The 56079-nt window shown below is 72.1% G+C and carries 51 protein-coding genes and 2 pseudogenes (1 of these 53 cut by a window edge); 22 read left to right on the forward strand and 31 right to left on the reverse strand.

All coding sequences use genetic code 11. The features are described from left to right. Positions 1 to 78: 78 nt before the first annotated feature. Positions 79 to 468: a hypothetical protein gene (locus ABZ192_RS25175; protein ID WP_356926708.1), complete on the reverse strand. Its 390-nt coding sequence runs from the start codon at positions 466 to 468 to the stop codon at positions 79 to 81. A gap of 85 nt (positions 469 to 553) precedes the next feature. Beyond that, the gene (locus ABZ192_RS25180) at positions 554 to 1336 is read right to left on the reverse strand and encodes a hypothetical protein (protein WP_356926709.1); all 783 of its coding nucleotides are present in this window, start codon (positions 1334 to 1336) and stop codon (positions 554 to 556) included. A gap of 544 nt (positions 1337 to 1880) precedes the next feature. Between ABZ192_RS25180 and ABZ192_RS25185 the strand changes: the two genes are divergently transcribed. Next, the gene (locus ABZ192_RS25185) at positions 1881 to 2525 is read left to right on the forward strand and encodes a transglycosylase family protein (RefSeq protein WP_356926710.1); all 645 of its coding nucleotides are present in this window, start codon (positions 1881 to 1883) and stop codon (positions 2523 to 2525) included. A gap of 89 nt (positions 2526 to 2614) precedes the next feature. Here the strand turns inward: ABZ192_RS25185 and ABZ192_RS25190 are convergent, their stop codons facing one another. The 3 genes from ABZ192_RS25190 to ABZ192_RS25200 are packed head-to-tail and all read right to left on the reverse strand — an operon-like array spanning position 2615 to position 6462. Beyond that, on the reverse strand, positions 2615 to 3274 hold the full coding sequence (locus ABZ192_RS25190; protein WP_356926711.1) for an ATP-binding cassette domain-containing protein: 660 nt from the start codon (positions 3272 to 3274) through the stop codon (positions 2615 to 2617). Further along, positions 3271 to 5976: an ATP-binding cassette domain-containing protein gene (locus ABZ192_RS25195; protein WP_356926712.1), complete on the reverse strand. Its 2706-nt coding sequence runs from the start codon at positions 5974 to 5976 to the stop codon at positions 3271 to 3273. The genes ABZ192_RS25190 and ABZ192_RS25195 overlap by 4 nt, the downstream gene beginning before the upstream one ends. A 9-nt stretch (positions 5977 to 5985) precedes the next feature. Beyond that, positions 5986 to 6462: a hypothetical protein gene (locus ABZ192_RS25200; protein ID WP_356926713.1), complete on the reverse strand. Its 477-nt coding sequence runs from the start codon at positions 6460 to 6462 to the stop codon at positions 5986 to 5988. Between the two features lie 143 nt (positions 6463 to 6605). On the opposite strand from ABZ192_RS25200, the gene ABZ192_RS25205 reads away from it, so the two are divergent. The 3 genes from ABZ192_RS25205 to ABZ192_RS25215 are packed head-to-tail and all read left to right on the forward strand — an operon-like array spanning position 6606 to position 9510. After that, on the forward strand, positions 6606 to 7169 hold the full coding sequence (locus tag ABZ192_RS25205; RefSeq protein WP_356926714.1) for a hypothetical protein: 564 nt from the start codon (positions 6606 to 6608) through the stop codon (positions 7167 to 7169). Further along, positions 7144 to 8430, forward strand: a complete 1287-nt coding sequence (locus tag ABZ192_RS25210) for an ABC transporter substrate-binding protein (protein WP_356926715.1) — start codon at positions 7144 to 7146, stop codon at positions 8428 to 8430. The genes ABZ192_RS25205 and ABZ192_RS25210 overlap by 26 nt, the downstream gene beginning before the upstream one ends. A 39-nt stretch (positions 8431 to 8469) precedes the next feature. Then, positions 8470 to 9510 carry a YafY family protein gene (locus tag ABZ192_RS25215; RefSeq protein ID WP_356926716.1) on the forward strand — a complete coding sequence of 347 codons (1041 nt, stop codon included), beginning with the start codon at positions 8470 to 8472 and terminating at the stop codon, positions 9508 to 9510. Positions 9511 to 9553: 43 nt separating this feature from the next. On the opposite strand, the pseudogene ctaD reads toward ABZ192_RS25215, so the two are convergent. Then, positions 9554 to 11080, reverse strand: a pseudogene (gene ctaD / locus ABZ192_RS25220) (cytochrome c oxidase subunit I); the annotation flags it as partial. 430 nt (positions 11081 to 11510) lie between these two features. Between ctaD and ABZ192_RS25225 the strand changes: the two are divergent. After that, positions 11511 to 11726 carry an I78 family peptidase inhibitor gene (locus ABZ192_RS25225; RefSeq protein ID WP_356926717.1) on the forward strand — a complete coding sequence of 72 codons (216 nt, stop codon included), beginning with the start codon at positions 11511 to 11513 and terminating at the stop codon, positions 11724 to 11726. 118 nt (positions 11727 to 11844) lie between these two features. Here the strand turns inward: ABZ192_RS25225 and ABZ192_RS25230 are convergent, their stop codons facing one another. Continuing rightward, complete coding sequence (locus tag ABZ192_RS25230; protein WP_356926718.1) at positions 11845 to 12834, reverse strand: phosphatase PAP2 family protein; 990 nt, start codon at positions 12832 to 12834, stop codon at positions 11845 to 11847. Positions 12835 to 13061: 227 nt separating this feature from the next. Then, positions 13062 to 14231, reverse strand: a complete 1170-nt coding sequence (locus ABZ192_RS25235) for a glycosyltransferase family 39 protein (RefSeq protein WP_356926719.1) — start codon at positions 14229 to 14231, stop codon at positions 13062 to 13064. Between the two features lie 263 nt (positions 14232 to 14494). On the opposite strand from ABZ192_RS25235, the gene ABZ192_RS25240 reads away from it, so the two are divergent. Then, positions 14495 to 16096 carry an MFS transporter gene (locus ABZ192_RS25240; RefSeq protein ID WP_356926720.1) on the forward strand — a complete coding sequence of 534 codons (1602 nt, stop codon included), beginning with the start codon at positions 14495 to 14497 and terminating at the stop codon, positions 16094 to 16096. Between the two features lie 289 nt (positions 16097 to 16385). Then, a complete protein-coding gene (locus ABZ192_RS25245) occupies positions 16386 to 17576 on the forward strand; it encodes an acyl-CoA dehydrogenase family protein (RefSeq protein ID WP_356926721.1) in 1191 nt (396 codons plus the stop codon). A gap of 36 nt (positions 17577 to 17612) precedes the next feature. Here the strand turns inward: ABZ192_RS25245 and ABZ192_RS25250 are convergent, their stop codons facing one another. Continuing rightward, on the reverse strand, positions 17613 to 18050 hold the full coding sequence (locus ABZ192_RS25250; protein WP_114251168.1) for a cell division protein SepF: 438 nt from the start codon (positions 18048 to 18050) through the stop codon (positions 17613 to 17615). Positions 18051 to 18339: 289 nt separating this feature from the next. On the opposite strand from ABZ192_RS25250, the gene ABZ192_RS25255 reads away from it, so the two are divergent. The 3 genes from ABZ192_RS25255 (at position 18340) to ABZ192_RS25265 (ending at position 22218) form a co-directional block, all read left to right on the forward strand. Continuing rightward, positions 18340 to 19596, forward strand: a complete 1257-nt coding sequence (locus ABZ192_RS25255) for a DUF5685 family protein (RefSeq protein WP_356926722.1) — start codon at positions 18340 to 18342, stop codon at positions 19594 to 19596. Between the two features lie 231 nt (positions 19597 to 19827). After that, complete coding sequence (locus tag ABZ192_RS25260) at positions 19828 to 20733, forward strand: S1 family peptidase (protein WP_356926723.1); 906 nt, start codon at positions 19828 to 19830, stop codon at positions 20731 to 20733. A 402-nt stretch (positions 20734 to 21135) separates the two neighbouring features. Continuing rightward, complete coding sequence (locus ABZ192_RS25265; RefSeq protein WP_356926724.1) at positions 21136 to 22218, forward strand: S1 family peptidase; 1083 nt, start codon at positions 21136 to 21138, stop codon at positions 22216 to 22218. A gap of 413 nt (positions 22219 to 22631) precedes the next feature. Here ABZ192_RS25265 and ABZ192_RS25270 read toward each other — a convergent pair. Further along, a pseudogene (locus tag ABZ192_RS25270) lies at positions 22632 to 23298 on the reverse strand (hypothetical protein). Between the two features lie 152 nt (positions 23299 to 23450). Between ABZ192_RS25270 and ABZ192_RS25275 the strand changes: the two are divergent. Continuing rightward, positions 23451 to 26912, forward strand: a complete 3462-nt coding sequence (locus ABZ192_RS25275; RefSeq protein ID WP_356926725.1) for a DNA polymerase III subunit alpha — start codon at positions 23451 to 23453, stop codon at positions 26910 to 26912. Continuing rightward, positions 26909 to 27928 (forward strand): hypothetical protein, encoded by a 1020-nt coding sequence (locus ABZ192_RS25280; RefSeq protein ID WP_356926726.1) that lies wholly within the window; start codon positions 26909 to 26911, stop codon positions 27926 to 27928. Before ABZ192_RS25275 ends, ABZ192_RS25280 begins: the two co-directional genes overlap by 4 nt. Positions 27929 to 27944: 16 nt before the next feature. Here the strand turns inward: ABZ192_RS25280 and ABZ192_RS25285 are convergent, their stop codons facing one another. After that, positions 27945 to 28319, reverse strand: a complete 375-nt coding sequence (locus ABZ192_RS25285; RefSeq protein WP_356926727.1) for a cupin domain-containing protein — start codon at positions 28317 to 28319, stop codon at positions 27945 to 27947. Between the two features lie 80 nt (positions 28320 to 28399). Here ABZ192_RS25285 and ABZ192_RS25290 point away from each other — a divergent pair, with 80 nt between their 5' ends. Then, a complete protein-coding gene (locus ABZ192_RS25290; RefSeq protein ID WP_356926728.1) occupies positions 28400 to 28846 on the forward strand; it encodes a MarR family winged helix-turn-helix transcriptional regulator in 447 nt (148 codons plus the stop codon). Positions 28847 to 29017: 171 nt separating this feature from the next. After that, positions 29018 to 29872, forward strand: a complete 855-nt coding sequence (locus ABZ192_RS25295; RefSeq protein ID WP_356926729.1) for an alpha/beta fold hydrolase — start codon at positions 29018 to 29020, stop codon at positions 29870 to 29872. Positions 29873 to 29946: 74 nt separating this feature from the next. Here ABZ192_RS25295 and ABZ192_RS25300 read toward each other — a convergent pair whose 3' ends face one another. Further along, complete coding sequence (locus ABZ192_RS25300; protein ID WP_356926730.1) at positions 29947 to 30978, reverse strand: lytic polysaccharide monooxygenase; 1032 nt, start codon at positions 30976 to 30978, stop codon at positions 29947 to 29949. Between the two features lie 185 nt (positions 30979 to 31163). On the opposite strand from ABZ192_RS25300, the gene ABZ192_RS25305 reads away from it, so the two are divergent. Beyond that, on the forward strand, positions 31164 to 31613 hold the full coding sequence (locus ABZ192_RS25305) for a GNAT family N-acetyltransferase (protein ID WP_356926731.1): 450 nt from the start codon (positions 31164 to 31166) through the stop codon (positions 31611 to 31613). 27 nt (positions 31614 to 31640) lie between these two features. On the opposite strand, the gene ABZ192_RS25310 is transcribed toward ABZ192_RS25305, so the two are convergent. Further along, a complete protein-coding gene (locus tag ABZ192_RS25310) occupies positions 31641 to 31775 on the reverse strand; it encodes a hypothetical protein (protein ID WP_010046145.1) in 135 nt (44 codons plus the stop codon). A gap of 139 nt (positions 31776 to 31914) precedes the next feature. Between ABZ192_RS25310 and ABZ192_RS25315 the strand changes: the two genes are divergently transcribed. After that, positions 31915 to 32586, forward strand: coding sequence for a class I SAM-dependent methyltransferase (locus tag ABZ192_RS25315; RefSeq protein ID WP_356926732.1), 672 nt, complete (start codon positions 31915 to 31917; stop codon positions 32584 to 32586). Here the strand turns inward: ABZ192_RS25315 and ABZ192_RS25320 are convergent. Both ABZ192_RS25320 and ABZ192_RS25325 read right to left on the reverse strand, forming a co-directional pair. Then, complete coding sequence (locus ABZ192_RS25320; protein ID WP_356926733.1) at positions 32545 to 33045, reverse strand: DUF402 domain-containing protein; 501 nt, start codon at positions 33043 to 33045, stop codon at positions 32545 to 32547. The genes ABZ192_RS25315 and ABZ192_RS25320 overlap by 42 nt on opposite strands. After that, positions 33026 to 33952, reverse strand: a complete 927-nt coding sequence (locus ABZ192_RS25325; RefSeq protein WP_356926734.1) for a GNAT family N-acetyltransferase — start codon at positions 33950 to 33952, stop codon at positions 33026 to 33028. Before ABZ192_RS25325 ends, ABZ192_RS25320 begins: the two co-directional genes overlap by 20 nt. 71 nt (positions 33953 to 34023) lie before the next feature. Here ABZ192_RS25325 and ABZ192_RS25330 point away from each other — a divergent pair, with 71 nt between their 5' ends. Beyond that, the gene (locus ABZ192_RS25330) at positions 34024 to 34392 is read left to right on the forward strand and encodes a GntR family transcriptional regulator (RefSeq protein WP_356926735.1); all 369 of its coding nucleotides are present in this window, start codon (positions 34024 to 34026) and stop codon (positions 34390 to 34392) included. Between the two features lie 8 nt (positions 34393 to 34400). Here ABZ192_RS25330 and ABZ192_RS25335 read toward each other — a convergent pair whose 3' ends face one another. The 7 genes from ABZ192_RS25335 to ABZ192_RS25365 all read right to left on the reverse strand — a co-directional run bounded on the left by ABZ192_RS25335 (position 34401) and on the right by ABZ192_RS25365 (position 41175). Beyond that, on the reverse strand, positions 34401 to 35174 hold the full coding sequence (locus tag ABZ192_RS25335; RefSeq protein ID WP_356926736.1) for a DUF72 domain-containing protein: 774 nt from the start codon (positions 35172 to 35174) through the stop codon (positions 34401 to 34403). Positions 35175 to 35235: 61 nt separating this feature from the next. After that, on the reverse strand, positions 35236 to 35631 hold the full coding sequence (locus ABZ192_RS25340; RefSeq protein WP_356926737.1) for a hypothetical protein: 396 nt from the start codon (positions 35629 to 35631) through the stop codon (positions 35236 to 35238). Positions 35632 to 35732: 101 nt separating this feature from the next. Continuing rightward, the gene (locus ABZ192_RS25345; protein ID WP_356926738.1) at positions 35733 to 36827 is read right to left on the reverse strand and encodes a DUF5925 domain-containing protein; all 1095 of its coding nucleotides are present in this window, start codon (positions 36825 to 36827) and stop codon (positions 35733 to 35735) included. 74 nt (positions 36828 to 36901) lie between these two features. Next, positions 36902 to 37702 (reverse strand): polysaccharide deacetylase family protein, encoded by an 801-nt coding sequence (locus ABZ192_RS25350; protein WP_356926739.1) that lies wholly within the window; start codon positions 37700 to 37702, stop codon positions 36902 to 36904. Continuing rightward, positions 37695 to 38684, reverse strand: a complete 990-nt coding sequence (locus ABZ192_RS25355) for a glycosyltransferase family 2 protein (RefSeq protein ID WP_356926740.1) — start codon at positions 38682 to 38684, stop codon at positions 37695 to 37697. The genes ABZ192_RS25350 and ABZ192_RS25355 overlap by 8 nt, the downstream gene beginning before the upstream one ends. Further along, complete coding sequence (locus ABZ192_RS25360; RefSeq protein ID WP_356926741.1) at positions 38681 to 39502, reverse strand: glycosyltransferase family 2 protein; 822 nt, start codon at positions 39500 to 39502, stop codon at positions 38681 to 38683. Before ABZ192_RS25360 ends, ABZ192_RS25355 begins: the two co-directional genes overlap by 4 nt. 467 nt (positions 39503 to 39969) lie before the next feature. Further along, a complete protein-coding gene (locus ABZ192_RS25365; RefSeq protein WP_356926742.1) occupies positions 39970 to 41175 on the reverse strand; it encodes a S8 family peptidase in 1206 nt (401 codons plus the stop codon). Between the two features lie 336 nt (positions 41176 to 41511). Here ABZ192_RS25365 and ABZ192_RS25370 point away from each other — a divergent pair, with 336 nt between their 5' ends. Beyond that, positions 41512 to 42318 carry an SGNH/GDSL hydrolase family protein gene (locus tag ABZ192_RS25370; RefSeq protein ID WP_356926743.1) on the forward strand — a complete coding sequence of 269 codons (807 nt, stop codon included), beginning with the start codon at positions 41512 to 41514 and terminating at the stop codon, positions 42316 to 42318. Positions 42319 to 42322: 4 nt separating this feature from the next. Here ABZ192_RS25370 and ABZ192_RS25375 read toward each other — a convergent pair whose 3' ends face one another. The 4 genes from ABZ192_RS25375 to ABZ192_RS25390 form a co-directional block, all read right to left on the reverse strand. Further along, complete coding sequence (locus ABZ192_RS25375; RefSeq protein WP_356926744.1) at positions 42323 to 43966, reverse strand: serine/threonine-protein kinase; 1644 nt, start codon at positions 43964 to 43966, stop codon at positions 42323 to 42325. 79 nt (positions 43967 to 44045) lie between these two features. Beyond that, on the reverse strand, positions 44046 to 45650 hold the full coding sequence (locus ABZ192_RS25380; RefSeq protein WP_356926745.1) for a nickel transporter: 1605 nt from the start codon (positions 45648 to 45650) through the stop codon (positions 44046 to 44048). Continuing rightward, a complete protein-coding gene (locus ABZ192_RS25385) occupies positions 45647 to 47485 on the reverse strand; it encodes a tetratricopeptide repeat protein (protein ID WP_356926746.1) in 1839 nt (612 codons plus the stop codon). Before ABZ192_RS25385 ends, ABZ192_RS25380 begins: the two co-directional genes overlap by 4 nt. Positions 47486 to 47592: 107 nt before the next feature. Then, positions 47593 to 49143 carry a DUF4331 domain-containing protein gene (locus ABZ192_RS25390; RefSeq protein WP_356926747.1) on the reverse strand — a complete coding sequence of 517 codons (1551 nt, stop codon included), beginning with the start codon at positions 49141 to 49143 and terminating at the stop codon, positions 47593 to 47595. 227 nt (positions 49144 to 49370) lie between these two features. Between ABZ192_RS25390 and ABZ192_RS25395 the strand changes: the two genes are divergently transcribed. The 3 genes from ABZ192_RS25395 (at position 49371) to ABZ192_RS25405 (ending at position 51115) form a co-directional block, all read left to right on the forward strand. Then, complete coding sequence (locus ABZ192_RS25395) at positions 49371 to 49913, forward strand: sigma-70 family RNA polymerase sigma factor (protein WP_167537312.1); 543 nt, start codon at positions 49371 to 49373, stop codon at positions 49911 to 49913. Further along, the gene (locus ABZ192_RS25400; protein ID WP_356926748.1) at positions 49910 to 50722 is read left to right on the forward strand and encodes an anti-sigma factor; all 813 of its coding nucleotides are present in this window, start codon (positions 49910 to 49912) and stop codon (positions 50720 to 50722) included. The genes ABZ192_RS25395 and ABZ192_RS25400 overlap by 4 nt, the downstream gene beginning before the upstream one ends. A gap of 126 nt (positions 50723 to 50848) precedes the next feature. Next, a complete protein-coding gene (locus tag ABZ192_RS25405; RefSeq protein ID WP_037671693.1) occupies positions 50849 to 51115 on the forward strand; it encodes a hypothetical protein in 267 nt (88 codons plus the stop codon). 182 nt (positions 51116 to 51297) lie between these two features. Here ABZ192_RS25405 and ABZ192_RS25410 read toward each other — a convergent pair whose 3' ends face one another. Both ABZ192_RS25410 and ABZ192_RS25415 read right to left on the reverse strand, forming a co-directional pair. After that, positions 51298 to 52080: an ABC transporter permease gene (locus ABZ192_RS25410; protein ID WP_356926749.1), complete on the reverse strand. Its 783-nt coding sequence runs from the start codon at positions 52078 to 52080 to the stop codon at positions 51298 to 51300. Next, positions 52077 to 53063 carry an ATP-binding cassette domain-containing protein gene (locus ABZ192_RS25415; RefSeq protein ID WP_356926750.1) on the reverse strand — a complete coding sequence of 329 codons (987 nt, stop codon included), beginning with the start codon at positions 53061 to 53063 and terminating at the stop codon, positions 52077 to 52079. Before ABZ192_RS25415 ends, ABZ192_RS25410 begins: the two co-directional genes overlap by 4 nt. 63 nt (positions 53064 to 53126) lie before the next feature. Between ABZ192_RS25415 and ABZ192_RS25420 the strand changes: the two genes are divergently transcribed. Next, a complete protein-coding gene (locus ABZ192_RS25420; RefSeq protein ID WP_356926751.1) occupies positions 53127 to 53843 on the forward strand; it encodes a TetR/AcrR family transcriptional regulator in 717 nt (238 codons plus the stop codon). 4 nt (positions 53844 to 53847) lie between these two features. On the opposite strand, the gene ABZ192_RS25425 is transcribed toward ABZ192_RS25420, so the two are convergent. From ABZ192_RS25425 to hmgA, 3 genes are all read right to left on the reverse strand, one after another. After that, positions 53848 to 55020, reverse strand: a complete 1173-nt coding sequence (locus ABZ192_RS25425) for a type ISP restriction/modification enzyme (RefSeq protein ID WP_356926752.1) — start codon at positions 55018 to 55020, stop codon at positions 53848 to 53850. Between the two features lie 94 nt (positions 55021 to 55114). Then, entirely contained in the window at positions 55115 to 55864 is a 750-nt protein-coding gene (locus ABZ192_RS25430; RefSeq protein WP_356926753.1) for a GntR family transcriptional regulator, read from the reverse strand. A 26-nt stretch (positions 55865 to 55890) separates the two neighbouring features. Continuing rightward, positions 55891 to 56079 carry the final stretch of a homogentisate 1,2-dioxygenase gene (hmgA, locus tag ABZ192_RS25435; protein WP_356926754.1) on the reverse strand. 1128 nt of this gene lie beyond the right edge of the window, so the window shows 189 of its 1317 coding nt (coding positions 1129-1317); the start codon falls outside the window, past its right edge — the gene reads right to left on this strand; it ends in the stop codon at positions 55891 to 55893.

Here is a 56079-nt window from a genome sequence, read left to right on the forward strand (position 1 = left end):
CATTAACTAACAAAACAACAGCTAAAGGGGGGGGGGGGCGCGCGCCCGCCCCCCCCCTTCCGCTTTTCGGTGCTCGCTTCAGACGCCGCTGCGCCGACCCGGCGGGAGCGCGGCCGGCACGTGGTGCATCCCCGTGCCGTGCGAGCCGATGGTCCCGAGGCGCTGCCACTGCGGCTGCTCTGCGGCGGCATGGCGGGCGCTCTGGGCGCCCGCGCTGTAGGCACTGTAGGAGTTGCTGTGGGAACTGCCGTACGAACCCGTACTGTGCGGGAGGTTCCCGAAGGCGGTGAAGCCGAATTTCTCCTCGCCGCTGCGGTCGCCGGGAAGTGCGCGGAAGGACTTGACGTACTCGGCGTAGAGCGCGTCGTAGATCGGCGTGGCCGATGGGCCGCCCTGGGAGTCCTGAGCCGATCGTGCGGAGGGGATCGACGAGTAGGACTGGCGGCGGGGAACGTCATATGCGTGCACGTATGTCCAAACGACCCCGCGGGTCAGGGGATGCGGCCCCGGTACGGCTTTCGCAGGGGTGCGGGCTGTCCGGGTGACGCGTCGCTCAGGTGCCGGCCAGCGGCAGCGCGGCGGCGACGAGCTTTCCGGTCGCGGCCGCCTTGTCCAGCGCGTCCCGCAGCAGGTCCTCGCGCGGCTGCCGGCCGATCGAGCCGACCGGCGCGGCGAACATCAGCACCTGCTGGTGCTTGTTGGCGGCCGCGCGCCAGCCTTCGGTGACCTGGAGCGGCTGGTGCGCCTGCCACCAGGCCACCGGCTGGCCGCCGTTGCTGCCGGGCTGGAGCACCGCGTGCAGCTGGCCCATGGCGAGCAGCACCGACCAGCCGTGCAGCACCGGCGGTACGGCGGACAGCTCGGTCAGCGGCATGAAGCCCTGCTCGATGAGCAGCGGCAGGAAGTCGTCGCCGGAGCCCGTGGTGCCCGGCCGGGCGATGGGCGCGGTCGGCTCCACCACCAGGGCCGGGTGCAGCTCCCCGGCGATCTGCACGAGTCCGCTGGTCACACCGAGCACCGCCTGCTCGGGCACCACCTTGTCGGGCTCCAGGTCGACGGTGTCGCCGGTGATGGACTTCACGGCGCCCCGGAGCTGTTCCTCGGTGACCTGGACGACCTGCGAGGGCAGGCAGCCGGCGTGGGCGAAGGCGAGGACGGCGGTCTCGTCCCCGATGAACAGGACGGTGCTGGTGCGCTCCTGCTCGGAGTCGCCCGGAGTGCGGCAGGACGTGCAGTCGTAACTGCCCGGAGCGGTCTCTCCGGCGAGCAGGCGGTCGGCTTCTTCGTCGCCGATCTCGGCGCGTACCTCGTCGCTGACGTCGAGCATGCGCGGCACGGGTGGCTCCCTCGGGGATGCGGTGCGTGACAGGGCCGGGTGGCTCCCGGCCCGTGGTCCGGGTGGGTCCCGGCTCATGAAGATGACAACGGGCGATCTGTGGCGAGAGTCACGCCCCAGAGCGAACGGAATCGAACCAACCGGCGCGCAGGGTCACGCTCGACGCGGAATCGCGCACTCACCGTCAACTCGCCGCTTTGTAAAGGAGGTTGAGATGGTGAAGTGGGTCACAGTCTATCGGGGGTGTGGGTCGACATATCAGGAAATCCGGGAATGAAGTGGGTGTCCGGAAATAGCCGTTACCCGAGGTATCGGGGAACTGGCCTGGCACGACGGGCAACCGGTTGATGACGGCCCGTCAACTCCTTAGATTCCTCCGCCGTGTGCAGCGAGCACCGCTCGGGTACGTCCGCCGGCCGCGTGCTTCTCCGGAACCACGCGCAGCACCACACCGGCGGACGGGGCGAGCGCGACCCACGCGCCCCATGGCGCGGGGAGTGGCGTTCCGCCTTGGGGGACCCCGGGTGTTTCGAGAGGGAACTACATGTCCGAATGTGCCGATACCACGCGCGACAACGCTCGGAAGAACCAGGTTCGTACGACGGCGGTCCTCGCCGGCGCGGCACTGCTCGCGCCCCTCGGACTGCTCGCCGCGACCGGAAACGCCGCGGCGGCTGACAGCGGAGTGTGGGACCGCATCGCCCAGTGCGAGAGCGGCGGCAACTGGCACATCAACACCGGCAACGGCTACTACGGCGGACTCCAGTTCGCCCCCTCCACCTGGCGCGCCTACGGCGGCACGGCCTACGCGCCCACCGCCGACCGGGCGAGCAAGTCCCAGCAGATCGCCGTCGCCACCAAGGTCCAGCGCGCCCAGGGATGGGGCGCCTGGCCGACCTGCTCGGCACGTGCCGGGGCGAGCGGCAGCGCACCCGCGGCGTCCGCTGCGGCCGACCCGGTCCCCTCCGTCAAGCCCGCTCCGGCGAAGCCCTCGAAGACACCGGCGCGTTCCACGGCACACCCCGACCGCGGCTCCTCCCGCGGCGACTACACCGTCCGCGCGGGCGACACCCTGAGCGGCGTCGCCGCCCGGCACGGGACCACCTGGCAGCACCTCTACGCCGCCAACAAAGCCGCCATCGGCGGTGATCCCGACATCATCGTGCCCGGCCTGCGCCTCGAACTCTGAGCCGCTCCCCCTCGCCGGGACACGGGCCCCGCCCGGTCGGCCGACCGGACGGGGTCTTCGCGCGCCGGGTCGGCGGGGGAGTTCGCGGATCAGTGGGAGCTCGTGGGCCAGTGGCGGAGCTCTCCCGACTCGCCTGCGAACACGACCCTCCCGCGGCGCAGTTCGTAGACGATCGCGGTCCGCTCCCGCAGGGCGGGCGGCAGGCGCTGCTCGGCGATCACCACGCACGCGTCGAGCGCGCTCAGCAGCCCGTAGGTACGGGCCGCTACCGGCGGCGACATGCCCTGGGCGGGCTCGTCGACGAGCACCACACGCGCGCGTGCCAGCAGCGCCCGGGACAGGGCGAGCATGCGCTGCTCCCCGCCCGAGAGGGTGCCGGCCCGCCGCTCCAGCAGGGACCGCAGCTGCGGATAGGCGTCGAGGGCCGGGCCGTGGTCGGGGGCGGCGAGGTCGAGGTTCTCGCGCACGGTGAGCGAGCCGAACACGGCCTGCCGCTCCGGGACCAGGCACAGCCCGCGCCGGGCCCTCTCGTACGCGGGTACGCGCGTCACGTCGGCGCCGTCCCACACCACCGCTCCGCCCGACAGGGGCACCGCTCCGGCCAGGGCGCGCAGGGCGGTGCTGCGGCCGGAGCCGTTGCGGCCCAGCAGCACGGTCAGGCCCGGGCCGGGGGCGGCGAGGGTGACGCCGTGCAGGGCCTCCAGCGGCCCGTAGCGCACGCGCGCGTGGCGCAGGGAGACGGTGGTCATCGCCCGGCCGCCGTTCCCAGGGCGTCCAGGACCTGCCCGGGCGGGCCGGAGGCGACGATCCGGCCCGCCGTCATCACGTGCACGACGTCGGCGAGGCCGGCGACCAGGTCTACGTCGTGCTCGACGACGAGCAGGGCCGTGCCGTCGGCGGCCAGGGCCCTCAGGACCCGGGTGAGGGCGGCCACTTCGGTGGTGTCGAGGCCGGCGGCGGGCTCGTCGAGCAGCAGGACGCGCGGGGCGCCCGCGAGGGCCCGGGCCAGTTCGACGCGGCGCAGCGTCCCCGTGGGCAGCCCGGCGGCGGGCAAGGCCCGCACCGGCCCGTCGAGACCGAGCAGCCTCAGCGTCCGCTCCACGGCGCCCGGGTCGCTCACCCGGCCCTGCTCGGCGCCCACCCGGACGTTCTCGGCCACGGTCAGCGACGGGAAGACGGCCAGTTGCTGGAAGGTCCGCGCGACACCGAGCCGGGTGCGGGCGTGCGAGGGCAGCGCGGTGATGTCCCGCCCGCCCAGCCGTACCTCGCCACGTGCGGGCCGCAGCGTCCCGGCCACACAGTGGAACAGGGTGCTCTTTCCGGCCCCGTTGGGTCCCACGACCGCGGTGATCCGCCCGGGCAAGACGTCCAGATCGACCCCGTCGAGCGCGGTGAAGCCGCCGTAGTGGGCGTGGAGGCGGCGGGCCGTGAGGAGGGGTGAGGCGGGAGCCGACGGTGGCGAGGTGCCCCGGGAGGCCGGTGGCCGGCTGCGCCGGTCGTAAGCCGTACGTGCTGTCGCCCCTGCCCCTGCCCCTGTCGCCGTCGCCGTCGCCGTCGCGCCCGTCGGCACCGGCGCCGTGCGGGCCGCCCGCCGCTCCACCGGGCGCAGCCGCCCGCGCGCCCGGGCCCCCGCCGGTGTGAGGGCCGGGGCGCGGTGCGGGCGCAGGCGTTCCGCCGCTGTGCGCAGGGCCTCGTACGGGCCGCCGGGGAAGCGGCCCACGAGGGCCGCCAGCACGCCGATCAGGGCCGCCGCCACACCGCCGCGCGTGCCCGCGTCCAGGCCCACCAGGAGGGCCGCGGCGCCGAGGGCACCGAGGGTGCTGTCGGCGCCCAGCACCACGACCGCCGCGAACCACAGCAGACCGCGCACGGGGTCGTAGGCGGCGGGGTCGAAGGCGCGCAGGCCCATGCCGAGCATGCCGCCGCCCAGCGCGGCGAGCGCGGCGCCCGCGACGAAGGCGAGCAGCTTGAGGGACGGCACCCGCACGCCCGCCGCCTGCGCCCCCGCCTCGTGGTCCCGCATGGCCGCGAGGGCCCGGCCCGTCCGCCCCCGGCGCAGCCCGTGCGCCACCAGCAGCGCGAGCGCCAGCAGGAGCAGCTCCAGGAGGTAGTACGCGCGGTCCCCCTCGAAACCCGCCGGGCGGCCCAGCGACAGGCCCGCCGTGGCGTACGGCTGGTCGAAGACGAAGCGGCTCACGCCCACGCCGACGGCGAACGTCGCCAGCGCCAGCGCCAGTCCCCGGCGGCCGATCGCCGGCCAGCCCGTGAGCAGGCCGAGCGGTGCCACCAGGACGACCGCCACCGCGAGGGCCGCCAGCTCCGGCACGGCCGGCAGGCCCGGGAAGCGGCCCGCCGCCAGCAGCGCGGTGAACAGGGCGCCCAGACCCGCGTACGCCGCCTGCCCCAGGGAGATCTGGCCGCCGCGGCCGGTGACCACCACCAGGGACAGCAGGACGACGGCCAGCGCCGGCACCTGGATCGACGTGTGCAGGTCCCGGCCGGCCAGGCCCAGCGGCAGCAGGAACAGCACGGCCGCCACGATCCACGCGCCGGGCGGAGTCGGAACCCGGGCGGTGGCCGTGCGCGGCAGCGCGTCACGCGTGCCCGCACCCGGCAGGACCAGGGCCGCGACCAGCAGGGCGACGACGAACAGGTTCGTGCCGGCCGTCTGCAGCAGCGGCGCACCCCACCCGGACGGATGCAGCCGCGTGAGCTGGCTCTGCGCCACCCCGACGCCCAGCGCCACCACCACCGCGACGGGCAGGCTGCGCATCCGCGCGGCCACCGCGACCGCCACGACCTCCATCACGAGCAGCGACAGCCCGTACGGGTCGAGACGCACGTACGGCGCCAGCAGCACGCCGGTCAGGCCCGCCGTGAAGGAACCGAACGCCCAGCCCGCCGCCGCGACCCGGTCCGCGTCGATGCCGCCCAGCACGGCGAGCTGCCGGTCGTCGACCACGGCCCGCAGCTCCCGTCCGAACCGCGTCCAGCGGACCACCGCCGCGACCCCCGCGGCCAGCATCAGCACCACCGCCAGCTGCCCCCACGGCTCGTCCGCCACCAGCTCCGGCGCGTCGTCCCGCGCCCCCTGCCCCCACAGCAGCGCCGCCCCGCCCACCAGCAGCACGAACACCCCGATGGACGCCACCAGCGTCTGCGCCGGGTCACCGCCGAGAACCGCCAGGGGCCGGAAGACGAACCGTTCCAGTACGACCCCCAGCCCCGGCGCCAGCACCAGCAGCGTCACCGCGGCCGCGAGCCACAGCGGCCAGCCCCACTCGACCACGCACTGCCGCAGCACGTAGGCGCACACCATCGCGATCGCGCCGTGGGCGAAGTTCAGCACCCCGGTCGCGCGGTACGTCACGATCAGGCCGATCCCGGTCAGCGCCGCCGCGCTGCCCACCGCCAGGCCGGCCAGGGTGAGGTCGTACGTCAGCGAGGACATCGCCCGGTCTCAGTCGGTCTCTTCGGCGGGCTCGCAGATCGGGCACGGGCCCAGCTCGCCGCTCGCCACCAGCTTGGAGTCCACCGGAACGGCCTCCGCCTTGCCCGCCACCAGAGGGCAGTCCGCGCGGTGCCACAGCGTGCCGCCCGGCACCATCAGCAGCTCGCCGCTGACCGCGAGGGGCGCGAGCGCGGCCTGCCCTGTCTCATCCTCCTCGGTCGGCTCGGCCGCCACCAGCAGGCCGTACAGCTCCTCCACGCGCGCGGCGGCGATCGCGCCCCGGCCGTGGGCCAGCAGCACCGCGCCGGAGACGATCAGCGCCGCGCCGGGGACCGTGCAGGAGGCGAGGTAGGGCAGCTGCCGTTCGGCGAAGCGCTCCCCGGAGACGCCGTACCAGCCGACGACGCACAGCACCGCCCCGGCGGCCAGCGCCGCCCAGCCCGCCCAGAGGACGGGATGCACGGTCCGCAGTCGCCTTGTCCGCATCGCTGGCTCCCACACGTCGGTTGTCCGGGCACGCGCCTGGCCGCCTGTTCAAGTCCGCCGCTCGCTTGCACTATGCCCCTTGGAAGCTGACCCTGAAAGCACCGGGCGCACATGGCCCGGACCGACACCCGGTGGTGAGCCAGATGGTTCTCGGCAGCGACCTCAGGCGGGGGAACGAGACTCGGGGCCCACGAGCCGCGGGACGGGGTACGGCGATCACGGCCGCCCTGATCCTGGCTCTCGCCCCGGCCCTCGCGGCATGCAGCGACGACAACGGCGGCGGCAGCGGGAACACGCCGCCCACACCGACCGCGGAGCGGACCACGAGCGCTCCGGCCAGCGCTCCGGCGGACCGGGCCGCGGCCGAGACGGAGATCAGGCAGAACTGGCAGAAGTTCTTCGACCCGAAGACCTCGACCGAGGACAAACAGGCCCTCCTGGAGAACGGCGACCGGATGGGTCCCGTCCTCGAGGCCTTCAGCGGTGACGAGCGCGGCGGACAGGTCCAGGCGAAGGTCACCAAGATCGAGTTCACCTCGGCGACCGAGGCGGACGTGACGTACACCCTCACCCTGAAGGGCGCGACCGCCCTGCCGGACGCCTCCGGGACGGCCGTCGAGCAGAACGGCACCTGGAAGCTGTCCGCCAAGACGCTGTGCGCGCTGGTGCAACTGAGCGGCAATGCGTCGCCGGTCCCGGGCTGCTGAGGCCCTCGCCGCGGCGCTGCTGCTCGCCCTGAGCGCGGCCTGCGGCAGCCGGCTCCCCGAGAGGGACTTCGAGCACGACGACCGCACTCCCGCGCCCCGCGACGCCGCGCCCCTGCGGGTCGGCATCATCACCAGCGCCACCAGCCCCGTCGGCGGCGCCGCCTTCACCGGCCCGCGCGACGGGGCCAAGGCCTGGTTCGACCGGCTCAACGCACGCGGGGGCGTCGACGGGCGCCGCGTGGAGGTACGCCTGTGCGACGACGGCGGCAGCGGCGTCGGCAACAACGAGTGCGTGCACCGGCTGGTCGAGGAGGACGAGGTCGTCGCCCTGGTCGCCACCACCGCCCTGGACTACGCGGGGGCCTCCCGCGTCTCCCGCGCGCGCGTCCCCGACATCGGCGGCCAGCCCCTCGGCAGCGCCTACGACACCTACCCGCACCTCTACGGCATCTACGGCAGCCTCGCGCCGCGCAACGGCACCACCGGCTGGGACGGCAAGCTGTACGGCGGCACCGAGGTCTACCGCTACTTCAAGCGCGAGCACGGCGCCCGGACCGCCGCCGTCGTCTCCTACAACCAGTCCGCGTCCGCCGCCTACGCCCGGCTCGTCGCACGGGGCCTGCGCGCCGAGGGCTACAAGGTCGTCACCGAGCAGGTCGACTTCGCCCTGCCCAACTTCCGCGCCGTCGCGGCCGACCTGAAGGAACAGGGCGCCGACCTCGTCTTCGACGCCATCGACAGCCACGGAAACGCCCGGCTGTGCCAGGCCATGGACGAGGTCGGCGCCCGCGTCACCGCCAAAGTGACCAACGTGCAGAACTGGACGTCCACCGTCGCTGAGGCCTACAAGGACGCCCCGCGCTGCCGCAACGCCCTCTGGGCGACCGGCTCCAGCCGCAACTTCGACGACACCGGCCACCCGGCCGTACGGGAGTTCCGCGCGGCGACGAAGGACCTGAAGACGCACTCGCAGTGGCAGCTGGAGGGCTGGGCCGCCGCACGCTGGTTCACCGACGCCGCGCGGTCCTGCGCGAAGACGGGCATCACGCGCACGTGCGTCGACGCCTTCATGAACCGCAGCCAGGGATACACCGCGGGTGGACTGCTCCTGCCCGTCCGGTTCGAGCGGCGCCCCGAGCCGCCCAGGACCCTCCGGACCTGCCTGTCGGTGGCCCGCTGGCAGGACGGCAGGGGCTGGGCCGGTCAGGGGGACATGAACCGCACCTGCTTCGACGTCCCCCAGCTGGGTTACGAGCCTTGAGGACAGTGGCTGTCCGCAAGGGCTGGCAGACTCGCCCCCATGTTGGAGACCTCGGCACGCCTGCTGCGTCTGCTGTCCCTGCTCCAGGCCCACCGCGAGTGGTCCGGCCCCGACCTGGCCGGGCGGCTCGGCGTCAGCGCCCGCACCCTGCGCCGGGACGTGGACCGGCTGCGCGAACTGGGCTACCCGGTCAACGCCAGCCCCGGCACGGGCGGCGGCTACCAGCTGGGCGCGGGCGCCGAGCTGCCGCCGCTGCTCCTGGACGACGACGAGGCCGTCGCCGTGGCGATCGGGCTGCGCACGGCCGCCGGGCAGGGCATCGAGGGCATCGGCGAGACCTCCGTGCGGGCCCTGGCCAAACTGGAACAGGTGCTGCCGAACCGGCTGCGCCGCCGCGTAGGCGCCCTCACCGCCTTCACCGTGCCGATGCTGCGCGGCCCCCTGCCCGACGCCGTCGACCCGGCCGTCCTGACGGAGCTCGCCCACCTGTGCCGGGACGCCGAGCGGCTGCGCTTCGAGTACCGCGGCCACGACGGCACCACCAGCCGCCGCAGTGTCGAACCGCACCGCCTCGTGTGCAGCGAGCGCCGCTGGTACCTCGTCGCCTGGGACCTCGACCGGGAGGACTGGCGCACGTTCCGCGCGGACCGCATCACGCCCAGGCCGCCGCACGGCCCGCGCTTCGAGGCGCGCGAGGCGCCCGCCGAGGACCTCGCCGCCTACGTCTCCCAGGGCGTCTCCACCCGCGCGTACGCCACCCACGCCGTCGTGCGGCTCCTGGCGCCTCTGGAGGAGGCCGCCGCGCACATCTCGCCCAGCGCCGGGGTGCTGGAGGCGGAGGGCCCGGACAGCTGCCTGCTGCGCTGCGGCGCCGGGAGCCTCGACGTGATGGTCATCCACGTGATGATGCTGGGCTTCGAGTTCGAGGTGCTCGAACCCGACGGGCTGATCGAGGCGATCAGGACGGTTCGCGACCGGCTTGATGGCGCTCTGGCTCGGGCTGCGCAGTCACCGCCGCGTACTGCGGATGGTGCAGGTCGAACGCTGGCGACTCCGACCGGATCCGGGGCAGCACCGTGAAGTTGTGCCGGGGCGGCGGGCAGGACGTCGCCCACTCCAGGGAACGGCCGTAGCCCCACGGGTCGTCGACCTCGACCTTCTCGCCGTACCTGGTGGTCTTCCACACGTTGTAGAGGAACGGCAGCGTCGACATGCCGAGCAGGAAAGCGCCGATCGTCGAGACGGTGTTGAGGGCGGTGAACCCGTCCGCGGCGAGGTAGTCGGCGTACCGGCGGGGCATGCCCTCGGCGCCCAGCCAGTGCTGCACCAGGAACGTGGTGTGGAAGCCGGTGAAGAGCGTCCAGAACTGGATCTTGCCGAGCCGCTCGTCGAGCATCTTGCCGGTGAACTTCGGCCACCAGAAGTAGAAGCCGGCGAAGATCGCGAAGACGACGGTGCCGAAGACCACGTAGTGGAAGTGCGCCACCACGAAGTACGTGTCCGTCACATGGAAGTCCAGCGGCGGCGACGCCAGGATCACCCCGGTCAGCCCGCCGAACAGGAACGTCACCAGGAAGCCCGTCGCCCACAGCATCGGCGTCTCGAAGGACAGCGAGCCCTTGATCATCGTGCCGGTCCAGTTGAAGAACTTCACGCCTGTCGGCACCGCGATCAGGAAGCTCATGAAGGAGAAGAACGGCAGCAGCACCGCGCCCGTGGCGAACATGTGGTGCGCCCACACCACCATCGACAGGCCGGTGATCGCCATCGTCGCGCCCACCAGCGTCAGATAGCCGAACATCGGCTTGCGGCTGAAGACCGGGATGATCTCCGTGATGATGCCGAAGAACGGCAGCGCGATGATGTACACCTCGGGATGGCCGAAGAACCAGAACAGGTGCTGCCACAGGATGGCCCCGCCGTTGGTCGCGTCGAAGACCTGCGAGCCGAACCGCCGGTCCGCCTCCAGCACCAGCAGCGCCGCCGCGAGCACCGGGAACGCCATCAGGATCAGGATCGACGTGAACAGGGTGTTCCAGACGAAGATCGGCATCCGGAACATCGTCATGCCGGGGGCGCGCATCCCGATGATGGTGGTGATGAAGTTGACCGCGCCGAGGATCGTGCCGAAGCCGGACAGCGCCAGCCCCATGATCCACAGGTCGGCCCCGATGCCGGGCGTGCGCTCCGCGCTGTTGAGCGGGGCGTAGGCGAACCAGCCGAAGTCGGCCGGTCCGGTGGGCACCAGCAGTGAGCCCAGCACGATCAGGCCGCCGAACAGGAACAGCCAGTACGAGAGCATGTTCAGCCGCGGGAAGGCCACGTCGGGCGCGCCGATCTGCAACGGCATCAGCTCGTTCGCGAAGCCCGCGAAGGTCGGCGTCGCGAACAGCAGCAGCATGATCGTGCCGTGCAGCGTGAACGCCTGGTTGAACTGCTCGTTGGTGATGATCTGCAGCCCGGGGCGGGCCAGCTCGGCGCGCATCAGCAGCGCCATCACTCCGGCGATCAGGAAGAACACGAACGACGTGATCAGATAGAGGTGACCGATCTTCTTGTGGTCCGTCGTGGTCAGCCAGTCCACCACCACCCGCCCGTGCTTCTTCCTCGGCACGGGCCGAACCGTCGCCTGTACGGTCTGCGTCCCCATCGCTCGCTCGCCCCTTCGCTCATCGCGTGCCGGGCCCGCCGAAGCCCGCGCCACACGTACCCGCGAGCTCACGCCATGATGCTCGCGTCACCGAGCGCTCCGACAGGGGGCGTACCGGCCTTTGCGTGCCGAAGCCATGCATTTCCTGTGCGGCGGCGGCTGAGCCGGCCGGGTGCGGCGCCGGAATGGAATGGGGCCCCGAGGTCACTTCTCCCGGAACTTTCCGCCGGGCTTTTCCATGGGCTCATGTGACACGCGGAAATTGCGATCGAATACCTGCGGAAGGCCTAGGAAACCGCTCGTCCGTGTGACGGACAGCTCCCGAAACAGCTGTCGTGATCTTGTGACAGAAGTGTGACAGGGGAGGGACGGGGGCCCGGGTCGCAGGCCCGGACTTCCGCGGTCGCCGGGCACGGCATAGCGTGGCGGCATGGCACCGATTCCGACACCTTCCGCGGAACCCGACGACAGCCCGGACACCTATGTCGGCCTGGACGCCGACCGGGCCGAGCACCTCGCGCGTGAGCGCGGCTGGCCGACGGTGCGCACGCTGCCGCCGGGGGCGATCATCACGATGGAGTACCGCGTGGGCCGGCTGAACTTCGAGGTGAGGGGCGGCCGCGTGGCGCGGGCCTGGAAGGGCTGAGACACGGCGAAGGCCCCGGTTCCGGAGCGGAACCGGGGCCTTCGCCGTGCCCGGACGGGGGGTGCGCACCAGCCCGCCGTCCCTCGGGGCCGGCCGCCTGTCAGGGGTGGGCCGCCCGTCAGGGGCGGGCCGAGGAGGAGGCCGAGCCGCGTGGGTGCCGCTCCGTGTGCGGCGGGCGGCGGCTGCCCGCGGGGGTGGTCGGGGTGCGCTCCGAGCGGGTCGTGTGCGGGCCCGGCGCCAGATAGACCGGGGTCCGGGGGGAGCGGGCCGCGACGTCGTCCCGGTCGGCGGGCGGCGGCGTGACCACCACAGGTGGCGCGCTGACCGGGGCGGCCGTCGCCGCACGCTTCCGGCGGGCCCGCCAGCGGTCGCGCAGGTCGAAGATCCTGTCCTCGGAACGGGCGATCAGCGGCTCGAACCACGGCAGGCCGAGCAGGATCAGCAGTCCCGCGACCCAGCCCAGCAGCACATCGCTCAGCCAGTGCGTACCGAGGTAGACGGTGGCCATCCCGACGCCGAGCGAGGTCACCGCGGACACGGCGGACAACCAGCGCTGCGCTCTCGCGGTGGAGGCCAGGTAGGCCAGGATTCCCCAGGTCACCACGGCGTTGGCGGTGTGACCGCTCGGAAATATATCGCCGCCGCGCCACATCTCGTTCGAGCCGATCACGGTCGCGTAGTGCGGTCCCAGGCGGCCCATGCCGTACTTGGCGGCGCCGACCGTGACGTTCAGCAGGAGCAGCGAGACGCCGAGGGCGAGGAGCGGGCGCAGGGTGTGCTGCCGCCAGGAGCGCCAGCCCAGCCAGGCCGCGACCATCACGGCGGTCGGGCCGCGCTGGCCGAGCACGACGTAGTAGTCGACGAACCAGTGGATCTCCGACCACTGCTGGTACGGCCGGAAGAACATGACCTGCCAGTCGAGCCGCACCAGCCAGGACGTGATGATCACGGCCCACACGATCGCGCCGTAGAAGGCCAGGGTCGCCGCAAAGAGCACGATGCGGTGCCTGCTCATCTTCGGCACATCGATGTGGGCCGGTCGTTCCGGCTCACGGTCCAGCCGGGCGAACACCCGGTCCAGACGGGTGAGCTTCGGTTCGGTACGCACCCAATCGACGTTACAGCGAGTGAGCTCGGATCCCCGTCGAATCAACGGCTTTGTGATGACGATGTGATGTGGGATTCCTCTCAGGAGGAGGTTTATTTCCAGCGAATCCGTAATGGTCGGGCGCTGCGGCCTTCAATTCCTTTGATCATTCCGGAAGCGCGTTTTATTGAGCTTTTGAATTCGTTCACCGGGGCATGGCGTGCAATTCTCCGGGCGCTCACAGCGGGTCAGGGGGGACCGGAGCCGTTCAGCCAGAACGCCCCGTACACCGCCGAGGCGACCGCCACTGACCCGAGCACCAGCGCTGACCTGCGGATACGCAGCCGGGCCAGGGCGAGCGCGAGGGGCAGCAGCAGCGGGAAGGCGGGCATCAGCAGGCGCGGTTTCGAGCCGAAGTAGCTCGACGCGCACAGGGCGAGCGCGGTCACCACCCCGGTGTAGACCAGCAGCGGGAGCGGCTGGCGCTGACGTACGCCGACCACATACAGCCATACGACTGACGCGACCCCGGCGATCAGCCCGGCACCGGCCAGGGCCGAGGGGAACGACGTGAACTTCTCGGCGACGAACCGGGCGAAGGCGTAACCCCCGTCGAAGCCGTTGCGCCAGCCCGCCTGTACGTCGAGATAGCCGAGCGGACCCTTGCCGGTGCGGTGGCCGACCCACAGCACGTATCCGGCGGTGCCGAGGGGGGCGAGCAGCATGCCGAGGAGGCGGCGGGTGCGCAGGCCGACGTCATGGGCTTCACCGGACCGCCGCTCCCGGGCGAAGGAGGCGATGCCCGCGACCCACACCGCGGCCACCACGGCCATCCCGACCGGGCGGGTCAGTCCCGCCAGCGAGGCCAGCGCGCCCGCGGTCGCCCAGCGGCCGGTCAGAACCGCGTACAGCGACCACGCGGCGAGCGCTGTGAACAGGGACTCGCTGTACGCCATCGACTGCACGATCCCGACCGGGAGCACGGCCCACAGCAGCACCGCGCACACACCGGCCCGGCGGCCGTACACATGGTCCGCGACCGCGAAGATCCCCCAGGCCGCGGCGACCGAGGCGACCAGGCCGACCAGGAAACCGCCGTCCGCGTACGACAGCGGGGACACCGCCGCCACCAGCCGCTCCAGCCAGGGCAGCAGCGGGAAGAACGCGAGGTTCGAGTGCACGTCCCCGTTCGCCAGACGCACCTCGTAGCCGTAGCCGAGTTCGGCGACCCTGGTGTACCAGAGCGCGTCCCAGCGAGCGGTCAGCAGCGTGTACGCGCTCTTGTCGCGCGCCGCGCTCCACAGGGCCAGAACGACAAGACCCAGGGCACGGACGGCCACGTACCCGAGCAGCGCCGGGGCCGCCCGGCGCAGCGCCCCGGCGCGGGACGGGGCCGCGCGCGTCTCAAGATCGGTCACGGGGCCGATTATCGACCCGCGCCGGAACCGGCCCGCCGCCCGGGGCGTGGTCGGCACAGAGGGGAGTGGCGTACGCCACATCTTTCCGCCGGACGTGTGAGAGGTCCGCCACTCGGCTCCGGCGCGGACTCGCGTACTCTGACGTGTCACTCGCTTTTCGTTTGCGCGGGCCGGAGACCACCGCTCCTCTCCGGCCGAGTCGCGGGGGCGTCCCCCACCCCGTGAGCCCGCCGATCGCGAGGGAACATCTGGGAGGTACGTACATGTCCGGGACGACCACGGCCGCTGCGCTGCGCCGTCGGGCGGCCGGGGCCGGTGCCAACCGCTGGGTGGTTCTGGTCGTCCTCTGCGTCAGCCTGCTGCTGGTCGCCGTCGACGCCACCGTGCTGCACGTGGCGGTCCCCGCCGTCACCGAGGACCTGAAGCCCGGCGGGATCGAGCTGCTCTGGATCGTCGACGTCTATCCGCTCGTCTGCGCCTCGCTGCTGATCCTCTTCGGCACGCTGGGCGACCGCGTCGGCCGCCGGAGGGTCCTGCTCCTCGGGTACGCGCTGTTCGGTGTCGCCTCCGGCATGGCGGCCCTGGCGGACAACGCCCAGGTACTGATCGTGGCGCGGGCGCTGCTCGGGGTGGGCGGCGCGATGATCATGCCCGCGACCCTGTCGATCCTGCGGCAGGTCTTCCCGGATCGCCGCGAGCGGGCGCTCGCGATCGGCATCTGGAGCGCCGTGGCCGCGGTGGGCGCGGCGGTCGGGCCGCTGCTCGGCGGCTTCCTGCTGGAGCACTTCTGGTGGGGCTCGGTGTTCCTCGTCAACATCCCGTTGATGCTGGTCAGCCTCCCGGTGGGGCGACTGCTGCTGCCCGAGTCCAAGGGCGACGGCGAAGGACCCTGGGACGTGGTCGGCGCGCTGATGGCGGCGATCGGGCTGTTCGGGGTGGTGCTGGGCGTCAAGCGGCTCGGCGGCGGGGAGTCGGTGGGGAGCCTGCTCACCGTGCTGCCGCTGGTGGTGGGCGCGGCGCTGCTGGTCGCGTTCGTACGGCGCCAGCGGCGGCGGACGCATCCCCTGGTCGACCTCGGGATGTTCGCGCGGCCGGCGTTCAGCACGGCCGTCGGGTGCATCGTGCTGGCGATGCTCGCGCTGGTCGGACTGGAACTGATCGCCGCGCAGTACCTCCAGCTGGTGCTCGGGCTGTCGCCGCTGGAGACGGGGCTGCGGCTGCTGCCGCTGACGTTCGCCGCGATGGCGGCCGGGCTGGCCGGGGCGCGGATGCTGCGGCGGTTCGGGCCGCGGCGGATGGTGTGCTTCGGGTTCTGTCTGACGGCGTTCGCGGTGGTGCTGCTGACGGCGCTGGGCCGGACGGACGACTGTGCGCTGATGCTGACCGGCTTCGTGCTGCTCGGCTTCGGGCTGGAGACGACGCTGTTCGGGGCGTACGAGTCGATGCTGAGCGAGGCGCCGCAGGACCAGGCCGGTGGGGCGGCGGCGATCGGGGAGACGTCGTACCAGCTGGGGGCGGGGATCGGGATCGCCCTGCTCGGCACGGTGATGAACGCGGCGTACGCGCCCGGGTTGTCGGGTGTGCCGGGGGTGCCGGAGTCGGCGTCCTCCTCGGCGGGGCATTCGCTGGGGGAGGCGTACGAGGTTGCTGCGCAGCTGGGCGGGGTTGCAGGGGTTGCCCTGCGTCATGCCGCCCGGGATGCGTTTGTGCACGGGCTGCATGTGACGTTGCTGGTGAGTGCGGGGTTGTTGCTGCTGGGGGCGGGGATGGCGTTGCGGTTGCCGCGGGTCATGCAGTGTGAGGGGGAGGGTGCGGTGGAGTTGCCCGCACCCAGGGACGCTGCGGAGTCGCGCGTCTCGGTGTGACGTCTTGTCGCCCACCCACGCGCCACCCGTATCTGCCGATTGAGGGGTGGAGGTCGCCCGTGGGGGTGGAGCGCCGTCGGCGGCTTGCGGTGGTCGGGGCGCGTGTGGTGAGGGGACGTCTGGGCGGCCGGGTGGAAACTGCCGGATGACGCTGCGGTCGCCGACGGCGCCGCACCCCCACGGGCGACCTCCGCCTTTTCAGTTGGCGGCTTCGGGTGGTGCGTGGGTGGGTGGAGGTCGTAGCGTCTTGGCTAGCAGTGCTAGTTAAAGAGTTTCGGAGGGTGTTCGCATGTCCGAGTCGTCCAAGCTTCCTCCCTTCGACCCCGCCGACCCCCTCGGGCTGGACGAACTCCTGGCGCCGGAGGATCTCGGGATCAGGGACACCGTGCGGGCCTGGGCCGCGGACCGGGTGCTGCCGCATGTCGCCGAGTGGTACGAGAAGGGGGAGCTGCCGGGGATCCGGGAACTCGCCCGGGAGCTGGGAGAGCTCGGTGCCCTGGGGATGTCCCTGCACGGCTACGGGTGCGCCGGCGCGTCCGCCGTGCAGTACGGGCTCGCCTGTCTGGAGCTGGAGGCCGCCGACTCCGGGATCCGCTCCCTCGTCTCCGTGCAGGGCTCCCTCGCCATGTACGCCGTCCACCGCTTCGGCAGCGAAGCGCAGAAGCAGCAGTGGCTGCCCCGCATGGCCTCCGGCGAGGTCATCGGCTGCTTCGGACTGACCGAGCCCGACCACGGATCCGACCCTGCCTCCATGCGGACGTACGCCAAGCGCGACGGCACCGACTGGATCCTCAACGGCCGCAAGATGTGGATCACGAACGGTTCGGTCGCCGGCGTCGCCGTCGTGTGGGCGCAGACCGACGACGGGATCCGCGGGTTCGTCGTGCCGACGGACAGCGCCGGGTTCTCCGCCCCCGAGATCAAGCACAAGTGGTCCCTCAGGGCCTCCGTCACCAGCGAACTCGTCCTCGACGACGTACGGCTGCCCGCCGACGCCGTACTCACGGAAGGCGCCGGCCTGCGCGGACCGCTCAGCTGTCTGTCGCACGCACGGTACGGGATCGTCTGGGGCGCCATGGGTGCGGCGCGCAGCTGCTTCGAGGCCGCGGTCGACTACGCGAAGTCGCGGGAACAGTTCGGACGGCCCATCGGCGGCTTCCAGCTCACCCAGGCCAAACTCGCCGACATGGCGGTCGAACTGCACAAGGGAATTCTGCTCGCCCATCACCTGGGGCGGCGCATGGACGCCGGCCGCCTGCGTCCCGAGCAGGTCAGCTTCGGCAAGCTCAACAACGTACGAGAAGCGATCGAGATCTGCCGCACGGCCCGCACCATTCTCGGCGCCAACGGGATCTCGCTCGAATACCCCGTTATGCGGCACGCGACCAACCTCGAGTCGGTGCTCACCTACGAGGGCACCGTCGAGATGCACCAGCTCGTGCTGGGCAAGGCGCTCACCGGACTCGACGCCTTCCGGTGAACCCCGCGCGGGGCAGGGCCGGTGAGCGGCCCTGCCTCAGCTCTGGTTGAAGAAGCCGTCCGTGCGGTGCGCGGCCGGATCGCCGTTCACGATCTCCGTGTTGGCGGGGGTCAGCAGGAACACCCGGGTCGACACCCGCTCGATCGAACCGCGCAGGCCGAAGATCAGCCCGGCCGCGAAGTCGACCACGCGCTTGGCGTCGCCGGCGTCCATGGCCGTGAGGTTCATGATGACCGGCACGCCCTCGCGGAACAGCTCGCCGATGGCGCGCGCGTCCCGGAAGCTGTCCGGGGTCACGGTGCCGATGCGGCGCCCCTTCTCCTCGGCGACGTCCGAGGCCACCTTGACGCGCGGATCGGTGACCCAGGCCTCCCCGGGCTCGGTCCCGTCGGAGTAGTCGTCGTCGTAGTAACGCTCGTCTTCGTTGTCGTCGACGAGGCCAAGCCAGGCACTTGCCTTGCGTACCGATCCCATGGACGCCTCCTCTCACAGCGGTCTTTCTGCTTTCCGCATCCCTATGGTCGTCCATGATGCGGATGGCGCGCCAAGTGGATAGACGCCGCACGGGGGGTTTGTGACGGTACTGGTGCACAGCGAATCCGTCGAGAGTCCGTGTTTCCCAAGGGCCTTGTCGTAAACGACTGCTGACTGTGAGTGAAATATGATTCTTCACGGCGTACGGGTGATGAGCGGTGCGTACGGGTGAACGCGATGGCCGATACCATGCGGCGCCAAACGTCGTACGGAGCACGGGGGAACATCGATGTTCGGAATGGTCAGGCCCTGTCGGCACCGGCTCGGGGAGAACCTCACGGCCCAGTGGATGGCGCATTTGTGCGGGCTGTGTCTCGCGCTGCGCCGGGACCACGGGCAGCTCGCGCGCATCGTGACGAACTACGACGCGCTTCTCGTCTCCGTGTTGACGGAGGCTCAGTCGGGGCCGACGAGCGGCACCTCGAGCAGCACGCCGAAGGGTGTGGGCCGGCGTACGGCGGGGCCGTGTCCGCTGCGCGGGATGCGTACCGCGTCCGTCGCGCACGATGAGGGAGCGCGGCTCGCGGCGGCCGTGTCGCTGGTGCTCGCCTCCGCCAAGGTGCGCGACCACGTCGCCGACGGCGACGGGCTGCTGGCCCGCGCGCCGGTCGCGCGCGCCGCGCGCCGGATCGCCGCGGGCTGGGACCGCGCCGGGGCGCGCACCGGCTCCGCCGTCGGGTTCGACACGGCCGTCCTGGTCGACGCCGTGGACCGGCAGAGCGGCATCGAGACGCTCGCCGGGCCCGGTACGCCGATCCTGACGGTCACCGAACCGACCGAGACCGCGACCGCCGCCGCCTTCGCGCACACGGCCGTCCTCGCCGGCCGGCCGCACAACGCCGGGCCGCTCGCCGAGGCCGGACGGCTCTTCGGGCGGCTGGCCCACCTCCTGGACGCCGTGGAGGACCTGTACGCTGACGAGGCGTCAGGTGCCTGGAACCCGATCGCCGCGACCGGTACCTCCCTCGCGGAGGCTCGGCGGCTCGCCGACGACGCGGTGCAGGGGGTGCGGCTCGCGCTGCGCGACGCCGAGTTCGCCGACGCGAAGCTCGTGCATCTGCTGTTCGTGCACGAACTGCGGCGCTCGGTGGACCGGGCGTTCGGCACGGTGCCGGCGTGCGCCTCACACCAGGGCGGACCGTACGGACAGCAGCCGCATCAGGGGCCGTACGGCCAGGGGGCGCATGGGCCGCACGGGCCGCATGGCTCTGGGCAGGACCCGTATGCGGGCGGTGGCGGGAACCCGTTCGCAGGTGGGGGAGGGTACGGCGGCGGTGGGCTCGGCGGTGGTGCGCCGGTGCCCCAGCCGCCCCAGGGGCGGCGCGGGTTCTGGGCCGGCTGCGGGATGTTCTGGCTGCTGTGCTGCACTTGCAAGCTGTGCTGTGCCAAGGAGTACGAGGGGCCGTGGTCCCGCAAGAGGCGCGAGGGCTGCTGCCGCGATTGCGACTGCGACGGATGCGACTGCTGCTGCCCCTGCGACGGCTGACCCGCCGACTGCTGCTGCCCTTGCGACGGCTGACTCCACCGTGACCGGTGGTTCAGAAGGGCACGGCCGAAAGGCCCTCTTGCGCCTACCGGCCGTTCGGCCGAATACTCCCCCCACAGCGCTTGTCAGGGGCACGGCGGATTCGGAATCCGGCCTGCCTCGCCCCGGACTGCGCCTCACGGGCCCGAAACCCCACGAGGGCCCCCGACTTCCTTTGTGGAGGAACGAAAAGTGAGGATCAAGCGCACCACCCCCCGCAGCGGCATTTCGAGACGGACCCGGCTGATCGCCGTTTCCACCGGCCTCGTCGCCGCCGCAGCGATCGCGATCCCCAGCGCGAACGCGTCCGACACCCCCGCCACCTTCAGCGCCACCGAGCTCAAGAGCGCCAGCGGCTCGATCCTGAAGGCCGACATCCCGGGCACCGCCTGGGCCGTCGACAGCAAGACCAACCGCGTGCTTCTGACCGTCGACAGCACGGTCAGCCAGGCCGAGATAGCGAAGATCAAGCAGCAGGCCGGCGCCAACGCCGACGCGCTCACGATCAAGCGCACCCCCGGCAAGTTCAACAAGCTGATCCAGGGCGGCGACGCCATCTATGCGAGTAGCTGGCGCTGCTCCCTCGGCTTCAACGTCCGTGCCAGCAACGGCACCGAATACTTCCTGACCGCCGGTCACTGCACCGACGGCGCGGGCACCTGGTACTCCAACTCCGGTCGCACCACGGTCATCGGCTCGACCGCCGGCTCCAGCTTCCCGGGCAACGACTACGGCCTCGTCCGCTACAGCGGCTCCGTCAGCCGTCCCGGCACCGCGAACGGCGTGGACATCACGCGCGCGGCCACCCCGAGCGTGGGCACCACCGTCATCCGCGACGGCTCCACGACCGGTACGCACAGCGGCCGGGTCACCGCCCTCAACGCCACCGTCAACTACGGGGGCGGGGACATCGTCTCCGGCCTGATCCAGACCACCGTCTGCGCCGAGCCCGGTGACTCCGGCGGTTCGCTCTACGGCAGCAACGGCGTCGCGTACGGTCTGACCTCCGGCGGCAGCGGTAACTGCTCCTCCGGTGGTACGACGTTCTTCCAGCCCGTCACGGAGGCCCTGAGCGCCTACGGGGTCAGCGTGTACTAAGCCCCTCGGCAGGCCCCCGGGAGGTCGCCGGCAGGCCCCCGGCGGCAGTTCGCGGCGCTTCGAAGCCCCCGCACGCATCGCGTGCGGGGGCTTTCGTGTGGTGTTCGGGCGCTTCTCCGAACCGGCTGGCGTAGGGGCGAAATTCGGCCACCCGTGAACCCCGCAGAGTGCCCGCACATTACTCACGCGTAATGTTTGCACTGTGAACACAGGGGAGTTGGGTCCGATTTGATCGTGGACGGTCAAAATGGGAGGGCGTGCGAAGCGCTGTCTACGCGCGTCTCGAACTCACCCTTGTGTGCTCCCCGTTGTCCTCGGAATAGTGGGCGCTCGTCAACAAAGCCTTCCGGTTCGTGAGGTCCCCACAACCTCTCGGGCCGACCCCCCACAGGAGGACGTGAGTTGAAGCACCGACGCATACCCAAGCGGCGTGCAGCCGTGGCAGGTGCGGGCATCGCCGCACTGGTCGCCGCGGGAGTCACCTTCCAGACTGCGAACGCGAGCGAGACCCCGGAGGGCTCCGCGCCCCGGACCCTGTCGGTCACGGCGGCCGGAAAGCTCGCCTCGACGCTGGCCGAGGACCTCGGCGCCGACGCGGCGGGCACGTACTACGACACGAAGAGCAAGAAGCTCGTGGTGAACGTGCTCGACGAGGCCGCGGCCGAAGCCGTCGAGAAGGCGGGAGCCAAGGCGAGAGTCGTGGCGAACTCTCTCGCCGAACTGAAGAGCGCCCGCGGTGCGCTGAAGCAGGACGCGACGATCCCGGGCACTTCCTGGGTGACCGACCCGACGAGCAACAAGATCGTCGTCACCGCCGACCGTACGGTGTCCAAGGCCGAGTGGACGAAGCTGACGAAGGTCGTCGACGGGCTCGGTGCGAAGGCCGAACTCAAGCGGACGAAGGGCGAGTACAAGCCCTTCATCGCCGGTGGCGACGCGATCACCGGCGGCAGCGGCCGCTGCTCGCTCGGCTTCAACGTCGTCAAGGGCGGCGAGCCGTTCTTCCTGACCGCCGGGCACTGCACCGAGGGCATCTCGACGTGGTCGGACTCCAGCGGCAAGGAGATCGGCACCAACGCGGACTCCAGCTTCCCGGACAACGACTACGGGCTGGTCAAGTACACCGCGGAGGTGGCTCACCCGAGTGAGGTGAACCTCTACAACGGCTCGACGCAGAAGATCACGGGTGCCGCCGAGGCGACGGTCGGCATGGAGGTCACGCGGAGCGGTTCGACGACCCAGGTGCACGACGGGAAGGTCACGGGGCTGGATGCCACCGTGAACTACGGCAACGGCGACATCGTGAACGGTCTGATCCAGACCGACGTGTGCGCGGAGCCCGGTGACAGTGGTGGCTCGCTCTTCTCGGGCAGCAACGCGATCGGGCTGACGTCCGGTGGCAGTGGTGACTGCACGTCCGGTGGGGAGACCTTCTTCCAGCCGGTGACGGAGGCCCTGTCGGCGACCGGGACCGAGATCGGCTGAATCCCGGTTCCAGGCTTGTGAAGTCCCGCCCCTTGTGTGAGGGGCGGGGCTTTTCTGTATGGCGCTGCCCGTGTGTGGCGCTTACCGGGGTGCGGTGGGTCGGGGCCGCGCCGGGGGGTGTCCGTCCTCGGAACGGCGCGATGGGATCGGGTCCCAACTGACTGTCCGTTGACGCGCCAACCGCTGCGGGCGGACACCCCCCGACACGTCCCCTTCCGTGCGTCGGCGCCTGCGGGTGCGTGGCGGCTCAGCTGCCGCAGGCCGCCGCGCTGCGGGCCGCCGGTCCCGCCTAGCTGCGGGCAGTCGTGCCTCCCCCAGTGCCTTTTAAGGGCCTGGGAGGTACCCCCAGGGCGGCACGGGTGGGCGCAGCGGCACCCCGTTCCGCCGGGCTGCGGACCCACCCGGCCTGAGCGTCAACGCCGGGCGCCGTTACGGCGCCTTGCGGATGCCGCCACCGTGATGGCGGCTCCCGCCGCCGCCCATGCCGCCAGGACCAGGAGCGGTGTGGTCAGGGCGTTGTTCTCGAAGTAGGCGATCGAGCGGGTGATGAGGGCTCCGCCCAGGACGGCGACCACGGCCATGACCGCCAGGCGGATCGCGGCGCGCTGGGGGTTCGAGGGCCTGGCTCCCGCGCTGATGGCCAGGGCCGCGGCGCCCAGGTAGCCGCCCACGCACCAGCCGACCACCAGGTAGAAGGAGGAGAGTCCGTTGGGGTCGTGGGGGCGGACGGGATGACGTCGACCGTCCGGAAGGTGCGTTTCTCCGATCTCTCCAGGGTGGTGACGAGAGTGGTCAGGGTGGTGGAGAGGATCCTGCCGCCGCCGGAGGCGACCAGGAGGGTGTCGGTGCCGGTGGGGTTGATGATCAGTGCGCCGTCGATGTCCCGGTTCGTCACCGCCTGATCGGACGCGGCTCCGGGGCGACCACCGCGAAGGGCACGTCCCTGGGTTTCGGGTCGTGCAGTGCTCCCACGTAGGAGGCGATGAACAGCAGCTGGAGTGCGATCACGCCGACGATGAGCAGGGTGGCCCGCGGGGTGACGGCGTCTCTCACCTCGTCGCGGAACGAGCGGTGCGGCATGCCTCCACGGTCGGGGGCGTTCCGGTGTTTCCGCAGGTGGGGCCGGGCTGAACGGATGTCGCACATGTATTCGAGGATGGGGGTATGGTGGGGGTGAGGTAGCTGGGAACAGGTGTTCGAACCGATGTGGTTCACGAGTGCGGGAGGTGCGGGTGCCGGGGTTCACGCATCTGCACACCGCCTCCGGATTCTCGTTGCGGTACGGAGCCTCGCATCCGGAGCGGCTGGCCGAGCGTGCCTCCGAGCGGGGCATGGATGCCCTGGCTCTGACTGATCGCGACACGCTCGCCGGGACCGTCCGGTTCGCCAAGGCCTGCGCGAAGGCGGGGGTCCGTCCGGTGTTCGGGGCGGATCTTGCGGTGGCGGGAGGGGAGCCGTCCGAGCCCGGGCGGGGGCGGCGCCGGACTCCTGTGCGCGGTGGCGCCTTCGTCGACGAGTCCGCCCCCCGGGTGACCTTTCTCGCCCGGGACGGTGCCCGTGGGTGGGCCGGGCTGTGCCGGCTCGTCTCGGCGGCGCATGAGGGGGAGGGGACACCCCTGCTGCCCTGGGGGCGCCGGCACGCCGAGGGCGTGACCGTGCTGCTCGGGCCTGATTCGGATGTGGGGCGTGCCCTGGCCGCCGGGCGTCCCGACCGTGCGGCGCGGCTGCTCGTGCCCTGGCGGGAGGTCTACGGCGACGCCCTGCGGCTGGAGGCCGTCTGGCATGGCCGGAAAGGTACGGGGCCCGGCTCCCTGCGGCTGGCCGCCCGGACCGTCGGGTTCGCCGCCGAGCAGCGGATCCGGCCCGTGCTCAGCAACGCCGTACGGTACGCCGACCCGGGGCTGGGGCCGGTCGCCGACGTGCTGGACGCCGCGCGCCGGCTGGTGCCCGTCGACCCGACCAAGGAGCTGGACTCCGGTGAGGCCTGGCTCAAGGGAGCTGAGGCCATGGTCGGGGTGGCGGAGCGGATCGTGGAGGCCGCGGGGTTCCGGCGGGACACCGCTCACCGGCTGGTGGAACAGACCCAGCACACCGCCGCCGAGTGTCTGGTCGACCCCGAGGACGATCTCGGGATCGGTACCGTCCACTTCCCCGAGCCGCATCTGGTCGGTGCCGGCCGCCGCAGCGCCCAGCGGACACTGGCCTCGCGGGCGGCGGCGGGGATGGTGCTGCGCGGGTACGACCGGCGGCGGGAGTACTGGGAGCGGATGCACCATGAGCTGGACATCATCGCCCACCATGGCTTCGCTTCTTACTTTTTGACCGTGGCCCAAGTGGTCGACGATGTACGGGAGATGGGCATCCGGGTCGCCGCTCGGGGGTCCGGGGCGGGGTCGCTCGTCAACCACCTGCTCGGGATCGCGCACGCCGATCCGATCGAGCACCGGCTGCTGATGGAGCGGTTCCTGTCGAAGGAGCGGGTCGTGCTGCCCGACATCGACATCGACGTGGAGTCCGCGTGCCGGCTGGAGGTCTACCGCAAGATCATCGACCGGTTCGGCACCGAGCGGGTCGCGACGGTCGCGATGCCGGAGACGTATCGCGTGCGGCATGCGATCCGTGATGTGGGGGCCGCCCTGTCGATGGATCCGGCCGAGATCGACCGTGTGGCCAAGTCCTTTCCCCATATTCGGGCGAGGGACGCCCGCGCCGCGCTGGAGGAGCTGCCCGAACTGCGTGCGCTGGCGGGGGAGAAGGAGAAGTACGGGAGGCTGTGGGAGCTGGTCGAGGCACTGGACGCGCTGCCGCGCGGGGTGGCCATGCACCCGTGCGGGGTGCTGCTGTCCGACGCCTCCCTGCTGGCGCGTACGCCGGTCATGCCGACCAGCGGCGAGGGTTTTCCGATGTCGCAGTTCGACAAGGACGATGTGGAGGACCTCGGGCTGCTGAAGCTGGATGTGCTGGGGGTGCGGATGCAGTCGGCGATGGCGCACGCCGTGGCGGAAGTGGAGCGGGTGTCGGGGGTGAGGGTCGATCTGGACGGGTTGTCGCCGGGGGATCCGGAGACGTACCGGTTGATCCGGTCCACCGAGACGCTCGGCTGCTTCCAGATCGAGTCGCCCGGTCAGCGGGACCTGGTCGGGCGGCTCCAGCCGGCCGACTTCCACGATCTCGTCGTCGACATCTCGCTGTTCCGGCCCGGGCCGGTCGCCGCCGACATGGTGCGGCCGTTCATCGAGGCGCGGCACGGGCGGGCGCCGATCCGTTATCCGCACCCGGACCTGGAGGAGCCGCTGAAGGAGACGTACGGGGTCGTCGTCTTCCACGAGCAGATCATCGACATCGTCGACATCATGACCGGCTGCGGGCGCGGTGAGGCGGACCGGGTGCGGCGCGGGCTGTCCGATCCGGAGTCACAGGGGCGGATCAAGGTGTGGTTCGCGCAGCACGCGGCGGCGAACGGGTATGACGCGGAAACGATTCAGCGGACCTGGGAGATCATCGAGGCCTTCGGGTCGTACGGCTTCTGCAAGGCCCACGCCGTCGCCTTCGCCGTACCGACGTACCAGTCGGCGTGGCTGAAAGCACATCATCCGGCCGCCTTCTACGCGGGGTTGCTGACGCACGACCCCGGGATGTACCCGAAGCGGCTGTTGCTGGCGGACGCGCGGCGGCGCGGGGTGCCCGTGCTGCCGCTGGACGTGAACAAGTCGGGCGTCGCACACCGTATCGAACTGGTGTCCGGTAAATGGGGGCTGCGGCTGGCGCTCTCCGATGTGCACGGCATCAGGGAGGACGAGGCGGCACGGATCGCCGAGGGGCAGCCGTACGCCTCGCTGGTCGACTTCTGGGAGCGGGGCCGGCCCAGCCGTCCGCTGGCCCAGCGGCTCGCGCAGGTGGGGGCGCTGGACGCGTTCGGCGCCAACCGCCGTGATCTGCAGTTGCATCTGACCGAGCTGCACCGGGGCGCGCGGGGCGCGGGCGGTGGGCAGTTGCCTTTGGCCGGAGGACGGAAGACCGCACCGGCCGGGCTGCCCGACCTCACCTTCCCGGAGCGGCTCAGTGCCGAGCTGGGCGTGCTGTCCATGGACGCCTCGCGCCATCTGATGGACGACCACCGGGCGTTCCTCGACGAGCTGGGCGTGGTGTCGGCGCGGCGGCTGCGCGAGGCCCGGCACGGGGAGACGGTGCTGGTCGCGGGTGCCAAGGCGGCCACGCAGACGCCGCCGATCCGGTCCGGCAAGCGGGTCATCTTCTCCACCCTGGACGACGGCACGGGCCTGGTCGACCTCGCCTTCTTCGACGACTCCCACGACGCCTGCGCCCACACCGTCTTCCACTCCTGGCTGCTGCTGGTGCGCGGGGTGGTGCAGCGGCGCGGCCCGCGCAGCCTCAGCGTGGTGGGCGCCGCCGCCTGGAACCTCGCGGAGCTGCTGGAGGTGCGCCGGGAGGAAGGGCTGGAGGGGGTCGCGGCCCGGTTGGCCGGTGCCGGTACGGGTGCCGATTCCGGTGATTTCGGTGGCGGCGACGGCGAGGGGGCGGCGGGCTCCGCGGACCAGGATCCGGCGGAGCAGCGCAAGATCCGAATGCCCACGGGGTACGAGATGCACCCCTGGGCCGATCTGCGTCCCGCGGGCGAAGGGCCCGCGGTGGGACGGAAGCTGTGGCACCAGAGTCCGGGGAGTGCGGGATGACCATCCTCTGCGTACGTTTCCAGCTGCCTCCGACGCGCGAGGCCGACCTGCCCCGACTGCTCGGGATGCTCGAGGAGTTCACTCCCGTCGTCCAGGCCCTGCCACCGGACGGGGCGCTGGCCGACCTGCGGGGCGCCGAGCGGTACTTCGGGCGCAACGCCGTCGAACTGGCCTCGGTGATCCGGGTGCGCTCGCTCGCGCTGTACGGCGTCGACTGTGTGATCGGAGCCGGGCCCGGGCCGATGCTGGCCCGCGTGGCGCTGCGTGACGCCGTGCCCGGGGTGACGTGTGCGGTGCCCGAGGAGCGGGACGCCATCGCGGAGTTCCTCGCGGACAGACCCGTCGCCGCGCTGCCCGGCGTGGGTGCCGCGACCGCTCGTACGCTGGGCGACTACGGCCTCGACACCCTCGGCCGGGTCGCCGCCGCGCCGCTGTCCACGCTCCAGCGGCTGATCGGCGCGAAGGCCGGCCGCGAGCTGCACGAGAAGGCGAACGGCGTGGACCGCGGCCGGGTCGTACCGAACGCCGTCTCCCGCTCCCTCGCCACGGAGCGCCCCTTCGGCCGCGACGAACTGGACCCGGACCGCCACCGCCGTGCCCTGCTGTCGGCCGCCGAGGAGATCGGTGCCCGGCTGCGGGCCCTGGAGAAGGTCTGCCGCACGCTCACGCTCACCGTGCGCTACGCCGACCTCCCCCACTCTCGAACAGGCTCGAGCGGGGGGACCCCCATCGCCACCACCCGCAGCCGCAAGCTGGACGAACCGACCGCGCACTCCCCGGACCTGACCAGGGCCGCGTACGGCATGTACGAGGCGCTCGGGCTGCAACGGGCCCGGGTCCGCGCGATCGCCCTGCGCGCCGAGGGGCTCGACCCCGCCGACCAGGCCTCCCACCAGCTGACCTTCGACCCGGTGGACGAGAAGGTCCGCCGTATCGAGGAGGTCGCGGACCGAGCCCGGGCGAAGTTCGGCCCGCGGGCGGTGATGCCCGGGGGACTAGGGGGACTGGCGGCGTAGATCCTTCTGCGTGACGTCAGTTGGCCCACGGCGGCACGATGCTGGTGCCGTCGGCGAGTCGTGCCTCCAGGCCGATCGAGGTGGTGACCCAGGAGTACGCGGTCCGGTCGGTGGGGTTCTCGACGGTCAGGGTGGCGCCGGGGTTGATGATCACCGTGTCGCCCGCGGCGATCCGCTCGGTGCGGCCGTCGAGGGTGATCAGCAGCTCGCCGTCGAGCAGATGGAAGATCTCCTCCCGGTTGACGGTGTGCGCCGGCGCCTTGAGGCCGGCGGGGATCTCACCGCGCCAGGCGCACAGCTCCTTGCTGCCGCTGCGCGGGGTGGCGTACGAGACGAAGCGGGCGCCGTGGATCTCGTGGATGACGGCTTCGGACGAGCGGATGACGGGCATGCGGGTCTCCAGTTGGTCAAGTAGCTTGACTATATGGTCAAGCTGCTTGACCGTCGTGTCAAGGGTGTTTCAATGCATGGGTGCAGAACTCCGAGGCCATGGCCCTGTCCGCCGCCCTGCTCGCCGCCGCCGGCGGGCTCACGCACCGCATCCATGAGGGCGTCGTCGCGCGCGGCTTCGAGGGACTGCGGCCCGCACACGGCTTCGCCTTCGCCCGGCTCGCCCCGGACGGCGCGACGGTCACCGACCTGGCCGCCCACCTCGGGGTGACCAAGCAGGCCGCCAGTCAGCTCGTGGACGAAATGGTGCGCAAGGGATACGCCGAGCGGCGGCCGCACCCCGGGGACGCGCGGGCTCGGCTGGTCGTGCTGACCGGGCGGGGGTGGGAGTGCACGCGGGCTGCCGAGGAGGCGGCCGCGGAGGTGGTGCGGCAGTGGGGGGATGTACTGGGGGAGGAGCAAGTGCGGGTGCTACGGGAGCAGTTGCTGCGGATCGCGCCCCAGGGGCCCATCCGGCCTGCCTGGTGAGGCGGTGTCAGGCGGGTCCACCGTCGTCGGTTACCACTGGAAGTTTTTACTGACGCGTAACTTCCCAGTTTGACTACTGACTCGTAACTTGACGAGTGAACAGCATCCCGTGATCCGGATCACAGGGCGTCGTGCCGTCGCACTTCCCTTGAGCCGCAAGGAGATCACCCGATGCTGCCCTGGAAACGAGTGCTCAGACCCCTGGCCGCGCTGCTGCTGACCGCCGCGGCCGTCACCGTCCCCGCCACCTCCGCCCAGGCCGCCGGCGCCCCCGGCTGGAACGACTACTCCTGCAAGCCGTCCGCCGTCCATCCCCGCCCCGTCGTCCTCGTCCACGGCACCCTCGGGAACTCCGTCGACAACTGGCTGGGGCTCGCCCCCTATCTGAAGGTCCGGGGCTACTGCGTCTTCTCCCTCGACTACGGGCAACTCCAGGGCGTCCCCTTCTTCCACGGCCTCGGCCCCGTCGAGAAGTCCGCCGCCCAGCTGAAGGACTTCGTCGACCGGGTGCTCGCCGCGACCGGCGCCGCCGAGACCGACATCGTCGGGCACTCGCAGGGCGGCATGATGCCCCGCTGGTACCTGCGGTTCCTCGGTGGTGCCGCCAAGGTGAACGCCCTGGTCGGCATCGCGCCCAGCAACCACGGCACCGACCTGAACGGCTTCACCCGCCTGCTGCCGTACTTCCCGGGCGCCGGAGACCTGTTGGCGAAGTCCACGCCCGCCCTCGCCGACCAGGTCACCGGTTCCGACTTCCTCAAGCGGCTCAACGCGGGCGGCGACACCGTGCCCGGCGTGCGCTACACCGTCATCGCCACCAAGTACGACGAGGTGGTCACGCCGTGGCGCAGCCAGTACCTGAGCGGGCCGGACGTGCGCAACGTCCTGCTCCAGGACCTGTGCCCGGTCGACCTGTCCGAGCACGTGGCCGTCGGGCTGCTGGACAGGGTCGCCTTCCACGAGGTGGCCAACGCGCTCGACCCGGCGCGGGCCAGGCCCACCACCTGTGCGTCGGCGTTCGATTGACACGTGTACACGCATAGGGGAAACGTTTCGGGGCCTGTCCGGCCTGAGCCGCCGGACAGGCCCCGAGTCCTGGGTCAGCGGCCGGGGCGACTGCCGCTCACCGCACGGCGCCGGGCCGACAGGAACAGGGCCGAGGAGCCGAGCGCCAGCGCGGCCGCGCCGGCGAGCGCGAGGTAGGGGGTGCTGCTGTCACCGCCGGTCTCGGCGAGGTTCTCCGTGGTACCGGCCGCCTTCGGCCGGTTGGGAGCGGCGTCGGCCTGCGTGGGCTGGTCCGGGGCGGCTTCGGCCTGTGCGGGCCGGTCCGGGGCGGGGCTCTTTGGGGCCGCGGCCGGTGCGGCCGAGGTGCTGGGGTCGTTGTCGCCGTGGCCGTGGTGCTCGATGGTCGACTTGTCGTTGCCCGCCTCGATCTGCTCCTTGGTGGGAGCGGAGGCCGTCGGGGCCGGAGCGGCGCCGCCCGCCGCGCCGTCGCCGCCGCCGAAGGTGACGTCCGAGCAGGAGTAGAACGCCTCCGGGCTGTCCGACCGCTGCCAGACGGCGTACAGCAGGTGCTTGCCGGAGCGCTCGGGCAGGCTGCCGGAGAAGGTGTAGAACCCGCCCGCGGCCGCCGGGTCGGTGGCCGTCGCGACCGGGTGCTCCAGATCCAGGTCGTTCCAGGCGAGCGGCTCGGCCGGGTTGTAGCCGGGCTTGGTGAGGTACACCTTGAACGTGCCCTTGTGAGGGGCCGTCACGCGGTACTTGAAGGTGTGCGAACCGCTGCGCACCCCCGTCGCCGGCCAGTCGGCGCGGGCCAGATCGAGCCCCTTGAACTGCTCGTTGTTCGCGCTGCACAGCTTGCCGTCCGGGATGAGCTGCTGGTGCCGCCCGCCGGCGTCCCCGATGCGGATGCCGTTCCAGTCGTAGAGGGCCTGCGTGCCGCCCGCCGCGACCGCCGCCTTGCACGCGGCCGACTCGGGGCTCTCCGGGCCCTCGGCGTAGCACTGCGAGACGCGGCTGACCGGGTCGCCCATCGAACCGTGCGCGGCCGCCGGCGTGACGGTCGGCCCGGCCAGGGCGAGCGGGAGGGCGCCGAGGGCGGCGACGGTGACTGCCGTGCGGCGTGCGGGCATGCGGGAACTCCTCGAGACGGTACAGGGGAACAGGCCCGGGCCCGAGTGGGCCCGGATCCCGTGGGGGGCGATCCGAAGCTAGCCCCTGAGAACCGTGGAATCGCCTGCTGAGGGCGGGTGGGGGAGATCCTTATGGCCCGCTTAAGGAAGCGCTCAGACTGGCATCAGGTAGATACCGTCTCGGCATGGCAGACGAGGAGATCCGGCCGGCCGGAGCCGCCGATGTACCGGTCGTCACGGACGTGATCGACGCAGCCTTCCGCCCCTACATAGAGCGCATCGGACGGGTGCCGCAGCCCATGGAGGAGGACCACGCGGCGAACGTGGCCGCGGGCAAGGTGTTCGTGACGGGCGAGCCCGTGACCGGCCTCGTGGTGGTCGAGGCGTTCGAGGACCATCTCTTCCTCGACACCATCGCCGTCCACCCCACCGCGCACGGCGGGGGAGTGGGGCGACGGCTGCTGCGGTTCGTGGACGCACACGCGCGTGCGCTGGGACTGCCCGAGGTCAGGCTCTACACGAACGCGCTGATGTGGGAGAACCAGGAGATCTATCCGAAGTACGGCTATGAGCTGGTGGAGCGACGAATGGACGGGCCCTACGACCGCGTCCACTACCGCAAGCGGGTGTGCTGAACGGGTCTCATGATTGGTGCCGGCCGCTCAGGCGTCCGGCCACCACGTGCGTGCGATGTCCTTGCGGACTTCCGGGCGTCCCGCGGGGCGCTCGTCGGCCTCCTCGCGGGCCCGGCGGACGTCCGTCTTCTTCAGGGGCTTCTGCACGGTCACACGGCGCATGGCTGCCTCCTTAAGGGTCTACCGGGTTCCGCGTTCTCACGGAGGTAGACCTTTCGGGGGAGAGTTCCTCATCGCTCCTGGTCTGTCAGTGGCGGCTGTCACGATTCGAGTGTCAGTGGCGGGTGTCACTCTTGGGCCCATGGCGAACGACAGTGACGGCATGACCTCGACCGACACCGGCGCCGAGGTGGACTGGGACGCGCGGGCGGCCTCCTTCGACGAGGAGCCGGACCACGGGCTGCGCGACCCGGAGGTGCGCCGGGCCTGGGGCGCGCGGCTGCGCTCCTGGCTGCCCGGGCGAGCCGGTGACGTCCTCGATCTCGGCTGCGGCACCGGCAGTCTGTCGCTCCTCGCGTCCGAGCAGGGACACCGGGTGACGGGCGTGGACCTCTCCCCGGCGATGGTGGCACTCGCCCGGCGGAAACTGGCCGGGCGTGACGCGGTGTTCCTCGTCGGTGACGCGGCGGCGCCGCCGGTCGGCGAGCAGCGCTTCGACGCCGTGCTCGTCCGGCACGTCCTGTGGGCCCTGCCCGACCCCGGCCGCGCCCTGCGGCACTGGGCCGGGCTGCTGCGGCCGGGCGGGCGGCTCGTGCTGGTCGAGGGCGTGTGGGGGACGACCGCGCCGGTCGGGATACCGGCACAGCGGCTCGCCGGCCTGCTCGCACCGATCGCCGGGCAGGTGAGCGTGGAGCAGCTGTCCGGCGATCCCCTGCTGTGGGGCGGGGTGGTGACCGACGAGCGGTACGCGGTGGTGGCCGTGAGCGGCGGCTCAGGCCAGGAGCGCGGTGAAGTCGTCGCCGTGGGCGAGTGACTCCAGTTCGTCGAGGGCGGCCAGGGCGGCTTGTGCGGCACCGGGGTCCGACTCGGCGAGGCCGCTGGCGGCGAACTCGTCCTCGTCCAGGCGTCGTACGTCCGTGCCGTCCGCGGAGACCCACAGGTCCAGGTCGAGGTCCTCCACGACCAGCTCCGGGCCGGAGCGTGCGGCGGGGCGGGTGATGTCGCAGTACCAGCCCTTCAGCGCGCCCGAGGCGGAGCGGACCTCCTTCACCGCGTACCAGCGGTCACGCCAGTAGTACTCCGTGAAGACGTCCCCGGGCTCGAAGCGGACGAAGCCGAAGTCGCGGACGCCGCTGCCCGCCCAGGGGGCGCGGACCGCGACGCGGGTGCCGTCGTCCGTCAGGAGCTCGCCGGTGTAGCGGATCTTCGTACGGCCCGCCTTGACGAGCACGACGTCGACCTGGCCGGACCGGTCAGCCGAGTTCGCGGACATAGCGCACTTCCTTCGCACAGATCTCGTAGCCGAACCACTTGTTGATGGCGATCATCGGTTCGTTGCCGGTGTCGTTTCCGGTGAACGCCTCCGTGTACCCCGCCGCCAGGGCCCGGTGCAGGGAGTCGTTCTTGGCGAGCTTCGCCAGGCCCCGGCCGCGGAACGCCCGGGCGGTGCCGGTCATGGCGGTCCCGTAGCGGCTGCCGTCCGTGTGCGCCACGCTGAAGGCGGCGGGGCGGCCGTCGACGACCGCGACCGTGGTCAGCTCGCGGTTGAGGAGCGGGTGCTTCCAGTTCTGTTCCACCCAGGCCTCGTAGTCCGTGAACTCGGCCTCGATGTCGCTCGGTTCGTCCGACGCCGTCTCGGCGTCCAGTTCGAACATCGGGCGCGGGTCGTCCGCGAAGTCGGCGGCCGTGCGCAGTTCGACGCCCGCCGGCGGGTCCTGGCGGGGCGGCAGCGTGCCGGCCGCCAGGTCCAGGCGCATGAAGTAGGCGGAACGGCTGGCCCGGAAGCCGTGCCGCTCGGCGAAGGCGAGGTTGTCCGGCTCGTCCAGCACCCAGGCGAACAGCTTCCGCACGCCCAGCCCCGCCAGACGCTCCTCGGCGGTGCGCAGCAGGAGCGAACCGGCGCCGCGTCGCGTGCGGTCGGGGCGCACGTAGATGTTGGCGGACCCCTGGCCGGGCTCCGGGCTCTCGTGGGCGACGCTGATCTGGGCCGTGCCGATGATCTCGCCGTCCTCCTCCGCGACGAGCTGCCCGAAGTGGGCGTCCGGGTGGGCATGGGTCAGGGTGTGCACCACGGACTCGGGTGTGGACAGCATGTAGGGAAGGGCGCGGCGGCGCGTGTGGGAGAACCCCTCGGCGTCGGCTCGGACTTCGGGTCGCAGGTCGCGCACGATCACGGTCATGGAGGCGCACGCTACGCGGGAGCGCACCCGGGGTGCCTCCCATTTTCCGTCGGGTACGGGACAATCGGCCTGTGACCTTGAAGATCGACATCGACGACAGTGCGCCGCCGTACGAGCAGGTGCGGGCGCGGATCTCCGAGCAGGCGCGGTCCGGTGAGTTGCCGGTGGGGTACCGGCTGCCGACCGTGCGGGGGCTGGCCGAGTCGCTGGGGCTCGCCGCGAACACGGTCGCCAAGGCGTACCGGGCCCTGGAGGCGGACGGCGTGATCGAGACGCGGGGCCGCCACGGCACGTTCGTGGCCGCCGCCGGCTCGGCGGCGGAGCGGGAGCTGGCGGTCGCCGCCCAGGCGTATGCGGAGCGGGCCCGAAGGCTCGGGCAGGGGGAGGACGCGGCGCTCGCCGCGGTACGGGACGCCCTGCGGGCGGCTCAGGGGGATTAGGACGTCGCTCAGCCGGCCCGCGCCGGACGCCCGGGTGTCCGGGTGATCTCCAGGCCCGCCGATCTCCCCAGCCGCGCGAACGTCATCGAGTCCTCCACCGCCGCGCCCCCCGGGTCGTTGTTGAAGTAGGCGTAGACGTCCTCGCCGCTGGGCCAGGTCGTGGCGATGCGGTCGAGCCAGGTGGCCAGCGAGCGGCGGCCGTAGTGGGGCCAGGGCCGGGCGCGGCCCTGGTGGAAGCGGACGTAGCCCCAGTCGGTGGTGCGCCACAGCGGGGTCGCGGGGCGGGCCAGGACGTCGGCCCAGCACAGGGCCGCGCGCCGGGACTCCAGGACCGTACGGACCTCCTGCGTCCACCACGAGTCGTGGCGGGGCTCGACCGCGACCCGGGTCGAGGCGGGGAAGCAGGCGAGGCAGGCGTCCAGCAGGCCCGGGTCGGCGCGCAGGTTGGGCGGGAGCTGGAGCAGCACCGGGCCGAGCCGGTCACCGAGACCCGCCGCGTGGCTCATCAGGCGGCCGACCGGCTCCTCGGGGTCCTTGAGCCGTTTGATGTGGGTCAGATAGCGGCTCGCCTTCACCGCGACCACGAAGTCCGCGGGCACCCGGCCGCGCCAGTCCTCGAAGGTCTCCCGGGCCGGCAGCCGGTAGAAGGCGTTGTTGATCTCGACGGTGGCGAAGTGCCCCGCGTACTCCTCCAGCCAGAGCCGCACCGGCAGCCCGGACGGGTACAGGACGTCCCGCCAGTCCTTGTACTGCCACCCGGACGTGCCGACGAACAGGGTCATAAACCCATCAAAGCACTCCACGTCTGGAGGGCGGCAGGGCGACCCGGCCTTCCGGACCCCGCTACGTGTCGGCGCGCGTGTGGAAGCGGTAGAACAGCAGCAGGAAGACGGCTGCCGTGACCAGCAGCGACGTGATGACCACGGGGCGGAGGTCGTCGCCGGTCTGGCTGTAGAGGAAGCCCAGCGCGGCGCCGGCGAAGGCGGCCCGGAGCAGGGCGTGCAGGGCGTGCAGGTCGCGCCTGAGCCGCCGGGTCACCTGGACCACGGCGATGCACAGGACCATGAAGGCGAGCCCGCTCCACACGCCCGACGCCACATCCGGTCCGGTGACCGGACCACCGTGACGCCGGTTCACCGCCACCCAGTTGCCGTAGACGAGACCGAGGGCGACGGGCAGGACCCACCGCATGAAGCGGTGGGTGGGTTCGCTGAACACGGTGGGTGCCGTGTGTGCCATCAGAGCCCTCCTTCGTCCCGGCGAAGCGCGGCGTCGCCGCTCCGCACACCTTGGCACGCCTGGGTAACAGGGAGGTGAGAGGCGGTTGTGTGCGAACCGGGCTACAGATACAGCCCCGCGTCGGCGTCCCCGCGCGGCTCCGGCAGGGCCGTCGGGGACGTGCCCCGGCGCAGCGCGTACAGCTCGGCCAGCGTCGCGCCCTCGCGGCCGATGCCCTCCTCGCGACCCAGCCAGCTCACCGCCTCCGTGCGGGTCAGCGGGCCCACCTCGATCCGGGCGAGGCAGCGGCCGGGCCGGACGACGGCGGGGTGCAGGCGCTCCAGGTCCTCGTTGGTCGTGACCCCGACCAGGACGTTGCGGCCCTGGCCGAGCAGTCCGTCCGTCAGGTTCAGCAGCCGCGACAGCGCCTGGCCTGCCGTGTGCTTGGCCTCGCCGCGGATCAGCTCGTCGCAGTCCTCCAGGAGCAGCAGCCGCCAGCGGCCCTTGCCCGCCGCGTCCTCCTCGCCGATCGCGATGTCCATCAGATAGCCGACGTCACTGAACAGCCGCTCGGGGTCCAGGACGCAGTCCACCTGGCACCAGTCCCGCCAGGAACGGGCGAGGGTGCGCAGCGCCGACGTCTTGCCGGTGCCCGGTGGGCCGTGCAGGAGGAGGAGCCGGCCCGAGATGTCCTCGGGGGTCGTCTTCATCAGGCGGTCCATGGCGTCCGCCACCGGCGCCGTGTAGTTGGGCCGGACCTCGTCCCAGGTGCCCGCCGCGATCTGGCGCGTGGTGCGGTGCGGGCCGCGGCGCGGGGAGACGTACCAGAAGCCCATCGTGACGTTCTCCGGCTGCGGTTCGGGTTCGTCCGCCGCGCCGTCCGTGGCCTGGTCGAGGATCTTCTTCGCCAGCTCGGCGGTGGTCGCGGTCACTGTGACGTCGGCGCCCCGGTTCCAGCGTGAGATCAGCAGCGTCCAGCCGTCGCCCTCGGCGAGGGTCGCGCTGCGGTCGTCGTCCCGGGCGGCGCGCAGCACGCGGGCGCCGGGCGGCATCAGCGTCGCCCCGGACCGTACGCGGTCGATGTTCACCGCGTGCGAGTACGGCTGCTCGCCCGTCGCGAAGCGGCCGAGGAACAGCGCGTCGACGACATCGGACGGGGAGTCGGAGTCGTCGACGTTGAGCCGGATCGGCAGCGCCTCGTGCGGGTTTCCAGACATGCCGCCATGATCCGGCACGAGGGCGCCGCGTGCACCCGGTTTCCCGGTGCACGCGGCGTGTTCCACGTGCGGGGTCAGGCCCCGGGGCCGGACACCAGCCGGCGTGCCCGGCGTGTCCTGCGGACCACGGCGTACCCCTTGGTCAGGGCCCGGTCCCTGGCGAACGTACGGGCGATCGCCCGGCCTTCGACCAGCCGCTCGAACTCATCGGTGCCCGTGCTGCGGCGTACCGTCACGCGCCGCAGGGCGTACGGCCCCTGCGCGCGGCGCGCGAGGCCGTTGCCGACGGCGAGCGCCTGGGCGTACCCCGTCTCGCGCACCGCCTGCCGGACCCGGCGGCTGGAGTAGCCGTAGGGGTAGGCGAACGAGACGGGGACGGTGCCCAGTTGGTCGGCGACGATCTCCTTGCAGTGGATCAGCTCGAACCGCAGCGTGGCCTCGGAGACCTGGTCGAGCTGCGGATGGCTGTGGCTGTGCCCGCCGATCTCGACGCCCGCCGCCGCGAGCTCGCGGACCTGGTCCCAGTCCAGCATGGTGTCCAGCCCGCCGCCGGTGTCGTACGGTCCCCGGATCCACCCCGTCGAGACGAACAGGGTGGCCGGGAAGCCGTGCTTGGCGAGCACGGGCAGGGCGTGCCGGTGCACGCCCTCGTAGCCGTCGTCGAAGGTGATGAGGACCGGCCGCTCGGGCAGCGCGCGGCCGGAGCGCCAGCACGCCGCCAGCCCCGCGGTGGTGACGGGGGTGTGACCCCGGTCCGCGAGCACCGCCATCTGCTCGGCGAACGCCTCGGGGGTCACGGACAGGGCGCGGGTCGCGTCGTTCGGGTCGGTCGCGACCGCGTGGTACATGAGGATCGGTACGCGGATGTCACTCACGGACCGCCACCTCCACTTCGGGCACCGAGAACGTGGTCCCGCCCCGGCGGGCCCGCACGCTGCCCACCACGTAGCCGCCCGCCGCCGTCAGCACCCCGGCGACGATCGCCCCCGCCCGCCCGGCACCGCCCGGCCGGGCCAGCAGGGCGTCCCGCAGCCCCCGGGCCACCCCGGCCGGCAGGACCCGGGTGGCGTACCGGCGTTCGGACTCCAGTCCCTTGTCCGCGCCGACGCTCCGGGCCACCAGGGCCTTGGACAGGCCCTCGGCGTACGTGCGCGTCCGGAAGTAACGGAAGTGCTCACGGACCTCGGGCACCCGGTGGTGGATCACCGCCCGGTCGTCGATCAGCAGCACCGCGTCGGGCCGGGCCCGGGTCAGGCGGATGCACAGTTCCGTCTCCTCGCAGCCCAGCGGGCGTTTGTCGCCGTCCCGGCCGATGCCGGTGGCGAAACCGCCCGCCGCGTCGAAGGCGCTGCGGCGGAACGAGGCGTTGCCACCGAGCACGTTGCGCACCCGGACCCGGCCGCGCGGCAGGCCCCGGTAGGTGCAGCCCACCACCCAGTCGAACTCCTCGGGGAACCAGGCGGGCCGCCGCCCCGACGCCCAGACCGGCTCGGTGCGCCCGCCGACCGCCAGCACGCGCGGGTCGGTGTACGCCTCGGCGAAGTGCAGCAGCCAGTCGCGCTCGGCCACGGCGTCGTCGTCGAGGAAGGCGACGACCTCGCCGCGCGCGGCCGCGATCCCGGTGTTGCGGCCGGCGGACAGGCCGCGTGGGCCCGCGTTGGCGAGCACCCGCACGTCGTCGGCTTCCTTGTACTCCTTGCCGAGACGGTCCAGAAGGGTCTGGTTGTGGTCGACGACCAGCAGCGTCTCCAGGGCCGGCCGTGACTGCGCCCGTACCGAGGAGACCGCCGCGAGGATGTCCTCCCAGCGGTCCTCGGTGTACGCGCAGATCACGACGGAGATGCCGGGACCGCTCAAGACACCTCTCCCCGGACCGAGTCGAGCATCGGCGACCGGTCCGAACGGCGGCGCAGCGCCCGGCGGTTGGAGCGCTCCTGCAGGATCACCCTGAGCACGCGCAGCCCGTCGCGCACGGCCCGCAGATTGCTGGTGCCGTGGATGCGCAGGTACTCGTGGCTCGGGATCTCCTGCACCTTGAGCCCGGCCTTGACGACCCGGATGTTCATCAGGGTCTCGACCTCGAAACCGGTGCAGTCGAGGTCGATCTTGTCGAGGCAGTGCCGCCAGAACGCGTTGTAGCCGTAGCACAGGTCGGTGTAGCGGGCGCCGAACTTGCGGTTGACGGCCGAGCACAGCGCCCAGTTGCCGAGCTTGCGGATGAAGGTCATGTCGTCCGTGCCGCCGCCGTTGGCGAAGCGGGAGCCCTTGGCGAAGTCCGCGCCGGAGACCAGGGCGGAGACGTACGACACGATCTCGTTGCCGTCCGCCGAGCCGTCCGCGTCGATCATCACGATGATGTCGCCGGTGCACGCCTGGAACCCGGTGATCAGGGCGTCGCCCTTGCCCTTGCCGCGCTGCTCGACGACCTTGACCTCGGGCCACAGCTCGCGGGCCACCTGGACGGTGTCGTCGGTGGAGTTGCCGTCGACCAGGACCACTTCGTGGATCCAGTCGGGCAGGGTCTTGAAGACGTACGGAAGGTTCTCCGCCTCGTTCATGGCCGGGATGACCACGCTCACCGGCGGCGCTATGGCCAGGTGAGAGGAGACGGGGCGGTACTTCCCGGCGGTCGGCGGATGCTGCTCCGCCGCGGCCGGCTGCAGAACTGAGCTCACGAGTCTGGTCCCTCTCGTCCGGTGGACCGCCCCCCCAGGGCAGTCCGGATCCAATCCGGTTCGAAAGGGGGGTTCTCACCCGTGGCACGCCGAGATGGAGCTTCGGGCACGCCGGGTGAGCTGGCAAAGCTGGCCGACAGCGGAAAACGGCAGCCGACCGCGCGGCACGGCCCGGTCACCTCGCGGTCACCGAGCACGGCACCCCCCTACCGCGCCCCACGCCGGTTCGTCGCGGTCCTTGAGCCCTCCCCTAGAGCCGCGTACTGACGGACCGATGCGGGTGAGATGTATGACGGTATTGACGATTGAACCCGTATGGCAAGACCTGGAACGGCCCCTCACGTTTTTGTTGGTTTTGTCGTTGCGGGATGCGTTTCATGGGGCGCAAGCTGAAAGGTTCCGGTGACGGAAACAACCGTTCCCCGGAGGCTCAACCCGCCTCCGGGGAACGGTTGTTCAGATTCCGGTTACGGTACGAGCTTCAGCAGCCGGTTCGGCGAGCCCGAACCCGCGCTGGTGACCTTGCCGGTGGTGGCGCCGGCGACCAGGGCCGAGGCGACCTGGGCCGGGGTGGAGGAGGTGTGGCCCGCCAGGTAGACCGCCGCCGCGCCCGCGACGTGCGGGGTCGCCATCGAGGTGCCGGAGATGGTGTTGGTCGCGGTGTCGCTGGTGTGCCAGCCGGCCGTGATGGAGGAGCCGGGCGCGAAGATGTCCAGGGCCGAGCCGTAGTTGGAGTAGCTCGCCTTGGCGTCGGTGCTGGTGGTGGCGCCGACGGTGATCGCCTCGGCGACCCGGGCCGGGGAGGACGAGGAGGCGGTGGTGCTGCTGTTGCCGGCCGCGACGGCGTACGTGACGCCGCTGGCTATGGAGTTGCGGACCGCCGTGTCCAGCGCGGCGGAGGCGCCGCCGCCGAGCGACATGTTGGCGACCGAGGGGCCGGAGTGGTTCTGCGTCACCCAGTCGATGCCCGCGATCACACCGGCCGTGGTGCCGGAGCCGCTGTTGTTCAGCACCCGCACGCCGACGATCTTCGCCTTCTTGGCGACGCCGTAGGTCGATCCCGCGATGGTGGTGGCCACATGGGTGCCGTGGCCGTTGCCGTCGGAGGCGTTGGTGTCGCCGTCGACGGCGTCGTAGCCGTGTGCGGCGCGGCCGCTGATCTGCTGGTGGGTGATGCGCACACCGGTGTCGATCACATAGACCGTCACGCCGCTGCCCGCGCTGTCCGGGTAGGTGTAGGTGCCGGAGAGCGGGAGCGAGGTCTGGTCGATGCGGTCCAGGCCCCAGGGGGCGTTGTTCTGGGTGGCGGAGAGCCCGACGCGCTGGTTCTGCTCGACCGAGGCCACCGCCGGGTCGGCGGCGAGGCGCCTGGCCTCGGTGGCGGACAGGGTGGCGGAGTAGCCGTTCAGCGCCTTGCCGAACGTCTTGCGCACGGACCCGCCGTACTCCTCGACGAGGTCCTTGCCCGCGGCCGAGGACGCCTTCAGGGCGCTCTTCTTGAGCGTGACGATGTAGCTGTCCTTGACCGCGGCCGGGGAGTCCGCGGCGAGCACCCGGCCCTCGGCGGGAGCGGCGGCCTGGGCGGGGAGGGCGGTGAGCCCGCCGACGAGGGCGGTGGTCGCCGACAGGGTGATCGCGGCGAGTCCGAGTCTCTTGCTACGCAGTGGTGCCATTACGAGGGATTCCTCCTCTAGGCGGCGCGCGCCTGGGTGGGGCACGCGTCATGTGGGGGTTGTGCGCGTGCTCGCGCACACGGCCGGGAGCGTCGCGTTCCGTTCTCGGCCGGAGTAAAGCGTCGGCCAACTACCGGCGTAGAACAAGAGAGTTGAGCACTAGTCAACAAATCTGTCATGGGCACGTAACAAGGGACGCTCGGGGCGTAACAAAACGTGAGGTGAATGCGCCGTGTGCGCCCCGCAAACGACCGAAAAGGCTTGGCATGGACACTTCCTGTCAACACGCGTAGCTGCTACGACGGTTGTGGCAGAGATCCTGCTAAGGGAGGTTCCATGAGACGTTCCCGACTTGTCCTCTTCGCGAGCTCGCTCCTCCTCGCCGCCGGCACCGCCCTCACCGGGGCAGCCACGGCGCAGGCGTCCTCATCCGCCGCAACTGGCGGCTACGCAGCGCTCGGCGACTCCTACTCCTCCGGTGTGGGCGCCGGCAGCTACATCAGCTCCAGCGGCGACTGCAAGCGCAGCACGAAGGCCTACCCCTACCTCTGGGCCGCCGCCCACTCACCCTCGACCTTCGATTTCACGGCCTGCTCCGGCGCCCGAACGGGTGATGTTCTGTCCGGACAGCTCGGCCCGCTGAGCAGCGCCACCGCCCTCGTCTCCCTCAGCGTCGGCGGCAACGACGCCGGATTCGCCGACGTCATGACGACCTGTGTGACCCAGTCCGACAGCGCCTGCGTCTCCCGTATCAACACCGCACGCGCGTACGTCGACTCCACGCTGCCCGGCAAGCTCGACAGCGTGTACTCGGCGATCCGCTCCAAGGCCCCCAACGCCCACGTCGTCGTGCTCGGCTACCCCCGCTTCTACAAGCTTGGCACCACCTGCCTCGGCCTGTCCGAGACCAAGCGCAAGGCCATCAACGACGCCTCCGACCACCTCAACACCGCCATCGCCAAGCGCGCCGCGAACCACGGCTTCACCTTCGGCGACGTACGCGGCACCTTCACCGGCCACGAGATCTGCTCCGGTGACTCCTGGCTGCACAGCGTCAACTGGCTCAACATCGGCGAGTCGTACCACCCGAAGGCACCCGGTCAGTCGGGCGGCTACCTGCCCGTGCTCAACGCCAACGACTGACCGCTCAGCCGGAGTCGGTGTCCGACTCCGTGCCTGAACCCGTGTCCGAACCCGGGTCCGAGTCCGAAGGAGAAGGGGAGGCCCCGCCCGTCGGGGTCTCCGTCTCGCACGTGATCGAGAACGGCACCGACTCGGACGTCGTGCGCACCGGCTCCCGCACCTCGACACTGATCTCGTCCTCGAACGTCCCGCTCTCCGCCTCGGTCGTCACGGTCACCGCGTCCTGCCGCGTACGGCCGTCGCCCTCCGGGAACGACAGCGTCTTCCAGCCACCGTCGAGCTCCGAACCGTCCTGCGTCACCCAGCGGTAGCGCACCTCGGCCGGCAGCCGCCCCACCGTGAACGTCGCCGTGAACCTCGGCGCCCGTGCGCCCGGCGGCGGACACGAGCCCGTGTAGTCCGTGCGCGTGCCGTCCAGGGCGACCCGCACCGACTGCGGCGGCGGAGTGCTCTCCTCGCTCTCGCTCTCGCTCGGCGTCGGGGAAGGGCTGGACTTCCCGCTCCCGGTGTTCTGCGGCGGGCTCTTGGTCTGCGCGGGCGTACTCGCCCCGGCACCCCGGTCACCGGTCCCGTCGCCGTCCCCGCGGCTCAGCAGCGCGTACGTCAGACCGCCCACCGCGAGCGCCAGCGCGACCACGCCCGCGACCAGCACCCTGCCGGCCCGGCGGTCGCGGTCCTGCCCGGTGGCCGTCGTCGTCCCACCCGGGCCGGACCGCGCCGGCTGCCCCGGGAAGGGCATCGGGGGCGTGGGCGAGGGCTCCGGGTGGGCCGCCACCGTCGGCGGGTACGGCACGGCCCGCACGGTCTCCGCGCTCGGCGAGCCGCCCGCGCCGATGACCCGCAGGTCCCGCTCCGCCTGCTCGGCCGGCAGCCGCTGCGCGGGATCCTTGCGCAGCAGCCCCTCGATGACCGAGGCGAGCGGACCGGCCCGGTACGGCGGCGGAAGCTCCTCGTCGACGATCGCGCGCAGCGTGCTCAGCGGCGTGTCGTGACGGAACGGGGAGTGACCCTCGACCGCCGCGTACAGCAGCACGCCGAGCGACCACAGGTCGGACTCCGGGCCCGGCGTACGGCCGAGCGCCCGCTCCGGGGCGAGGAACTCGGGCGAGCCGATGACCTCCCCGGTCATGGTCAGCGCGGAGCTGCCCTCGACCATGGCGATCCCGAAGTCGGTGAGCACGATCCGGCCGTCGTTCGCGATCAGCACGTTGGCCGGTTTCACATCCCGGTGCAGCACCCCGGCCTCGTGCGCGGCCCGCAGCGCGGCCAGCACCTCGGCGCCGATGTGCGCGGCCCGCTGCGGCGGCATGGGGCCCTCGGCGTCCAGGACCTCCGCCAGGGAGAGCCCGCGGACCAACTCCATGACGATCCACGGCCGACCCTCGTCCGTCGCCACGTCGTACACCGTGACCACGTTCCGGTTGGCGACCCGGGCCGCCGCCCATGCCTCCCGCTCCAGCCGGGCGTACATCCGCCGCACGTCGTCGCCCGCCAGCCCCGCCGGGGCGCGCACCTCCTTGACGGCGACCTCACGGTGCAGCACCTCGTCGCGGGCGCGCCACACCGTCCCCATACCGCCCTCGCCGAGCGGTGCCAGGAGCCGGTAGCGGCCCGCGATCACACGCTCATGGCCCGGTTCTTCGGACACGGCGCCCCCATTCGCAGCCGGGCGAAATCTCCATGAGGTCTGTTTTCCCCATGACGTCGGATTTCCTCACGAACGTAACTCAGCCCAGTGCGGATGCCGCCCCCTTGAACACCAGTCCGGCCCCGAGGACGACGACGGCGAAGGCCGAGCCGAGCGGCGCGGTCCGACGCACCATGGCCGCCATCGGGCCCGCCGTCCACCGGGGGCGCCGGTCCAGGAGCCGGGTCATCCCGCTGCCCGCCTTGACGACGGCGTACCCGGCGGCCGTCAGGGTGAGTGCGAGCCCGACGCCGTAGGCGACGACCAGCAGCAGACCGAACCAGGCCTGCCCGAGGGCCGCGGCACCGACGAGCACCACCACGGCGGACGGGCTGGGCACGAGCCCGCCCGCGAAGCCCATGAGGATCGTGCCGCGGAGGGTGGGGGCGACGGGGTGGGAGTGGGTGAACCCGCCGTGGGTGTGCTCGACCGTGTGGGGGTGGGAGTGGGGGCGGTTGTGGTCGTGCGGGTGGCCGTGGTCGTGCGGGTGGTCGTGATCGTGGTGGTGGTGGTCGTGCGGGTGGCCGTGGTCGTGACGGTGGTCGTGGGCGTGCGTGTGGCTGTGGCTGTCGTCGTGTGCGGGGCCGTGGTGGTGGGGGTGCGCGCGGTTGCGCAGGGCGCGGCGGAGCAGGCTCGCGCCCGCCAGGGTCACCAGGAGGCCGCTGGCGACGCCCAGCCAGGCGATCACCGAGGGTGCCGCCGCCGAACCGGCCGTGACCAGCAGGCCCAGGGCGACCACGCCCAGGGTGTGGGTGACCGTCACCGAGGCGGCCATGGGCAGGACGTCCTTCATCCGGGCCCGGCCGCCCCGGGCCGCCGCCGTCGCGGCCATGATGGTCTTGCCGTGGCCCGGGGCGAGCGCGTGCATCGCGCCGAGGACGACGGCGATGAGCAGGGCCAGCGCGCCGAAGCCCGGGGTGAGGTCGTGCCGGGCGACCAGGTCGTCCAGGGCCCGAGTCCAGCGGTCGGCGCCGCGCGGCAGCACGGAGGCGGCGGGGGCGTCCGACTCCTCCTCGGACAGGGCCGCACCACCGGGGCGCACGCGCAGGGCGGCGGCCGCGGTGTCGGCCGGGGAGGAGAGCAACTCCTCGGGATAGCGGGTCAGTTCGGCCGAGATCGACTTCTCCGGGACGTCCGAGTCGGTGAGCGTCATACGGTCGCCCCGCGCCGTGATCTCCCGCCAGCCCGGGCCGGAGGCGGAGCCTGCGCCCAGGAAGCCGAGCGACACGGTCCTGTCCGACTCGCCGGACGGCAGGGGAGCGGTCAGTTCGCACTCCACGCGGAGGGTGTCCAGCCCCGCCTGCCCGGGCCGCACGCGCGCGTGGCTGCGCTCGGCGGTGAGCGGGGTGCCGCGGCCGTCGACGGTGACCCTGCTGTCCGCGGCGGCCGCGGCGCATCGCTCGCGGGCCCACAGGGTCATGCCCAGCCGCTCGATGTCCGGTCCCGCCTGGGTGGCCGGGATCTCGGCGAGGTCCTCGACGTGGTGGACGCGGAGCTCGCCGGGGGCGGCGACCAGGCCGTCGTAGCGGTTGACGGTGAAGTTGCCCAGCGGGTGGGCGCTCGCCGCGCCGGCGGGCAGCAGGGTGAGCGCGCAGGCGGCCGTGAGGACGGCGGCGCCGGACGCGAACAGGCGGCGCAGGGTCACCGGGCCCCCTTCAGATCCTTGAGCGCGATACGGGCCTCACGGGCGCCGAGCGGGGAGAAGCCGGGGTTCAGGTCGAGCGCGGCCTTCAGGTGGTCGCGGGCCTCGCGGTCGTTGCCGGTGGCGCGTTCGATGACGCCCCGGTGGTAGAGGAAGCCGGCGTTGCGGTAGCCGGTGGCGGTGGCGCGGCGGGCGTACGGCAGGGCTTCCTCGTCGCGGCCGTTGACGTGCAGGGCCCAGGCGAGGGCGTCGGCCGTGTGGACGCTGTGCCGGCGGTTCCACTCGGCGCGGGCGGCGCGCAGGGCCTCCTTCTTGTCCCCGTGGTCGGCGGCGGCCATGGCCGAGTCGAGGTCGGCGTTGACACCGCCCGCGCGGGCGAGGGACGTCCAGGCGTCGACGAGGGCGTACTGGTCGCCCGCCTTCGCCCGGTCGCCGTCGGCGCCCCGGTCCTCGTACAGCTCGCCGAGGGCGACGAGCGGGCCGGGCAGCGGGAAGCGGGCGACGACCTGCTCCAGTCCCTCGACGGCCGCGGCCCGGTCGCCGTTCGCGGCCTGGGCGCGTGCGCGGCCCTCCAGGGCGGGCAGGTAGTCCTCGTCGGCGGCGAGCGCGCGGGCGTAGTGGCCGAGCGCCGTCTTGTACTCGCCCTGGTTCCAGGCGAGTTGCCCGAGCGCGGTGGCGACGTACGCGATGTCGCCGGGCGAGTCGGCGGCCTCCAGGGCGCGCTCCAGGACGTCACGCGCCGTACGGACGTCGCCGCGCAGCTCCTCGACGTACGCGTACCGCGTGAAGACGGGCACCCCGGGCCGCCTGTCGTCGGCGGTGCGGGCGGCCTCGGCGGCGTCCTCGTACCGCCCGAGCTCGACGAGGGCGTCGATACGCGTGCACAGGGCGCGTTCGTTGTAGGGGTTCTGCTTCAGGGCCCGGTCGGCGTCTGCCAGCGCGCCGGTGAAGTCGTGCCGGGCGGCGGCGAGGGCGGCACGGCCGGCGAGGGCCTGGTCGTTGCCCGGGTCCAGCTGGAGGGACCGCTTCAGCGCACGTTCGGCCTGCGGATAGCGCGAGGGGTCGCCGTTCGTCCGGGCCTGTTCGACGTAGGCGGTCCCGAGGGTGGCCCAGCTGCCGAAGTCCCTGGGCTGGGCGTGGAGGTGCTCCTGCAGGGACCTGATCCCCGCGTCGAGATCCCCCCGGGCCAGCACACCGGCCGCCGGCGCCCCGGCCGCGGACACGGCCTCGGCACCGGCTCCCGCCCGGCCGTCCCCCGTACCCCCGAAGGCGATGGCCCCACCGGTCAGCGCGACCGCCAACAGCGCGGCGCATCCGGCCAGATGAGCGGCCCGCCAACGTCGCCCCCCGTCAGCGGCCCGCCGCATCGCGACCACGCGCGGCTCGACGCCGGCGTCGTTCCCGGAGGGAGTGCGCGGACGGGACGTGCCTTCGGCGCCGGTGTCGCCCTCGTCCCCGGAAGGAGGACTGCCGTGCCCGTCACGCTCTTCTTCGGCGCCGGTGTCGCCCTCGCCCCCGGAGGGTGGGCTGCCGTGCCCGTCGGGCTCGCCTCCGGCGGCGGTTTCGCTTTCGGCGCGGAGACGGTCACGGGTGCCCGACGTGCTTTCGGCACCGCTGCCGTGCGCGGCGCCGGCCACGCTGCCGGGAGCCTGGTCCGCACCTCCCGTGCCCACCGCTCCGGGGACCGCGTCGCCCGCTTCGGCAACCGCGCCCTCTCCCGGCAGGGAAGCTCGCGCCGGACCACGCCCCACCGGCCGCTGTCCGTCGGTCTCCTGGTCCGGGCGGGGGTGGTCGTCGTCGCGCCTCTCCGGTGCGCTGTCCGTCGTACGCGGAGGCATGGCCTCTCCTCGGTCGGCTGTGCGGGTGCGGTGGGGTGGGACAGAGGCGCGGCCCGTGCCGTGGGGGACGGGAGACGGGCCGCGCCGGTCGGTGGGAGCGGAGCGGGTCAGTACGCCCGGTTCCGCATGCGGCGCCACCACATGAGGGCCGCGCCGATCAGGACGATGCCGCCCGCGCCGGCCCCGGTGGACGCGGCGATCAGGCGCATGTCGTCTGAGCTCTGCGCCTCGGCCGGCTGGAGCGCGTCGCCGAGCTGGCTGCGGACGTCGTTGCCGCCGTCCACGCCCTTGGCGAGCGGACCGCGCGACCCCTCCGTCGGCAGGGCGACGTACGGGAAGGCCTTCTCGAAGTCCTTGTCGTTCTTGTCGACCGCGTCACCGAGGTCGTTCTTCGCGCCCAGCAGCTCACCCTCGACGACCTGGAGCGAGGCGTCGATCACGTCGTCGGTGAGGCGACGGCCGTTCGGGAAGCCGGCGTTGTCGCCGTCGAGGACACCGAGCCGCTTGGGCTTGGCGGCCGGCTTGATCGAGGTGTTGAGGCGCAGCTGCTCCGACGGCGTCACGTGCGGCGGCTGATTGAGGTCCTTGACGCCCTTGAGGAAGACGTCGACCAGGTCGTTGCGCGGCTCCTTCGGCGCCGGGATCTTGTAGATCGCCTCGATGAGCTTGGGCAGCTCCGGGTTGGTGACGTTCTTCAGGAACTGGGCGTCGTCCCGGGGCGCGGACGCGTTGAACGTGTCCTTGTCCTTCAGCGGGTTGACGACCTCGTTCACCAGCGGGTTGCCGAGGCGGGAGACCTGCGCGAAGTAGCCCTGGGCGTTCTTGCGCTGCGTCGTCGACCAGATGCCGACGACCGGCTGGTCGTGCGACTGGGTGATGAAGCTGTTGGGGACCTGGAGGGCGATGGTGTTGACGTTGTAGCCCTTGAGCGTGTCGTTGCCGACCTCGGAGAGGTTCCCGCCGTAGAGCAGGTCGAAGACGCGCAGGTCCAGGAAGAACGGGTCGTCGGCCTGCCCGGCGAAGGTCTGGGCGCCCCCGGCGAGCTTGTGGACCGCCTGCTTGCGCAGGGTGTTGTAGTCTGGCATCGACGCCTTGCCGACGTTCGACGGCGCCACGGGCACGTCGTCGGCGACCTTGGTCTTCGACACCGGCTTCAGGTGCTTCAGCTTGATCAGTTCGAGGTCGTACGTCTGCGTGATGTTGAGGTCGGGGTCGTCGAGGCTCTCGACCGGGCCCGTGTTGTAGAGGAACGTCTTGTCGTTCTTCGTGTGCGTCTTGAACGTGTACCGGAACAGCAGGTCTTCCTGCGCGTCACCGTCGCTGTCGATGCGCAGGTCGTACTGGGCGTCCTCGGCGAACGTGAAGAAGTTGGGCCCGCCGGCGGGTTCCTCGAACGGGATCCAGTTCGCGACGATGGTCGTCGTGTCCGGCTTGTCCGGGCTGACGAACGCGTACACGTCGGTGTTGTCGTACTGCGGGGTCCCCGAGATCAGCGGGGCCTCGCGGTGACTGGAGGCGGAGGCCGCCTCGGGTTGCAGCGCGGTCACACCGGCGGCCGCGAGCCCGCCGGCGGCCAGCGCACCACAGATCGCGGTCGCGATGCTCCTGCGTCCCACACCGGTCGCACCGGTCTCGCCGGTCCTGGAGAAAGGTGTCATGCCGTCCGTCCTCAGTGCCAACTTGCCTGACACACGCCATTCGGAGCGGTCGGCGAAGCGGATTGGTCGAATCTCAAACGTTCTTACGGCGCGTCGGCAAAGTTGTTTCATCACCGGGCGACCCGCGTTTTCGGCGCGCTGATCCGTAACCCCATCCGGAGGTGTGTGCGTTGCGAATGCCTCGTATGAGGGGACAGGCCCCGTGCGGCCTGGGAGAGGGGGACCGAGTGGAGGCGGACGAACTGCTGCTGCGCGTGGCGGGCGGCGACCAACAGGCCTTCGAGGACTTGTACGGGCTGGTGTCCGGCCCGGTGTTCGGGCTCGTACGGCGCGTGGTGCGCGACCCCGCCCAATCGGAGGAGGTGGCTCAGGAGGTGCTGCTCGAACTGTGGCGCTCGGCGGCGAAGTTCGACCCGGGGCGGGGCAGCGCGATGTCGTGGATCCTCACCCTCGCCCACCGCCGTGCCGTCGACCGGGTGCGCAGCGCCCGCGCCGCCGGCGAGCGTGAGCAGCGGGAGGCCTGGCGCGCCCACCACCCGGCCTTCGACCAGGTCACCGAGGAGGTCGAGGCGGGACTCGAACGTGAGTGGGTACGCGTCTGCCTGGACCGCCTCACCGATCTCCAGCGCCAGTCCGTCACCCTCGCCTACTACGAGGGCTACACCTACCGTGAGGTGGCCGAGCGGCTCTCCCTGCCGCTGGGCACCGTCAAGACGCGGATGCGCGACGGGCTGACCCGGATGCGCGAGTGCCTGGGAGGCGTGGCATGAGTCTCTTCCGCCGCGAGGACCCGCACTCGCTCGCCGCGCCCTACGCCCTCGACGCCCTGGAACCCCCGGAGCGGGTCCGCTTCGAGAAGCACCTGAGGGACTGCGGCCGCTGCGCCGCCGAGGTGCGCGCCCTGTCCGAGGACGCCGTCCGGCTCGCCTGGTCCGCCGCCGCCCCGCCCCCCGCTGCCCTGCGCGACCGGGTCATGGCCGCCGTACGGACCACTCCGCAGGACCCGGCGCCGCAGAACGCGGCACGCGAGCCGGCACGCGCGCGTGCGCCGCAGCTGCCGCCGCACGTGTGGGGCACCCAGCCGCCGCCGCGGCAGCGTCGCCGGATCCCGCTGTTCGTGCCCTTCGCCACGGCCACCGCCGCCGCGGCCCTCGTCGTCGCCTCGCTGTTCGCGGTGCAGGCGGACCGGACCCGGGATCAGCTGACCGCCGAGCGGGACCGCTCACGTGAGATCGCCCACGTTCTCGCGGCTCCGGACGCCCGTGCGGGCAGCGGCCGGGACGGGCGGGGCCGAACCATCGGAGTGATCGCTTCCGCCTCGGAGGGGAGCGCGGTGGTCACCCTCGGCGGATACGGTGCCCCTCCCGGTGGCCGAGTGCACCAGTTGTGGCTCATGCGCCCGGGCGCGCAACCACGCTCCCTGGGCCTCTTCGAGGGCGACACGCCCTTGGTCGCCACGGGTCTCGGCACCTCCGCGACGTCACTGGCCGTAACCGTCGAGCCCGACGGCGGATCGCCGCAGCCCACCAGCCAGCCGATCGTCCAACTCGCCCTGAAATCTGTTGGATTCGGAGAGTAATCGGGAATACATCGTCAACCCCTTTATGGGGAAGGTGAATCCTGTGACCGCGATACACGAGTGCCCGGACGGGGCGATAGGGTTAACCTGCCCGGGCCGGGTGGACTCGTACGGGTGGGGAGTGACATGGAACAGATAACAGTGCGCAGCAGGGCGAGGGTCCCTGCGATCACCTGCGGGAGCAGCGCGACCAGTTCGCGCCTCGACCGCCACCTCTCGGTGCTGGGCGGCCCCGCCGTCCCGCAGCGGGAGACGGTCGAGGCGACCTCTCTGATGCGTGAACTGACCGCGCGTCAGCCGCACGACCGCAGTGGCAGGGGAGCGCGCGTGCGTCGCGTCTCGCTCTTCGCGCCGCTGCGCAGGCTGCGCCGCTCGCTGTTCGGCGGCAAGTAGGGGCCCGCGCTCGGGCGGTCACACCGCCCCTGGTGCAACGCTGCGCACTCGTCGTCCGTCATCCCCACGGCACGCAGCGGCGCCAGGTGTGTACCCGAGCGCGGCCCGCCCCCAGTCGGTGCCCCATCCCCGCCCGGCAGTGACCGGGGGCGTCGTCCGGCTCCGGTCTTCCGGTCGCCCCTTCACCGCTCCCCGTGCGCGTACCGACGCACGGCCAGCGGCACGAACACCCCGAGCAGCACGGCGCACCACAGCAGCGACCCCGCGACGGGGTGGGCCACCGGCCAGGCCGCCCCGTCGGGCACCGGGGCGTTGCCGAACAGGTCTCGCAGAGCCGTCGCCACCGCGCTGATCGGATTCCACTCGGCGGCCGTCCGCAGCCATCCCGGCAGCCCGCTCGTCGGGATGTACGCGCTGGACAGCAGCGGCAGCAGGAAGGTCGCCCCGCCCAGCTGACCGGCCGCCTCCTCGTTCCGGGTGAGCAGCCCGAGGTAGATCCCGGCCCAGGTGCAGGCGAAGCGGAACAGCAGCAACAGCCCCAAGGCCCCCACCGCTTGCAGCGGGCCGCCCTCGATCCGCCAGCCCACCGCGAGTCCCACCAGCAGGAACGGCACCGTCCCGACGGCCGTGGCCACCAGGTCCGCGGCGGCCTGCCCCAGCGGTACGGCCGCCCGGCTCATCGGCAGCGTACGGAAGCGGTCCGTCACACCCCGGTGCGTGTCCTGGGCCGCCTGGAACATGCCGGTCATGATCCCGCCCGAGGCGGTCGCCACCAGCAGGCCCGGCACCAGGAACGACCGGTAGGCCTCGCCCGGCATCGCCAGGGCGCTGCCGAAGACGTAGCCGAAGAACAGCAGCATGCTGACCGGCATCGTCTGGGTGAGGATCAGCAGCCCCGGGTTGTTCCGCATCCGCAGCAGCTGGCGGCCCAGCATCGCGGTCCCGTCGTACGCCAGTATGCTCATGCGGCACGCTCCTTCTCGTCGGTGGCGGTCCTGGTCGTGGTGGTGGCCGCGGCCGTGGTGTCCGTGAGGCGCAGGAAGACGTCGTCGAGGGTCGGTGGCCGCAGGCTCACGTCGAGCAGCGGCACGCCCGCCGAGTCCAGCGTGCGCACGAGCAGCGGGAGGGTGAGGGTGGGGTCCTTGGCGACCGCGCCGACGGCGTTCCGCTCGTGGTCGAACGACGGCTGCGCGCCCGTGAGTCGGTCCAGGACGGCCGCCGCCTTCGTGAGCGCGTCCGAGTCCGTCACGACGACCTCGGCGTGCGCCCCGACGAGTGCCTTGAGCTGGGCCGGCGACCCGGTGTGCGCCACCCGGCCGCGGTCCACCACGGCGATGTCGTCGGCGAGTTGGTCGGCCTCCTCCAGGTACTGGGTGGTGAGGAGCACCGTCGTGCCCTCGGCGGTCAGCTCGCGCACCGCGTCCCAGATGAGGTTGCGGCTGGCCGGGTCGAGGCCGGTCGTCGGCTCGTCCAGGAACAGCACCTCGGGGCGGCGGATCAGGCTCGCCGCCAGGTCCAGCCGGCGCCGCATGCCGCCGGAGTAGGTGGAGGCGGGCCGGTCGGCGGCCTCGGCCAGCCCGAAGCGGTCGAGCAGCTGTGTGGTCCGGCCGGCGGGGCCGCGCACCCGGTGGAGCCGGCCGAACAGCAGCAGGTTCTGACGGCCGGTGAGGTCCCCGTCGATCGACGTGTCCTGCCCGGTGACACCGATCCGGCTCCGCACGGCGGCGGCCTCCCGGGCGAGGTCGTGCCCGGCGACCCGGGCGGAGCCCGCGTCCGGCCGCAGCAGCGTGGTCAGCAGCCGCACGGCCGTCGTCTTGCCCGCCCCGTTCGGCCCGAGGACCCCGCACACCGTCCCCTCGGCCACCGCGAGATCCAGCCCGCGCAGGGCGTGGACCTCCCCGAAACGCTTCGCCAGACCCTCACTAAGTACAGCGTACGTAGAAGTCATGGCCTGACCATAGCGCACTACGTACGCTGTACGTAACTAGGATGGTGGCCGAGGTGATGATCGATGGCGGGCCGAGCTGCCGTACCCGAAGTGATCTGGGCGCGCCCCGAGCGCACCGGCCGTGGGCCGAAACCCGCGTTCACCCGCGCCGACATCGCGGCCGCGGCGGTGCGGATCGCCGACGCGGAGGGGCTGGACGCGGTGTCCATGCGGCATGTCGCCGCGGAGCTGGGCTGCGGCACCATGTCGCTGTACAACTACGTCCCCCGCAAGGAGGACCTGTACGAGCTGATGATCGACGCCATCGGTGCCGAGCACGAGCTGTTCGAGCCGACGGGCGACTGGCGCGCCGACATGCTCCGCAACGCCGAGGAGACGCGCGCCATCATGCGCCGTCACACCTGGGTGCCGCGCCTGATGCCCGGGGTGTTCGCCTTCGGCCCCAACTCCCTGCGCTATCTGGAGCACTGCCTGGCCTGCCTCGAACCGCTCGACGTCCCGGCCGGCACGAAGACGGAGCTGATCGCACTGCTCAACGGCGTCGTGACGACGTACACCGCGAACGACATCGCGACCGTCGAGCGCACGCGCTCCATGCCGTGGACCGTGGAGGAGGAGAACGCGGTGCGGATGGCCTATCTGGGCAGTCAGGTGGCCACCGGCGCGTATCCGCGACTGGCCGCGGCCTTCATGGCGCAGAGCGGGCCGGTCGATCTGGAGTCGGTGTTCAGGCGGGCCCTCGAACGCGTCCTGGACGCTTACGACCCCGGCCTGCGCTGACGCGCTACAGCAGCGCGAGCTGTCCCTCCGGGCCCTCCTCGGGGCCGTCCAGTACCGAGGCCGGGCGGCGGGCCGGGGCCGGTACCGGGAGGACGCCGGCCTCGCGCAGCTCGGTCGCCGTGACCGGCTCGGGGATCTCCGGCTCCTCCAGGGGGCGCAGTTCGGCCAGCAGGGCCAGGACCGTGATCAGTTCCAGCAGCTCCGACGTCCAGGCCTGGGGCCAGGTCGCGGGGCGGATCGCGGCGAGTGTGCCCGGCTCGGCCTCGGCGACGCGCGCCGCGAACCACTGCTCCAGGACGCGCACCCCGCCCACCTCGAAGTCCCAGGCCTCCGGCGGCACCGGGGAGACGCGGCCCTCGTCCAGCAGCAGAGCCTCCTCGTCCCGGTCGTAGCGCAGGTCCAGGGGGCGGGAGGGCAGCGGGGCGCGGACGTACGGGCGGCGGCCGCCGGGCAGCTTGGGGCGTTCACCGTCGCGGCGCATCAGCCACAGCAGCCGGTGGCCCACCTCCAGGCCCCGCCCCCAGGCGTCGGCGTCCCCGGTGAGCGGGACCGAGAGGTCGGGGCGTGCTGTCGCCGTGATCCACGCCAGTACGTCAAGCGGCGAAAGGGCGCTGCCCAGCCGGGTGCCCAGATGCTCCAACAGGCCTGGCGCCAGATTGGGCTCCTGCCCGCCCGGCCGCCGGAACAGCGGGCGGATCCTGCCCGGGCGCAGCAGCGGGAGGAGCGAGGTGACGAGCAGGCGGGGGACTTCCCGGGCGCTCCCCGGGGCCTCGGGCGCCTCCAGTACGAAGACCTGCCGTTCGTCCGCCACCCGCCACAGCTCCGGGCGGGCCGCGTCGATCAGCCGCTGGTCGGGGATCAGCCACTGCTCGTCGAAGGGGGCGCACAACACGCGCACCGGCTCCGGGCACGGCCCCGAGGCGCGCGCCAGCTTCTGAGTCCCGCTGCCGGCCTGGCCGGGCAACTGGCCGACCGCCGTGTGCGGGGTGCGCGAGCGGGTCGGCTCGAACAGGGTCTCGCGGTCGGGTCCCTCGGCCTTCAGCAGGGCGTCCCAGCGGGCCTTCAGGGACGCCGCGTCCGGTCCCGCCGGCCACCCCCGGCCGAGCCGCGGCGGTGCGACGGACCACGGCATGAGGTCCGCCAGCAGCGGAGCGTCGTCGTGCGTCACGCAGGGCATCGTACGACGTGCCGAGCGCCCCGAAGGGGCGCGGGGAACTGCGCGACCAGCCCCACCGGCCCGCAGGTGCGTCACCACGTTTCCCGCGCAGCGCCTACGTCGCCTCCAGGGTCACCGTGAAGGAGAAGCGGTCCCCCCGGTACTGGATGACGGCCACGTCCAAGGGCCGCCCGCCGGCGTCGTACGTGACGCCCGTGTAGTGCAGGATCGGGCTGAGCAGCGGGACTTGGAGCAGCTTCGCCGTCTCCGGGTCGGCCAGCCGGGCCTCCACCGTGTCCGTGATGCGGCTGATGTCCGCTCCGACGACATCCCGCAGCACCTTGGTCATGGGCCACCGGACCAGGTCGTCCAGGTCGATGCGCGCGGCCAGTTCGGGACGCACATGGTTGCGGGCGTGGTTGGTCGGCTCACCGGTCTTCTCGTCGCTGCGCAGCCGGTGGTACGTGGCCACCTCGGCCAGATCCGGGAAGAACTCGGCGAGTTCGGCGGGCACCGGGGCGGTGCCGTGGTCCAGCAGCTCGGTCGTCATGCCGGACTGCTGGGCCACGATCGCGTCCACCGAGCCCAGCAGCCGGACCGGGGAGCCCCGGCGCACGTCCGGCTCGATGAACGTGCCGCGCCGGCGGTGGCGCGTGATGAGGCCCTCGTCCTCCAGCTCCTTCAGCGCCTGCCGCATGGTCAGCACGCTCACGCCGTAGTGCCCGGCCAGCTGCTCCTCGGTGGGCAGGCGCAGCGGGTCCTGGGGCGAGCGGCCGAGGATCGAGGCGCGCAGCGACTGCGACACCTGGTACCAGAGCGGCAGCTTGCGGTTCAGGACGATCGAGTCCGGAGCGAAGGAGGTCACGGGCCATCCGTACCGGTCGGGGATGTTCAGTGCAAGGGACGGAAGTGCCGCTCCAGGCCCTGCCAGACGTCGTCGTAGCGCTGCTGGAGGTGTTCGGCGCGGGCCGCCTGCGGGGTGAGGGTGATCGGCCAGCGCGTCTCGAACATGAACGCCAGGCCGTCGTCGATCTTCTGCGGCCTCAGCTCGGCGGCGCTCGCCCGGTCGAAGGTCTCCCG

This window comes from Streptomyces sp. NPDC006235 (assembly GCF_040613735.1).
Lineage (GTDB): Bacteria > Actinomycetota > Actinomycetes > Streptomycetales > Streptomycetaceae > Streptomyces.

Coding starts and splice junctions, on each gene's coding strand:
- ABZ192_RS25255 (WP_356926722.1), top strand. CDS start 18,340: ATGTTCGGAATGGTCAGGCCCTGTCGGCACCGGCTCGGGGAGAACCTC.
- ABZ192_RS25280 (WP_356926726.1), top strand. CDS start 26,909: ATGACCATCCTCTGCGTACGTTTCCAGCTGCCTCCGACGCGCGAGGCC.
- ABZ192_RS25295 (WP_356926729.1), top strand. CDS start 29,018: ATGCTGCCCTGGAAACGAGTGCTCAGACCCCTGGCCGCGCTGCTGCTG.
- ABZ192_RS25365 (WP_356926742.1), bottom strand. CDS start 41,175: ATGGCACCACTGCGTAGCAAGAGACTCGGACTCGCCGCGATCACCCTG.
- ABZ192_RS25250 (WP_114251168.1), bottom strand. CDS start 18,050: ATGGGATCGGTACGCAAGGCAAGTGCCTGGCTTGGCCTCGTCGACGAC.
- ABZ192_RS25195 (WP_356926712.1), bottom strand. CDS start 5,976: ATGTCCTCGCTGACGTACGACCTCACCCTGGCCGGCCTGGCGGTGGGC.
- ABZ192_RS25300 (WP_356926730.1), bottom strand. CDS start 30,978: ATGCCCGCACGCCGCACGGCAGTCACCGTCGCCGCCCTCGGCGCCCTC.
- ABZ192_RS25345 (WP_356926738.1), bottom strand. CDS start 36,827: ATGTCTGGAAACCCGCACGAGGCGCTGCCGATCCGGCTCAACGTCGAC.
- ABZ192_RS25415 (WP_356926750.1), bottom strand. CDS start 53,063: ATGACTTCTACGTACGCTGTACTTAGTGAGGGTCTGGCGAAGCGTTTC.
- ABZ192_RS25400 (WP_356926748.1), top strand. CDS start 49,910: ATGAGTCTCTTCCGCCGCGAGGACCCGCACTCGCTCGCCGCGCCCTAC.
- ABZ192_RS25420 (WP_356926751.1), top strand. CDS start 53,127: ATGGCGGGCCGAGCTGCCGTACCCGAAGTGATCTGGGCGCGCCCCGAG.
- ABZ192_RS25390 (WP_356926747.1), bottom strand. CDS start 49,143: ATGACACCTTTCTCCAGGACCGGCGAGACCGGTGCGACCGGTGTGGGA.
- ABZ192_RS25215 (WP_356926716.1), top strand. CDS start 8,470: ATGTTGGAGACCTCGGCACGCCTGCTGCGTCTGCTGTCCCTGCTCCAG.
- ABZ192_RS25285 (WP_356926727.1), bottom strand. CDS start 28,319: ATGCCCGTCATCCGCTCGTCCGAAGCCGTCATCCACGAGATCCACGGC.
- ABZ192_RS25405 (WP_037671693.1), top strand. CDS start 50,849: ATGGAACAGATAACAGTGCGCAGCAGGGCGAGGGTCCCTGCGATCACC.
- ABZ192_RS25245 (WP_356926721.1), top strand. CDS start 16,386: ATGTCCGAGTCGTCCAAGCTTCCTCCCTTCGACCCCGCCGACCCCCTC.
- ABZ192_RS25370 (WP_356926743.1), top strand. CDS start 41,512: ATGAGACGTTCCCGACTTGTCCTCTTCGCGAGCTCGCTCCTCCTCGCC.
- ABZ192_RS25385 (WP_356926746.1), bottom strand. CDS start 47,485: ATGCCTCCGCGTACGACGGACAGCGCACCGGAGAGGCGCGACGACGAC.
- ABZ192_RS25240 (WP_356926720.1), top strand. CDS start 14,495: ATGTCCGGGACGACCACGGCCGCTGCGCTGCGCCGTCGGGCGGCCGGG.
- ABZ192_RS25315 (WP_356926732.1), top strand. CDS start 31,915: ATGGCGAACGACAGTGACGGCATGACCTCGACCGACACCGGCGCCGAG.
- ABZ192_RS25310 (WP_010046145.1), bottom strand. CDS start 31,775: ATGCGCCGTGTGACCGTGCAGAAGCCCCTGAAGAAGACGGACGTCCGC.
- ABZ192_RS25200 (WP_356926713.1), bottom strand. CDS start 6,462: ATGCGGACAAGGCGACTGCGGACCGTGCATCCCGTCCTCTGGGCGGGC.
- ABZ192_RS25410 (WP_356926749.1), bottom strand. CDS start 52,080: ATGAGCATACTGGCGTACGACGGGACCGCGATGCTGGGCCGCCAGCTG.
- ABZ192_RS25340 (WP_356926737.1), bottom strand. CDS start 35,631: ATGGCACACACGGCACCCACCGTGTTCAGCGAACCCACCCACCGCTTC.
- ABZ192_RS25205 (WP_356926714.1), top strand. CDS start 6,606: ATGGTTCTCGGCAGCGACCTCAGGCGGGGGAACGAGACTCGGGGCCCA.
- ABZ192_RS25210 (WP_356926715.1), top strand. CDS start 7,144: ATGCGTCGCCGGTCCCGGGCTGCTGAGGCCCTCGCCGCGGCGCTGCTG.
- ABZ192_RS25190 (WP_356926711.1), bottom strand. CDS start 3,274: ATGACCACCGTCTCCCTGCGCCACGCGCGCGTGCGCTACGGGCCGCTG.
- ABZ192_RS25335 (WP_356926736.1), bottom strand. CDS start 35,174: ATGACCCTGTTCGTCGGCACGTCCGGGTGGCAGTACAAGGACTGGCGG.
- ABZ192_RS25425 (WP_356926752.1), bottom strand. CDS start 55,020: ATGCCCTGCGTGACGCACGACGACGCTCCGCTGCTGGCGGACCTCATG.
- ABZ192_RS25305 (WP_356926731.1), top strand. CDS start 31,164: ATGGCAGACGAGGAGATCCGGCCGGCCGGAGCCGCCGATGTACCGGTC.
- ABZ192_RS25325 (WP_356926734.1), bottom strand. CDS start 33,952: ATGACCGTGATCGTGCGCGACCTGCGACCCGAAGTCCGAGCCGACGCC.
- ABZ192_RS25185 (WP_356926710.1), top strand. CDS start 1,881: ATGTCCGAATGTGCCGATACCACGCGCGACAACGCTCGGAAGAACCAG.
- ABZ192_RS25225 (WP_356926717.1), top strand. CDS start 11,511: ATGGCACCGATTCCGACACCTTCCGCGGAACCCGACGACAGCCCGGAC.
- ABZ192_RS25320 (WP_356926733.1), bottom strand. CDS start 33,045: ATGTCCGCGAACTCGGCTGACCGGTCCGGCCAGGTCGACGTCGTGCTC.